Source organism: Caulobacter sp. FV1ye6ST (assembly GCF_058681225.1).
On record NZ_CM178733.1, the window covers coordinates 3,532,379 to 3,589,441 of the forward strand.

Sequence of the window (57,063 nt, forward strand, 5' to 3'; positions counted from 1 at the left end):
GGTCGAGACCGGCGGCGTTCATCGTCCCCTGCCCGGTCGGCAGCACGCGCGACCAACTGATCGAAAAGCGGTAGGCGGCAAGGCCCGCCCCGGCGATCAGGTCGACATCGTCCTGGAAGCGGCGGTAGCTGTCGGTGGCCACGGTGGCGTCGGACTTGTCCTTCACGCGGCCCGGGACCTTCTCGAACAGGTCCCAGACGCTGGGTCCGCGGCCATCCAAGGTCTGCGAACCCTCGGTCTGGAAGGCGGCCGTCGCCACGCCCCACACGAAGTCCTTGGGAAACTGCCGGCTCTTGGGTTTCAGATCGGTCTCGCGCCCAGCCTCGCAGCCCGACAGACCCATGGCCGCGCCGCCGAAGGCTAGCGCGCCGAGCGCTCGGCGGCTGACGCCTGACCGTTCCATCGTCCCCTCCTCTTATCGTTGGGACGGAGGATGCGGCCGGGTCGTCGGTTTGGCTAGTTCTCGTGGCGGAAGCTAGCGCACCCTGGCCGCCTCGCGCACGCCAGCGATGGCGTCGGCGGGCATCGGGCGGCCCAGCAGGAACCCCTGGAACTCGCTGCAGCCCAGCTTCACCAGGGCGTCGAACTGGCCTTGAGTCTCAACGCCTTCAGCGGTGGTCTTCAGGCCCAGGGATTTGGCCAGGCTGACGATCGCCGAGGCGACGGCCATGCTCTCGGCGTTGCCCGGCAGGCTGGAAACGAACGAGCGATCAATCTTCAACTTGTCGATCGGATGGCGACGCAGATAGCTCAAGCTGGCATAGCCGGTGCCGAAGTCGTCGAGGGCCAGACGGAAGCCCAGGCGCTTGAGACGACGCAAGGCCTCGTGGACGCCATCGCTGTCCTTCAGCAGGGCCGTCTCGGTGATCTCCAGCATGAAGACGTCGGCGCGGGCCCCGGTCTCGGCCAGGGTGGCGACCATCTCGTCGACGAAGCCGGGGCTGGAGAGCTGGATGGCCGAGACATTGACCGACACCTCCAGGCCCGACCAGCGCAGACTGTCGTAGCAGGCGCGGCGGAACACCGCCGCCCCGACTAGGCCGATCAGGCCGCAGGACTCGGCCAGGGGAATGAAGATGGCCGGCGAGATCTCGCCGCGCTCGGGATGGGTCCAGCGGGCCAGGGCCTCGACGCCGATCATCGCGCCGCGCACATCGGTCAGCGGCTGATAGGCGACGTTGAGGGCGTCACTCTCCAACGCCGCGCGCAGGTCGCGTTCCAGACCCTTCCGCAGGCGCAGGGCCGCGTCCATCTCGGGCTCGAAGAAGGCGAAGCGACCGCGGCCAGCCTCCTTGGCGCGGTAGAGGGCGACGTCGGCTTGGCGCAGCAGCTCGGCCTGGCCCTGCTCGGCGTCGGAAACCACGGCCACGCCCACCGAACAGGACAGCTCGGCGCGGCCGATCGAGAGATCGATTTCGCCGGACAGGCCCTCGACCACGCGCTGGGCCATGGTGGCCGCCCCCGAGGGGGTGGTGTCAGGCAGGATGATGGCGAACTCGTCGCCGCCCAGGCGGCAGATGGTGTCGGTCTCGCGACAGATCCGCACCAGCCGGCGGGCGACCTCGCGGATCAGTTGGTCACCGGCGTCGTGGCCGTAGCTGTCATTGACCTCCTTGAACCGGTCGAGGTCGATGCACAGCACGCCCAGATGGCCCGGCTTGCGGCGCAGTAGGGCGTGGGCGTGGATGAGGCGGTCGGTGAACAGGGTGCGGTTGGCCAAGCCCGTCAGCGGATCGTGCAGCGCCAGGTGCTTGGCCTCGGCCTCGCTCAGCAGCAGCTTCTTGGCCGCGCGGCGGGTGACGCGGAACAGTAGGAACGAGCCGGCCGCCGCGGCCAGCACGGCCAGGGCCAGCATCGGCGAGGCGGACTTCAGCAACTCCTCGCCCGGCCGGCGGGGGGTCCACCGCAGGAAGACTCGGCGCCCGTCGGCGGCCTTGCCCAGCATCGCTTGGCCGGCTTCCGTGCGAACGGCGTCCGGCTTGACCACCTCGATATGGGCGTCGTGCAGCAGGAAGCGTTCGGAAAAGGTCTTGATGACGCTGTTGGCCACCGGGATGCCGGTCACCAGCAGCGGGGCGCGGGGGCCGCGGGTCTTCGCCTTCAAGTCCGGGCGGATCAGCGAGACGGTGATCAGCACGGGCTCGTCGCCGATCAGCTCGACGCGGCTCGTATGAACGGCGCGAAGCTCGGCGACCTTCTTTGGGTTGACCTCGATCTTCCGGATGGCGTCGACCAGGCGGCCGGTCGGGGCGGCGTATCGGGCATAGGCCTCTAGCGCCACGTCCTTGCCGTTGACGTGGCCGTAGATCGGCTTGCCGTCGGCATCGAGAACGAAGACGACCTTGTATCCAAGGGCTCCGCCCAACGAGGCGCCGATGTTCTGGCTGGCCCATGCCGGGTCGTACCGGTTGTCCAGCTTGATGATCGCCTCGTCCCAGATGACGTAGGGATTGAGGGCGGTCTGGACCTCCTTGCCGCGTTGGCGCAGGCCGTTGCCGACCAGGGTCTGCTCGTATTGGCGCTCACGTAGGTCGGCATGGCGGGTGGCGACGGTCAGGGCGACACCGGCGAGCAGGATCATCCCCGCCGCCATGCCGGCGATCAGGCCAAAGATCTTGAGCTCGATGTTCCTACGATCCATCCCACTCCCCGGAGATGGCTCATCCTTCATGGGAACGGTTGCGGAAATCCTTACCGCAACCGCCCCGTGGACGATTTACCGCACGTCGTTACGCGATTTGGGTTTCGCTCCCCCGCTAGTGGGAGGATCCCTCAAGCCGCCGCGTCGCGCGCCCTGGCGGCTGGGTCGTAGTTGAGGATCGGCGAGAGCCAGCGCTCGGCCGTGGCTAGGTCCCAGCCCTTGCGGCGGGCATAGTCCTCGACCTGGTCGGCGTCGACCTTGCCTACCCCGAAATAGTGCGCCTTCGGGTGGCTGAAATAGAGGCCCGAAACGGCCGCGCCCGGGGTCATGGCGTAGCTCTCGGTCAGCTTCAGACCGGTGGCGGCTTCGGCGTCCAGCAGCTTGAACAGCGTGCCCTTCTCGGTGTGGTCGGGCTGGGCCGGATAGCCGGGGGCCGGGCGGATGCCCTGGTACTTCTCGGCGATCATCACGTCGGCGTCGGCCGCCTCGTCGGGGGCGTAACCCCAGAGTTCGACGCGGGCCTTGTAGTGCAGCCACTCGGCGAAGGCTTCGGCCAGGCGGTCGGCCAGGGCCGAGGCCATGATGGCGCTGTAGTCGTCGCCGGCGTCCTTGAACGCCTTGACGATCTCGTCCTCGCCGTGGCCGGCCGTGACCGCGAAGCCGCCGACATAGTCTCCGCCCTGCCCGATCGGCGCGACGAAATCGGCGAGCGCCACGTTGGTTTTTCCGGCGCCCTTGTCCATCTGCTGGCGCAGGGTGTGCAGGCGCGACAGCTCGGCGGTGCGGGTGTCGTCCGTATAGAGAACGATGTCGTCGCCCTGGGCCTGGGCCGGCCAGAAGCCAATCACGCCCTTGGCCCCGAACCACTTCTCGGCGACCACCTTGTCGAGCATCTCGCGGGCTTCGCGATAGAGCTCGGTGGCGGCTTCGCCGACCACGTCGTCCTCCAGGATCTGCGGGAAGCGGCCGATCAGCTCCCAGCTGGCGAAGAACGGCGACCAGTCGATGAACGGGACCAGGTCTTCCAGGCTGGGCTCGAAGGTGCGCGCGCCGATGAAGGCCGGCTTGGGCGGAACATAGCCGTCCCAATCGATGGCGAACTTCTTCTGGCGGGCCTCGGCGATGCTGGTGCGCGCCTTGGCCGTCTGGCCCCGGGCGTACTGCTCCCGGATGCGGACGTATTCGGCGCGCGTCTCGGCCTGCAGGCGGTCGCGCTCGCTGGCCGACAGCAGGCCCGAGACCACGCCCACCGCCCGGCTGGCGTCCAGCACATAGGTGGTCGAACCCTTGTGATAGGCCGGCTCGATCTTGACCGCGGTGTGGGTGCGGCTGGTGGTGGCGCCGCCGATCAGCAGCGGGATGGTGAAGCCCTGGCGCTCCATCTCGGCGGCCACGAACACCATCTCGTCCAGCGACGGCGTGATCAGGCCCGACAGGCCGATCATGTCGACGTTGTGCTTCTTGGCCTCGTCGAGGATGCGGTCGGCCGGGACCATGACGCCCAGGTCGATGACCTCGTAGTTGTTACACTGCAGCACGACGCCGACGATGTTCTTGCCAATGTCGTGGACGTCGCCCTTGACCGTGGCCATCAGGATGCGGCCGGCCTGCTCGCGCGGCTTGCCAGCCTTTTCGGCCTCCATGAACGGCTCCAGCCAGGCCACGGCCTGCTTCATGACGCGGGCCGATTTCACGACCTGCGGCAGGAACATCTTGCCCGAGCCGAACAGGTCGCCGACCACGTTCATGCCATCCATCAGGTGCCCTTCGATCACGTGCAGTGGTCGCTCGACCAACAGGCGCGCCTCTTCGGTGTCCTGGTTGATGAACTCGGTGATTCCGTGGACCAGGGCGTGGGTGATGCGCTCGTTCACCGTGCCCTTGCGCCATTCCAGGTTGGCGGTCTGGACCTGACCCTTCTCGCCCTTATAGCGCGGGGCCATGTCGACCAGGCGCTCGGTGTTGGAGACGTTGGTCCGCTGCGGGCGGTTGAGGATCACGTCCTCGACGGCCTCGCGCAGTTCGGGGTCCAGGGCGTCATAGACCGGCAGGTCGCCGGCATTGACGATGCCCATGTCCATGCCGGCGTTGATGGCGTGGTACAGGAACACCGAGTGGATCGCCCGGCGCACCGGCTCGTTGCCGCGGAAGCTGAACGAGACGTTCGACACCCCACCAGAAATGCGGGCGTAGGGGCAGCGCTTCTTGATCTCGCGCGTGCCCTCGATGAAGTCGACCGCGTAGTTGTCGTGCTCCTCGATCCCGGTCGCCACCGCGAAGATGTTGGGGTCGAAGATGATGTCTTCCGGCGGGAAGCCGACCCTGTCGACCAGGATATTGTAGGCCTTCTCGCAGATCTCGATCTTGCGGGCGGCGGTGTCGGCCTGGCCGACCTCGTCGAAGGCCATGACCACCACGGCCGCGCCGTAGCGCAGGCATAGCTTCGCCTGCTCGATGAACTTCTCTTCGCCCTCCTTCATGGAGATCGAATTGACGATGGCCTTGCCCTGCACGCACTTCAGCCCAGCCTCGATCACCTCCCACTTGGAGCTGTCGATCATCACCGGCACCCGGGCGATGTCAGGCTCGGCGGCCATCAGGTTCAGGTAGGTGATCATCGCCTGCTTGGAGTCGAGCAGGCCCTCGTCCATGTTGACGTCGATGACCTGAGCGCCAGCCTCGACCTGCTGGCGCGCGACCGACAGCGCCTCGGGGTAGTTCCCCTCGACGATCAGCTTCTTGAACTTGGCCGAGCCGGTGACGTTGGTGCGCTCACCGATATTGACGAAGACGGGTCTCATTAGACGATCTCACGCCCTCCCCCTCGATGGGGGAGGGTTGGGGTGGGGGTGACGCGGCGGTCGATCCCGACCGCGGCGCTCAATTCTGAAACGCTTTCACCCCCATCCCTGCCCTTCCCCCATCAAAGGGGGAAGGAAAGAACAAGGGCCGCGAAGGTCTTAAGCCAGCTCGAACGGCTCGAGGCCCGCCAAGCGCATGGCCTTGGGGCGCTCGGGGATCTGGCGGGGCTTCACGCCGCGCACCTCGTCGGCCACGTGGCGGATGTGGTCCGGCGTGGTGCCGCAGCAGCCGCCCAGGATGTTGACCAGGCCGTCCTTGGCCCATTCGTGCAGGGCGTGACCGGTCTGGTGCGGCTCCTCGTCGTACTGGCCCATGGCGTTGGGTAGGCCGGCGTTGGGATAGGCCGCGACCAGGGTGTCGGCGATGCGGGCCATCTCGGCGATGTGCGGGCGCATCAAATCAGCGCCCAGGGCGCAGTTGAAGCCCACCGCGAACGGCTTGGCGTGCTTGATCGAGTTCCAGAACGCCTCGGCCGTCTGGCCCGACAGGGTGCGGCCCGAGCGGTCGGTGATGGTGCCGCTGATCCAGATCGGTAGCTCCTCATGGCCCTCGTCGCGCAGGTCGAGGATGGCCTTGATGGCGGCCTTGCAGTTCAGGGTGTCGGTGATCGTCTCGATCAGGAAGAGGTCGACGCCGCCCTTGTAGAGCGCGTCCACCTGCTGGCGGTACGCCGCATAGACCTGGTCGAAGGTCACCTTGCGCGCGCCGGGATCGTTCACGTCCGACGACATCGACAGCATGACGTTCAGCGGCCCGATCGAGCCGGCGATGAACTTCGGGCTGGCCGGGTTTTCGGCGTTCCAACGGTCGGCCACCTTGCGGCCAATGCTGGCGCCTTCGAAATTGATGTCCCAGACGTCCTGCTCGCCCAGGTGATAGTCGGCCTGGGCGATGGTGGTGCCCGAGAAGGTGTTGGTCTCGGAGATGTCGGCGCCGGCGCCGAAATAGGCGTCGTGAAGTTCCGCCACGAGATCCGGCCGGGTCAGGCACAGGATGTCGTTGTTACCCTTCATCTGGCCGTTGTAGTCGGCGAAGCGATCGGCGCGATAGTCGGCCTCGGTCAGCCCCTTCTTCTGGAACATCACGCCCCACGAGCCGTCCAGGATCAGGATCTTCCGCTTGGCGGCGGCCTTGAGGGCGGCCACGCGGCCAGCTCTCGTGGATATGTCGCGGATGGAGAGGTCGGTCATCGCTTGGCTCCGGAAGCGGCCGCCTGCTGGCGCGCGAGTTCTTGATTGAAGGCGGCCTCGGAGTCGGCGACGTAGCGGGTGAGCTCGGTCGGGTCGACGAAGGCGTTGGGGTCGCCACGCAGCAGCTTCTGGCGCTTGGCCAGCAAGTCGCCCTGCTCCTCGTGGGCCGGCAGCATGACGTCGGTCGGAATGGCGCGCAGCTTGGCGAAGCTCTCGCGATAGTCGGCCACGATCGCCCGGTGGGTCTTGTTGCCGACTAGCACATTGTCGGCCACGGACAGCGAACACGGGAAGGTCACGGTCAGCGGTCGCCCCTTCTCGACCACCGCCGTGGTCCAGCTGGTGCAGCCGATCGTGTGGCCTGGCGTCAGGTGAGCAACCAGCGCCGTCTCGCCCAGCTTCAGCTTCTGTCCGTCGCCGAAGGCCTTGTCGACCTTCGCCGCCGGCATCGGCGTGGGGCCGTTCGCGTTGTCGCCGATGTGATGACCCTGCTCGATCGCCGGCGCGTCGCCGCGCGAAATCCACAGCTTGGCGCCCGTGTCGGCCTTCAACTGAGCTAGGCCGCCAGCGTGGTCGTAGTGGGCGTGGGTATTGATCAGGATCTTCACGTCGGCCAGCTGAAAGCCCAGCGAGGCGATGTTTTGCTCGATCTGCTTGCCGACCTCGGCGTTCGGTCCACCGTCCAGCAGGACGTGCCCCGCCGACGAAGTGATCAGCCAGGACGAGATACCCTCGGTCCCCACGTAGTAGATGTTGCCGACCACGCGATAGGGCCGGATCGGCTTACTCCAGTTGGCGGGCATGTCGGCGTGAGCCGCCGGCGCCGCGACGGCGACCAGAGCGAAGGCCAGGGCGATCAGGGCGCGTTTCATGCGGCGACCTCCGCCGGGGCCGGCGCGGTCTCGCGAACCCCCAGCACGCGGCAAATCGCATAGACCAGATCGGCCCGATTCAGGGTGTAGAAGTGGAAGTCCTCGAAACCCTGTTCCTGCAGCTTGGCGCACATCTCGGCGGCGACCGAGCAGGCGATCAGGCGTCGGGTTTCGGCGTCGTGCTCCAGACCATCGAACAGGTTGCCCAGCCACGACGGGATCGCCGCGCCGCAGGCGGCGGCCATCTTCTTCAGGCCCGCGAAATTGGTCACCGGCATCATCCCCGGCACGATCGGGATGGTGATCCCGGCGGCGCGGACCTTGTCGACGTAACGCAGGAAGGCGTCCAGATCGAAGAAGAACTGGCTGATGCCCAGCGTCGCTCCAGCGTCGACCTTCTGCTTCAGGACGTCGATATCGTGCTCAAGCGACGGGCTTTCCGGGTGCTTCTCGGGATAGACGCCGACCAGCACCTCGAACGGCGCGATGCCGCGCACGGCCTTGGTCAGCTCGGTGGCGTTGGCATAGCCGTCGGCGCGCGGGACATAGACGCCGCCGATGCCACCCTCGCCCGGAGGCGGGTCGCCGCGCAGCGAGACGATGTGGCGCACGCCCGTCTCCCAGTACTCGCGGATCACCTCGTCGACTTCCTCGCGGCTGGCGCCGACGCAGGTCAGGTGAGCGGCGGGCTTGAGATTGGTCTCATCCAGGATGCGCTTGACCGTGCGGTGCGTGCGCTCGCGCGTCGAGCCGCCGGCGCCATAGGTCACCGAGACGAAGGCCGGGTCCAGCGGCGCCAGGCGGGTGATCGCCTGCCACAGGCTCTCTTCCATCGCCGGGGTCTTGGGCGGGAAGAACTCGAACGAGACGCGCGGACGATAGGTGCGCTCGCCGGCGCGGGCGACGGGACCGATCACGCGGCGGGTGGGTGGAAGGGTCATGCGGCGTTCCTTTCAACCACGGCGGCGACGGGTCGGCGGGCTGTCCAGATCTTGACGGTCAGCCCCTCGTCGGTGGCCGGCGGCAGGGCGATATTGCTTTCCAGTTGCAGGCCCGCGGCCTGCAGCCAGGTGACGATCTCGACATCGTCGAAGCCCAGGCGGCGATGCTGGTGCACCTCGCGTAGGAACTCATGATCGTGCGGGGCGAAGTCGGCGATCAGCAACAGACCGCCGGGCGTGACCAGCCGCGCGGCCTCGGCCACGGCGTTGGCGGGGTCGGTCAGGTAGTGCAGGACCTGGTGGACGGTGACCAGATCGGCGCAGCCGCCCGGCAGGCCGGTGCGGAAAATGTCGCCGTGACGCAGCTCGCAGCTGGCCAGGCCCGCCTTGGTCACCTCGTCGCGGGCGATGTTCAGCATCTGCTGCGACAGATCCAGGCCCAGGGCGTTGCTGACGCGCTTGCCCAGCAGGGTCAGCATGCGGCCGGCGCCGGCGCCCAGGTCGACCATCTCGTCGAACGGCCCTTCCCCCGCGGCGCGCAGGATCGCCGCCTCGACCTCGGCCTCGTCGACATAGAGCGAGCGGATCTCGTTCCAGCGCGCGGCGTTGCGCGCGAAATAGGCCTGCGCGTCGGTCGAGCGCTCGGCGCGCACGGCCGACAGCTTGTCGGCGTCCAGCCGCACGATCGGATCGGTGTCGTCGATCAGGTCCAGCGCCTGCTCCACGAGAAAGCGGCCCGGCGACTTGGCCGCCAGACGGTAGAACACCCAGGCCCCATCCGGAAAGCGCTCGACCAGGCCGGCCTCGGCCAGCAGCTTCAGGTGGCGCGAAACGCGCGGCTGGCTTTGATCGAGGATTCGGCACAGCTCAAGCACCGACAGCTCTTCGGCAGCCAGCAGCGCCAGCAGGCGCAGCCGCGTCGACTCGCCAGCGGCGCGCAGCACTTCGACAACCTGTTCGGCGCTGAGCTTCATGAGGACATAAAGATATCTTTATGTCCGATTTGGCAAGCTTATTTTATGCCTCTGGATCGCCCTTCGGCGGCTCCCAGAGCTCGATTTTAACCCCGGCCGGGTCGATCAGCCAGGCGAAACGTCCCATGCCGTCCTCGTCCTGGCGGCCCGTCGGCTCGACGCCCTCGGCGGCGGCCTTGGCCAACACGCCATCGATATCATCGACCACGAAATTGATCATGAACGGCGCGTTCGATGGCGCGAAATACTGGGTGTCAGCCCCGAACAGCGCCCAGTTGGTCGTCGCGGCGCGCGGCGACTTGAATACCGCCCCGCCCCAGGAATGGATCTCGAAGCCAAGCACCCGCCCGTACCACTCACGAGCGGCCTGCGGATCCTCGGCCTTGTAGAACACCCCGCCCAGACCCAGCACCTTGGCCATCGTTCAACTCCCCATCGCTTCGGCCCAATCCTCGGACCACCTTAGCAGAGGCCACAGCGCCGTGATCAAGTCCGCTCCACGCGCGCTCAGCCGATAGCCACCGTCGGCCACCACGATGTCGGCGGCGCGCAGCTCGGCCAAGCGCGTGTTCAGCGTTCCCGGCGGCAGTTCGGCCGCCGCTTGCAGGGCGCGGAAGGTCAGGACGCGCCCCTCGCGCAGCTCCCAGACGATCCGCAACGCCCCGCGCCGGCCCAGCAGATCCAGCGCCGCCATGATCGGCTTGCCGCTATCCGAGCCGCGGACGGCGCGCCCGGGAAGGGGCGCTTCATTTTTTGTAGCGTTGTCGGAATTTTCCATGTTACAAATTTTGTAGCATAGAGGAGCTCCCCATGTCGCCGAGGATCGAACCCGCAGAGGCGCCCTACCCGGCCGGCATCGCGCGCACGCTGGAGCAGCTGAGGACGCCCGGCGACCAGCCGCTGTCGCTATTTCGCACCCTGGCCCGCGACGAGCGCCTGTTCTTTCGTTTCACCGGCGGCGGCCTCCTGGATCCTGGCCACCTGACGCTTCGCGAGCGCGAGATCGTCATCCACCGCGTCTGCGCCCTGAACGGCGCGGCCTATGAGTGGGGCGTCCATGCGGCGATCTTCGCGGGAGCGGCCGGTCTCGACACCAAGCAACTGGCCGCCACCATCGCCCCGGGAGTCGCCGCCTGCTGGGGACCGCGCGAGGCGCTACTGATCGGCTTCTGCGACGCGGTCAACGCCGTCGCCGACATCGACGACGCCCTGTGGACGCGGCTAACCGAAGCCTTCTCGGAAGAGGCCCGGATCGAGCTGATCATGCTGGCGGGCTTCTACCGGACGGTCAGTCTGCTGGTGAACGGTCTGCGGCTGGAGCCCGAACCCTTCGCCGCGCCGTTCCCCCCTTAAGCCGCGACCGGCGTGGCCAGCGGCTCACCGTGAAAATAGCGACGCAGATTTTCAAGCGTCAGACTGACCATGGCCGGGATGCTGTCCAGGGTCGCGCCGGCCGAGTGCGGGGTCAGCACGGTATGCGGCACGCCCGCCCAGCGGGCGGCCGGGGTCGGCTCCTGCGCGTAGACGTCGAGGGCGGCCATGCCCAGCGCCCCGCTCTTCAACGCCTCGATCAGAGCGTCCTCGTCGATGAGGGCGCCGCGCGCGACATTGACGATCAAGCCCTGCGGCCCGACCGCCTCGATGACCGCCCTGTTGATCAGGTGATGATTGGAGGCGTCCGAGCGCGAGCAGACCACCAGGATGTCGCTGTCCCGGGCCAGGGCTAGCAGGCTGTCGGCGCGAGGATAGTCTGTCTCATTGGGACGCGGGCCCCACCAGGCGACCTTAAGCTCGAAGGCTTGCAGGCGGCGGGCCACGGCCTCGCCGATATGGCCCAGGCCGACGATACCGACCTTGCGGCCGCGCAGCCCGTGGCGCGGAGCCATGCGTTCGGCATGTGTCCAATGGCCCGAGCGCAGGCGTTGATCACCCTCGACGATGCCCCGCCAGGCCGCCAGCACGAGACCCACCGCATGATCCGCGACGTCGGCGGCGTTCAGTCCGGTGGAATGGGTGACGGCGATGCCGTGGGCCTTGCACCAGGGTACGTCGACGCCGTCATAACCGACGCTCACGCAGGCAATCAGACCAAGTTGCGGCATCTCCGAGAGCATGTCGCGGCTGAGCGCGAACTCACCCGCGTGGACGATGGCTCTAATCCGGCGCCCCGGCCCGTCGAAGAACACCATCCTGTCGGGATAGTCCCACAACCGATGCACCTCGTAGGCGCTCTCGAGCAACGGCTGCAAGGGCAGCAGCATCTCGTGCGAGAGCAGGATGTGGGGCTTGTCGACAGGCGGCTTCGCGAGGGTGGAATCCGGCATTCATGTCCTCCATCCGCGCGGGTCGTTGGCCCCGCGGCGGATCTTTGTCTCGCCCCCGGCGCTTCGGTCGAAACGCCTCTCCGAAGCTAAGCAGAGCCCCGCGAGGACGCCAGTGTCGGGAACATCACGCTCTGGTGACGAGCTTCCCCAACGCTCGGCGCCCGCGGGACGAGCCCGGCAAAAACCCAGCCTGGACGCGACGGTTCCGCCCAGCGCCGCGTTTGTACGGCGTAGCTGTGAACAACCGGCGTTCCAGCGGGTTTTGCTAGCGGCGCCACATGGCGCTTCAGGTCAGGAGACTTTCCAATGTTGACCAAGATGCTCGCCGCGTCCGCGGCCTTGTCGATGCTGGCGTTCGGCGGCTCGGCGCTGGCCCAGGCCAGGGCGTCGGCCCAGAGCGGCCCAGAGCAGCCGATCCCCTACGCGCAGCTCAAGGCCTATTCAAAGGCCTCGCCCAAGACCCAAGCCAGCAAGGACTGGTCGGCCGGCGCCTCCACGGGCATGGCGACCGACACCTCGGCCACCGCCCCAGCCACGTCCGCGGCCGGCGCCGACACCAACGCCACCCTGCCGCCAGCCACGTCGAGCGCGCCCGATACCGCCGTGAACCCGGCGCCGTCCGCCGCGCCTCCCAGCTTGCCCATGACCCCGCCGACCAACGCGCCGATGACCGAGGACAAGATGACCCAGCCCGGCGTCGCGGCCGCGCCGCCGATGACCCCGCCGACCGATCCGAAGTAAGCGCCGCGCCGAGATCGCCGGACGCCATCCCACAGGCGCGATCGCCGAGAATGGCGTCGACCTAGCCGTCGCCCACGAGAAAGGGCGGCGGGATCCCTCCCGCCGCCCTCCATTTTCCGTCGTCGATCCGCCAGTTACCGCGCGAACTTCTGGAACTTGATGCGCTTCGGAATGAGGCTGTCGGCGCCGAGGCGGCGCTTCTTGTCTTCCTCGTACATCTCGAAGTTGCCCTCGAACCATTCGACGTGGCTGTCGCCTTCGAAGGCCAGGATGTGGGTCGCGAGGCGGTCCAGGAACCAGCGATCGTGGCTGATGACCACTGCGCAGCCGGCGAACTCTTCGAGCGCCTCTTCCAGGGCCTGCAGGGTTTCGATGTCCAGGTCGTTGGTCGGTTCGTCGAGCAGCAGCAGGTTGCCGCCGGTGGCCAGGGTCTTGGCCAGGTGGACGCGATTTCGCTCACCGCCCGACAGCAGGCCGACCTTCTTCTGCTGATCGCCGCCCTTGAAGTTGAACGAGCCGACATAGGCGCGGCTGTTGATCTCGCGCTTGCCGACGATCATCACGTCGGTGCCGCCGCTGATCTCCTGCCAGATGGTCTTGTTCGGGTCGAGCGCATCGCGCGACTGGTCGACGTACGACAGCTTCACCGTCTCACCGACCTTGACCGTACCGCCGTCGGGCTGCTCGCGGCCGGTGATCAGCTTGAACAGGGTAGACTTGCCGGCGCCGTTCGGGCCGATGACGCCGACGATGCCGTTCGGCGGCAGGCGGAACGACAGGTCCTTGAACAGCACCTTGTCGCCGTATTCCTTTTCCAGACCCTCGACTTCCAGCACCAGGTTGCCCAGGCGCGGGCCGGGCGGGATCTGGATGTGGGCGTGGGTCTGGGCGGCGCGAGCGTTCTCTTGCGCGGCGACCATTTCCTCGTAGCTCGCCAGACGGGCCTTCGACTTGGACTGACGGGCCTTGGGCGAGCTGCGGACCCATTCCAGTTCGCGGGTCAGGGCGCGCTGGCGGGATTCGGATTCCGACTGTTCCTGGACGACCCGCTTCTGCTTCTGCTCCAGCCAGCCGGAGTAGTTGCCCTCGTAGGGGATGCCCTTGCCGCGATCGAGTTCCAGGGTCCACTTGGTGACCTGATCCAGGAAGTAGCGATCGTGGGTCACCAGGATGACGCAGCCCGGGAAGTTTTCCAGGTGGTGCTGCAGCCAGGCCACCGACTCGGCGTCCAGGTGGTTCGTCGGTTCGTCGAGCAGCATGATGTCGGGCTTGCTGAGCAGCAGGCGCGCCAGCGCGATGCGGCGCTTTTCACCGCCCGACAGGCTCTCGATGTTGGCGTCGTTCGGCGGGCAGCGCAGGGCGTCGATGGCCATCTCGACCTTGGAGTCGATGTCCCACAGGTCGCGGGCGTCGATGATCTCCTGGAGCTTGGTCATCTCCTCCATCAGCTCGTCGGTGTATTCCTCACCAAGCTGAGCCGCGAGGGCGTTGTACTTGTCGAAGATCTGCTTGTCTTCGCAGTCGGCGATGACGTTGCCCCAGACGTCCAGCGTCGGGTCGAGCACTGGCTCCTGCGGAAGGTAGCCACGGCGGATGCCTTCAGCGGCCTTGGCCTCGCCCGAGAACTCCTGGTCCAGGCCGGCCATCACCTTCAGCAGGGTCGACTTACCCGAGCCGTTGACGCCGACCACGCCGATCTTGGCGTCGGAATAGAACGACAGCCAGATGTTCTCGAAGACCTTCTTGCCGCCGGGATAGGCCTTGGTCAGGCCCTGCATCTGGAAAATATATTGCTGCGCCATGAGGCTCGCGTTCTCGCTGGACGAGGGTTTCGGGGATTGGGCGCTGAAATAGCGGTCCGGAGCGCTTCGCGCAATCGCGGCGGGTCGCGGACGGCCGGATCGCGAGCGCGCACCCGTCATCGTTCGGTCTTCAGACTGTCGAACAGTCGACACAGCCCCGTCGCCTCGCCGTCGTCGACCGCTGTTACCGCAAGCTCCCAACCGGCCCCTCCCCTTCTGTTTCGGGCCGGATTGGGGACAGTCATGAAAAAGCACGCCTTGTTGCTGAGCGCCGCCGCCTGCGCGCTCGGCCTGTTCGCGAACCCGGCCTTCGCCGCCGACGCCGTGAAGCCCGCCGCCGACGCCGCCCCCGCTCCGGCCGTCGCGCCCGAAAACGCCGAAGTCGACGCGATCATCGTCCTGGGCCGTGGCGAGAGCCGCCAGGTCCAGACCGTCAACGAGCAGCAGGTCGCCCTGCAGGCCGCTGGCTCCAGCCCGCTGAAGGCCATCGAGAAGCTTCCCGGCGTGTCGTTCCAGTCGGCCGACGCCTTCGGCGCGTACGAGTGGTCGACCCGCATCTCGATCCGCGGCTTCGACCAGAGCCGCCTGGGCTTCACCCTGGACGGCGTGCCGCTGGGCGACATGAGCTACGGCAACTACAACGGCCTGCACATCAGCCGCGCCATCGCCAGCGAGGACATTGGCAAGATCGAGCTGGCCCAGGGCGCCGGCGCCCTGTCGACCGCCTCGACCTCGAACCTGGGCGGCACGCTGCAGTTCTTCTCGCGTAGCCCGACCGATGACTTCGGCCTGCAGGCCAACGCCACGGTCGGCTCGGACAACATGCACCGCGTGTTCGGTCGCCTGGACACCGGCGCAATCGAAGGCCTGAACGGTCTGAAGGGCTATTTGTCCGTCGCCGAACAGCAGGCCGATAAGTGGAAGGGCGGCTCCAAGCAGAAGCAGTTGCAGATCGATGGCAAGGTCGAGCTGCCGCTGGGCGAAACCGGCTCGCTGACCGCTTGGTGGGATCACTCGGAACGCCGCGAGCAGGACTACCAGGACATGTCGTTCGACATGATCAAGCGCCTGGGCCGCGACTTCGACAACTTCCAGCCCGACTGGGCCAAGGCCGTCGGCGTCGCCGCCGTGCTGAACAACCCGGCCAACTACGCCGGCGCAACGCCGCTGCTGAACGGCGGCTACTGGACCGGCGCGGGCGTGAACCCCTACCGCGCCTACGGCGTCGACACGCCGGACGACGCCTACTACGCCGGCGCCGGCATCCGTGACGACGACCTGTTCGCCGCCACCTTGAAGCAGAAGATCGGCGACAACGTCCGCGTCGATCTGACCGGCTACGGCCACAAGAACAAGGGCCAGGGCCTGTGGTACACGCCCTACACCGTCAGCCCCGGCTACGGCACGGCGGGCTCGACGGCCGCCCCGCTGTCGATCCGCACCACCGAGTACGACATCAACCGCAAGGGCCTGATCGGCAACCTGGTCGTCGACCTGTCCAGCCACCAGATCAGCGCCGGCTTCTGGCACGAGGATAACGACTTCGCCCAGGCGCGTCGCTTCTACGCCGAGACTCTGGCGGCCCCGTCGCGTGACCCGCTGGACTTCCAGTCCAACCCGTTCACGACCTCGTGGGAATACAAGTTCAACACCAAGACCACGACCGGCTACCTGCAGGACGTCTGGTCGATGACCGACGCGTTCAAGGTCAACTTCGGCTTCAAGGCCATGAAGGTCGAGAACGAGGTCAAGTCGATCGTCGGCAAGATGAACGGCAAGATCGAGAGCAAGGACAGCTTCCTGCCCCAGGTCGGCGCCGTCTACAGCCTGGACAACGGCGTCGAAGTGTTCGGCGGCTATACCGAGAACATGGCCGCCTTCGTCTCGGCCGCGACCTCGGGTCCCTTCGCCTCGCAGAACCAGACGGTCGTCGACTACGTCGCCAAGAACCTGAAGCCGGAAACCTCGAAGACCTTCGAGGGCGGCCTGCGCCTCAAGACCAGCCGCTTCCAGGGCGTGGCGGCTCTCTACCACGTCAAGTTCGATAACCGCCTGGACAGCGCCTCGACGGCTCCGCCGATCCTGGGCCTGCCGGCCGTGCTGTCGAACGTCGGCTCGGTCACGACCAAGGGTGTCGAAGTCGCCGGCGAATTCCGCATGACGGACGAGTGGTCGCTGTACGGCTCGTACAGCTATAACGACTCCAAGTACGACGACGACGTCCCGGGCGCCGGCGGCCTGGTGGCCATGAAGACCAAGGGCAAGGACGTGATCTACACGCCCAAGAACCTGCTGAAGGCCGAACTGAAGTACGACAACGGCGGACTCTATGCCCGCGCCGGTCTCTCGTATGTCGGCTCGCGCTGGTACACGTTCGAGAACGACGGCGGCAAGGTCGACGGCTATACGGTCGCGGACCTGACGGTTGGCTATCGCTTCAGCGACAGCGCCGCCCCGATGCTGCGCGGCCTGGAGATCCAGGGCAACGTCACCAACCTGAACGACGAGGACTACATCTCGACGGTCGGTTCCGGCGGGGCCTCCAAGGCCGACCGCGCCGGCACGGCCATGACCCTGCTGCCGGGCGCCCCGCGTCAGGCCTACCTGACGATCAAGAAGCGCTTCTAGGCCCTTCGATCGGTTTGAAGGCGCGAGGGCCGGGAGCCTGTCTCCCGGCCCTTTCTTCATGTCCGGACACGAATTCCCGGACGTCCGGACAGGCCTTCGCTGGCGCTGGCGGCTGACGCGAGGCCTGGTCGAGACATGACCGACAACCCCTCCCCCGACACCGCCCCGACCTCGGCCAGCGCCTGGCGCGAGTTCGTCGAAATCCTCCGCACCGTGGGCTTCGCTCTGGCCATCGCGCTGACCTTGCGGGTCGTGATCTTCCAGCCCTTCACCATCCCCTCATCCTCGATGGAGCCGGGACTGGTGACCGGCGACTATATCGTGGTCTCCAAGTCGTCGTATGGTTGGAGCCGGGCCTCGCTCCCGCTCAATCCGCCGCTGTTCAAGGGCCGGTTCCTGGAGCGCATGGCCCAGCGCGGCGACGTGGTGGTGTTCCGCCTGCCGCGCGATCCTTCCCAGACCTGGATCAAGCGCGTGATCGGTCTGCCGGGGGACCGCATCCGTGTGCGAAGCGGACAGGTGTTGGTCAACGGCGTGGCTATTCCCCAGACGCCCATGGGCATGACCCAGGACCACGACGCGCCAGACCGCACCGTCCTGCGAGTGGGCGAGCGGACGCCGAACGGCCGCGCCTATGTCACCTATGACGGCGGCCCCGGCCAGCCGGGCGACGACACCGGCGTGTATCTGGTGCCGGCGGGCCAGTATTTCGTGATGGGCGATAACCGCGACAACTCGCTCGACAGCCGCTTCGCCCCGTCAGACGGCGGGGTCGGCCTGCTGCCGGCGGAGAACCTGGTCGGCCGCGCGAAGTTCGTGCTGGTGTCTTGGCGACAGGGCGCGTCGCTGTTCAAGCCGTGGACGTGGCTGGACCTGCAATGGGACCGGCTGCTGAAGCCGATCCGTTAGCGCCCGCTAAATTCCTCGAAGCTCAGATTGCCGTCGTGGTTGGCGTCCAGCCGCTCGAAGGCCGCGTGCGAGGGCGTGGTCGGACGGGCGAGCGAGGGCGCGGCCACCGCGCCGACGGCCAGGCCCGCGAGCGCGGCCGCCAGAAGACGTCCCAAGGGGGCGCGCCAGACCGGGCTGTGCGTACGCGGCCTGACAGCGCGTCCGTTGAGTTCCTGGTCGATGAAGATTCGCACCACCTCGCTGGCCGTGCGGTCTGTCTCGCGGCAGCGGGCCATGAAGGCGGTCTTGGTCTGGTAGGGCAGACGGACCTCGAGCACTTCGCTCTTCTTGGGCTTGCCAGCGGTCATAGGGGGACACCTCGCGACGTTCGTCCCTGGCTATCATCTTTCGTGACGCGCAAAAAGAAAGCCCGGCCAAACGACCGGGCTTGAAGTCAATAGGGAGGAAACGCCCAGGAAGGGCAGAGGCGCTCGGCGCCTCACGGATCTCTGATAGCGCTAACACTCCGGAGAGCGCAACCCTTTTCCGACAGACGCGACGGCCTGCCGCATCTACGCCTTGCGATCGTTCGGCCACAGCGGCGCTTTACGACGGTGGCGAGAGGTCATACCAATGTTACCGCTACCGACGCAGCAAGTTCGGAGTGGGGAGAAACGTCGATGAAGATGCTCGCGCGGCTGGCCGTGTTCGGGGCCGCACTGGCCCTCGCTTTTCCGGCTCATGCCGAGTCGCCCAAGAGCGCCCGCTGGGTCGGCGCCTGGGCCAGCGCTCAGATGGCCCCGGACGAGAAGAATCGCCTCGCCGCCGAGGACTATCCCGACGCCACCTTGCGTCAGGTCGTGCGCCTGACCCTGGGCGGTGAGACGCTGCGGGTGCGGCTGTCGAACGCCTTCGGGACCCAGCCCCTGACGATCAAGGCGGCCCACGTCGCGGTGTCGGCCGACCTGGCCAGCGCTCGCATAGACCCGGCCACCGACCGCGCCCTCACCTTCTCCGGCCGCGCGGAGGTGACCATTCCCGCCGGCGCCGACTACTGGTCCGATCCGGTGAGCCTGAAGGTCGCGCCGCTGACCTCGCTGGCGATCAGCCTCCACTACGCCGCCGCGCCCAGCGTCCAGACCGGCCATCCGGGTTCGCGAGCGACCTCCTACGTCCTGGCCGGCGACCACGTGGCAGCCGCCGACCTGCCCGGCGCCAAGACCGCCGACCGCTGGCTGCAGATCTCCAGCGTCGACGTGGTCTCGGCCAAGGCTCGCGCGATCGTGGCGCTGGGCGACAGCATCACAGACGGCTACGGCGTCCAGCCCAACACCAACCTGCGCTGGACCGACGCCCTGACCGCGCGGCTCAAGGGCAAGAACATCGGCCTGCTGAACCTCGGCATCGGCGGTAACCGCGTGCTGCTGGACGGCCTGGGTCCCAACGCTCTGGCGCGGTTCGAGCGCGACGTCCTCTCCCAGGCCGGCGTCACCCATGTGGTGCTGCTGGAAGGGGTCAACGACCTGGGAACCCTGACCCGAGAGGCGCCCGCCACGCCCGAAGCGCACAAGGCCCTGGTCGAGCAGGTCATCGCCGGCTACCGCCAGATGATTGACCGCGCCCACGGCCGGGGGATCAAGGTGATCGGCGCGACCATCCTGCCCTATGGCCGCTCGGCCTATTACCACCCCGGCCCCGAGAGCGAGACCGACCGCCAGGCGATCAACGCCTGGATCCGCGCCCCCGGGAACTTCGACGGCGTCATCGACTGGGACAAGGCCCTGCGCGACCCCGCCAACCCGACCCACCTGCTGGCCGCCTACGACAATGACGGACTGCATCCGAACATGGCGGGCTACAAGGCCATGGCGGACGCGGTTCCGCTGAGCCTGTTCGGAAACTGAGCCATGATCGCCGCTAGCCCGCCGCCGGTCATCGCTTTCACCTGGGACGACCTGCCAGCCCACAGCGCCCTGCCGCCCGGCGTCACCCGCGTCCAGATCGCCGCCGACCTGCTGAAGGCCGCCGCCGACGCCAAGGCCCCCGCGTTCGGCTTCATCAACGGCGCCCAAGCCGCGCCGACCGCGAGCGAACCCGACTCGACCCCGGTGCTGAAGATGTGGCGCGCGGCCGGCCAGCCGCTGGGCAACCACACGTGGTCGCATCGCCACATCGCCACCGCCACGGCCGAGCAGTACACGGCCGAGATCGCCCGGAACGAGCCGCTGCTTCGTGACCTGATGGGCCAGGAAGACTGGCGCTGGCTGCGCTATCCCTACCTCGCCGAGGGCGAGACGCTGGAGAAGCGCCTGACCGTCCGCGCCTGGCTGGCCGACAACCACTACAAGATCGCCAGCGTGACGATGAGCTTTGCCGACTATGCCTATAACGAGCCCTACGCCCGGTGCGTGGCCAAGGGCGACCAAGCCGCGATCGCCGAGCTGGAGACGCGCTACCTGGCCGGCGCGGCCGCCGTCGCCGACCGCGCCCGAGCGATGAGCAAGACGCTCTACGGCAAGGACATCCCCTACGTCCTGCTGATGCACGCCGGCGCCTTCGACGCCCGCATGGCCCCGCGCCTCTACAAGCTCTACCAGGATCGAGGCTTCGGCTTCACGACGCTGGCGAAGGCCGAGAAGCACCCGTTCTACCGCACCGACCTCGCCCCCGGCCTGCCGCCCGAGCCGACCACGCTGGAGAACGCCCTGAAGGCCAAAGGCCTGCAGGTCCCGCCAGATCCGGTGGATGTGAAGGCGCTGGGCGAAATATGCCGCTAGGGTTTTAGGCAGCTTTGGGTTCGAGGCAGCACCCGGCGCGCCAGAATCGTCTGCTGGTCCCAGACGTCGATGCTGTCGCCCACCTCGCAGTCGTCACGCGCCGGCTGAGCCAATTGGGCGATCCGCCCGTCGGCTAGACGCACCAATATCCCCCGGCGGCTTCCGGTTTGGCTCTCTCGACCCCAATAGCCTGTCACCACACCAGTCGCCTTCATGGCCGGCGCACGGCCAATTGAAAGCCCGAGGTAGACCGCCGCGAGCATCGCCGACGCGACGCCCAGCAGGATAACGCCGCCGAGAATATCGTTGAACCGCCACCACATCACGGCCCTGTCCCAGATACTCCGCACGGGGCACTCCACAACCGGAAAAGAGGTCCGCAACCTACACCGTGCACGCCAACTTCGATACGCCGGCCCGCGTTTCAACCCCGAAACAACTTCGCTGCTGACAACGGCCACGCTCCCGCATAGCGTCCCGCGCCATGATCAAGCCCTCGCTCACGGCGCTCGCGGCCGTCCTCGCCCTCACCACCCCTGCCATGGCGGAAAAACTCACCCCGCAGCGCGTCTTCGCCGATCCCAGCCTCAGCGGTCCGACGGCCAAGGGCGTGGCGCTATCGCCGGACGGCAAGCGCGTCACCTATCTGAAGGGCAAGGCCGAGGCGGCCAATGTCCAGGATCTATGGGCGGCCGACGTGAAGGGCGGCGAGCCCTATCGCCTGATCGACTCGGCGACCCTGTCATCGGGCGCCAAGGAGCTGTCGGAAGCCGAGAAGGCCCGCCGCGAACGCGCCCGCGTCTCGGCCCGCGGCATCGTCGAATACAGCTGGGACAAGCAGGGCCGCTTCATCCTCGTCCCGCTGGACGGCGACCTCTATCTGGACAGCATCGCCGACGGCAAGGTCACCCGCCTGACCGAAACCCCGGGCGACGAGGTCGACGCCAAGGTCTCGCCCAAGGGCGCGTATGTCAGCTATGTCCGCGACCAGAACCTCTACATCAAGCCGGTTGCCGGCGGGCCGGAGAAGGCCCTGACCACCGAGGGCAAGGACGCCCTGTCGTTCGGCGTCGCCGAGTTCATCGCCCAGGAAGAACTCTCGCGCGCCACTGGCTACTGGTGGAGTCCGGACGAAGCCCACATCGTCTATGCCCGCGTCGACGAGAACGGCGTCGACATCGTGCCGCGCGCCGACATCGGCCCGACCGGCGCCACGGTGGTCAACCAGCGCTATCCGCGCGCCGGCCGCCCCAACGCCGTGGTCGACCTGTTCGTCCGCGACCTGGCTTCGGGCAAGGTGGTCCAGCTGGACCTGGGTACGAACAAGGACATCTATGTCGCCCGCGTCGCCTGGGCCCAGGACGGCAAGACCGTCTACGTCCAGCGCCTGTCGCGCGACCAGAAGACCCTGGACCTGATCGCCTTCGACCCAGCCACGGGGGCCGGCAAGACCATTCTGACCGAGACGGATGCGCGTTTCATCGAGCTGCTCGACAACTTCCGGGCGTTGCAGGACGGGACCTTCCTGTGGGGCTCGGAGCGGGACGGCAACAGCCACCTCTACCGCTACGCCGCCGACGGCAAGCTGATCGCCCAGATCACCAAGGGCGACTGGCCGGTCGACAAGCTGGAAGGCGTCGACGAGGCCCGCGAGGTCGCCATCTTCGGCGCCTCGATGGACAGCCCGCTGGAGCGCCGCATCTATGAGGTCTCCTACGCCAAGCCCGGGCAACCCAAGGCCCTGACCTCGAGCGGCGGCTGGTGGTCGGCCAAGGTCGCCGACGCGGGCGGCGCCTTCGCCGGCGCCTACAGCGATCCCAAGACGCCGCCGCGGACCGCGCTCTATTCGGCCAACGGCAAGCGAGTCCGCTGGATCGAAGAGAACAAGCTGGCCGAGGGTCACGCCTACTGGCCTTACGCCTCGACCTTGCCCGTTCCGGAGTACGGTTCGCTGATGGCCCCCGACGGCGCGGCCTTGTATTACGAGATTCTCAAGCCGATCGGCTTCGATCCGGCCAAGAAGTATCCGGCCATCGTCTCGGTCTATGGCGGCCCGCATGCCCAGAAGGTCACCAGGGCCTGGCACAGCGCTTCAGAGCGGACCTATCTCGAAGCCGGCTATGTCGTCTTCAAGCTGGACAACCGCGGCAGCGGCAACCGCTCGGCGGCCTTCAAGCGCGCCCTGGACCGCAACCTCGGCACGGTGGAGGTCCAGGACCAGCTGCAGGGCGCCAAGTTCCTGCAGAGCCTGCCCTATGTCGATCCCGACAAGCTGGGGGTGATGGGCTGGTCGTACGGCGGCTTCATGACCCTGATGCTGCTGACCGCCGACAACACCCCGTTCAAGGCCGGCGCGGCCGGGGCCCCGCCGACCGAATGGGGGCTCTACGACACGGCCTATACCGAGCGCTACATGGGCACACCCGCCGACAACAAGGCCGGCTACGCCTATTCGGACATCAACACCCGTCTCGACAAGCTGAAGCCCGGCAGCCTGCTGCTGCTGCACGGCATGGCCGACGACAACGTGATCTTCGAGAACAGCACCCGCGTCATCGCGGCTCTGCAGAAGAAGGCCATCCCGTTCGAGATGGCGCTGTACCCCGGCGAGCGTCACAGCGCGCCGGGCAGCAAGACCAAGGGCCTCAGCGTGCTGAACACGCACCTGGAGTTCTTCGACCGCAAGCTGAAGGGCCAGTAGGCTCCAAGCCCCTCGCGCGCCCCCCTCACAAAAGGGTCGCGCGAGGCGCCTGCGACTCAATGCGCCACCCGCATGCCGCTTTGTCGCAGGCCTGAACCGCGAACCACCCTCTACGTTCCGCCACAGTGAACTCCCGAGGAGCGCGTTGTGGCGAAGACGACCGACGAAGCCATCGAGCAGTTGATCGCGACCGTGAAGGAAGCGCTCGAGGACGGCCGCGCCTCGGCCTCGGAACTCGAGGAATGGCTTCTGGCGGCGATCATGCTGGAAGAGATGGGACTGGAAGAACAGCGCGACGAACGGGACAACCGCACGTTCTCCAACTGGATGCTGGCCAGTACGACGCTGCACTAGGCGCTTTCGACATTACACCGAATTCACGCATCGCGGGCTAGGCGCGCTACAAACGTAGCGCTACACATGTAGCGGACACCGGATAGCGGAAGCCGCCATGATCGAATCCCTGCCCCGACGCGAACGCGAGGTCTTCGAGACCCTCTGTCGCCTGGAGACCGGCGCCGTCGCCGACGTACGCGGCGCTCTGTCCGACCCGATCAGCGACTCGGCTATCCGCACCATGCTCTCGCGGCTGGAGGCCAAGGGCCTGGTCGAGCGCGAGGCTAGTCCCGACGGCTTCGTCTACCGCCCCGCCCCTCGCCCCGAGGCCGTCGCGGCCAGCGCGCTGAAGCGCGTCATCGACACCTTCTTCGCCGGCTCGGCCGCCAGCGCCGCCACCGCCCTTCTGGGCCTGGGCCAGCGGCTGACCACCGAGGAAGCCGCCGCCCTGGAGCGGGTCATCGACAAGGCCGTGGAGCGGCCAGCGGAGGATCGCTCGTGACCTGGACGCTTCTCCTTTCGCTGCTGGTCAAGTCCAGCGTCGTCGCCGGCGCGGGCCTGGCCTGCGCCCGCTTCCTGGCCCAGCGCCCCGTCGACCGCGTGGACATCCTGCGCGCCACGGTTGGCCTGCTGCTGGCCATCCCCGTGATCATGAACGTGCTGCCGGCGCTGGACCTGGCCCTGCTGCCGCCGATCGCGCCTTACTTCCCGGTGGAAGGCGCGGCAATGGCCAACGCCGCCGCGCCGCCCCCAGCCGCCCTGTCCTGGCCGCCCTCGGCCAATCTGGTCGGCGGCCTGTGGCTGCTGGGCGTGGCCGCCGTGATCGGCCAACTGCTTCTGGGCCTTCAGACTCTCGACCGCTGGACCCGCCAGGGCCGTCCGGTCGAGCACGAGGCCTGGCTGGAACCGCTGGAAGACCTGTCGCCCGAGGAAGAGCGTCCGCGCCTGATCGCCAGCGAGCGTATCAGCAGTCCGCTGAGCTGGGGCGTCGCGCCCGGCTTCATCGTCGTCGACCCCGCCAGCCTGGACGAGCGGCACGCCGCCCGCGCCATCCTGGCCCACGAACTGGCCCACCTGCGCCGCCAGGACTGGATCTTTCTGGTCCTGTCCCGCCTGGCCTTGGCGGTGTTCTGGTTCAACCCGCTGGTCTGGCGCCTGCACGCCGTGCTGGCCGAACGCTCGGAAGAGACCGCCGACGCCATCGCGCTCGAGACCGTCGACCGCGCCCTCTATGCCCGGACGCTGGTGCGTCTGGCCGCCCATCATCCCGCCCGCCTGGCCGGACCTCAGCCCGCAACCGCGATGGCCGCCAGCGCCCGCACGCTGAAGACAAGGATCGCCCACATCATGACCGACACCGCTTCACGCCGCCGCCCGTTGACGGTCGCCCTCAGCGTCCTCGCCCTGGCCGCCGTCGCCACGCCGCTAGCCGCCCTGGGCCTGACGCATCAGGAATGGGTCGCCCCGCCGCCGCCTCCGGCGCCCCCGGCGCCGCCCGCGCGGATGGCCGCCCCTCCGGCTCCGCCCGCGCCGCCCGCGCCGCCAGCCGAGGTTCCCGCCCCTCCCGCGCCGCCGCCCCCCGCAGCCAAGCATGGCTACGTCTACAGCTATTACCGCGTCGCCACGCCCGCCGAGCAGGCCGCCGCCGACCAGGCGCGCGCCGAGGCCGACCAGGCGCGCCAGGAGGCCGAACAGGCGCGTATCGAAGCCGATATCGAGCGTCGCCGCGGTGACGAAAGCCGTGCCCGCGCCGACGAAGCCCGTCGCCTCTCGGACGTGGCGCGCGCCCAGGCCGACATCGCCCGCCAGGCCGCCGAGGGCGCGCGGATCGGCGCCGAGCAGGCCCGCCTCGCCGGCGAGCAGGCTCGCATCATCGGCGAACGGGCGCGCGAGCAGGCGATGCGCCAGGTCGCCAACGCCCGCATTCACATGTCCAATGGCGCCGTGCAGATGCGGCGCGGCGCCCAGCAGATGCGCGAGGAAGCCGTCCGCCTGCGCGACCCGGCCTATCGCGCCAAGCAGATCGCCGAGAACCGCGAACGTGGCGGCATCGTCACTGACGCTGAACTGCGCGATCTGGCCGACAAACTGCCGGAAAAGGCCGCGGACATGGAGCGCCGCGCCGATGAGCTGGAAGCCCGTTCGCGCAAGCCAAGCTAAACCCGCGATCCGTGGCCAGAACGGCGCTTGACTTCCGTAGCGAAAGAAAACGAACCTCTTTCGCATGACGCTCTACACCGACCTGATCGCCGCCGTCGCCGCCACCGAGTCCGGCTTTTCCGCCTTCGTCACAGATGACTGGAAACAGGGCCGCACCACCTATGGCGGCCTGTCGGCGGCGCTCTGCGTCGAGGCCGCCTTGCGGACCTTTCCGGAGGCGCCGCCCCTGCGCTCGGCCCAGTTCGCCTTCGTCGGCCCGGCCTCCGGAGAGTTGGCGATCAAGGTCAAGCCGCTGCGCCAGGGCAAGTCGACCCTGTTCGTCTCCGTCGACCTGGTCGGTGAGCAGGGCGTGGCCACCCACGGTGTCCTGACCTTCGGCGCGGCGCGAGCCTCGACGCTGTCGTACAGCGAGGTTCCTGCCCCGGACGTCGCCGCGCCCGAGGCCTGCGAATCCTTCTTCCCGGAAAGCCGCCAGGGCGCGCCGCACTTCTCGGCCCAGTTCGAGGTGCGCAAGGCGGGCGGCACGCGGCCGCTGGCCGGCGGAGAGCCCGAATACCTGCTGTGGATCCGTCACCGCGATCCCTCGGCCCGTTCGCTTTCGGCCCTGATCGCCCTGGCCGACATGCCACCGCCCCCAGCCATGGCCCTGTTCACCCAGTTCGGGCCAATCTCGACCATGACCTGGGCCTTGGACGTGGTCGATCTGCCGGGTGAAGACGACGACGGCTGGCGCCTGCTGCGCACCAAGGCCGAGACCATCGGCGAAGGCTACTCCACTCAGGAAATGCACCTCTGGGACAGGACCGGCCGCCCGCTGGTCCTGGCGCGCCAGAACGTGGCGGTCTTCGTCTGAGGGGCCGCCCTCGCCCTTCGACAAGCTCAGGGTGAGAGCTACTTCCGAGCCGCTCGATAGAAACCTCACCCTGAGCTTGTCGAAGGGCGAGGTTTCGGGCCACGGTCGCGGTTCGAATTCGGGGAAACGTCCATGACCAAGTTCGCCTGCCTCCCTTCCGCGTATTTGGCCGGCGCCGCCGCCGTCGCCCTGCTCTCCGGAACCGCGCAAGCCCAGACCGCCGAACAGGCGACCAAGGCCTATCTCGCGGTCATCAACGACAAGAACCCAACCCTGCACGCGGTGATCGCCACCAACCCGGACGCCCTGGCCGACGCCCGTGCCCTGGACGCCGAACGCAAGGCCGGCAAGATCCGATCGAACCTGCACGGCGCGCCGATCCTGCTGAAGGACAATATCGAGAGCGCCGCCCCGCTGCCGACGACCGCCGGCTCCCTAGCGCTGAAGGACAATGTCACCGGCCGTGACGCGCCCATCGCCAAGCGCCTTCGCGACGCCGGCCTGGTCATGCTGGGCAAGGCCAACCTATCGGAATGGGCCAATATCCGCTCGGGCAAGTCGATCAGCGGTTGGAGCGCCGTCGGCGGCACGGTGCGCAATCCCTACGTCCTGGACCGTAGCGCCTGCGGCTCGTCCAGCGGCTCGGGCGCGGCGGTGGCGGCGGGCCTGGCCCCGCTGGCCATCGGCACCGAAACGGACGGCTCGATCACCTGCCCGGCGGCGATCAACGGTCTGGTGGGCCTGAAGCCGACCGTGGGCCTGGTCTCGCGCACCCATATCGTGCCGATCAGCCATAGCCAGGACACCGCCGGCCCGATGACCACAACGGTCGAGGACGCCGCCAAGGTCCTGACCATCATCGCCGGCAGCGACCCCGCCGATCCCGCGACCGAGGAGGCAGACGCCCGCAAGACCGACTATGCGGCTGGCCTGTCCAAGGACGCGCTGAAGGGCGTCAAGCTGGCCGTGGCCCGGTTCTACACCGGCTATTCGGCCAAGACCGACGCGGTCTTCGAGGCAGCGTTGAGGGACCTGCGGGCCCAGGGCGCGATCCTGGTCGATGTGAAGGACTTCGATGAAGGCCCGATCGGCAAGGCCGAGGGCGTGGTGCTCTACACCGAACTGAAGGCCGACATGGCCGCCTACCTGTCCTCGACCGATCCGAAGAAGGTCCCCAGCCGCACCCTGGCCGACCTGATCGCCTTCAACAAGGCGACGCCCAAGGAGTTCGAATGGTTCGGCCAGGAGAGCTTCGAGCGGGCAGAGAAGACCAAGGGCCTCTCCGATCCCGACTACCTGAAGGCCCTGGCGGATTCGAAGCGGTTGGCCGGTCCGGAAGGCATCGACAAGATCCTGAAGGACACCGGCGCGGTGGCGATCATCGCCCCGACCACCGGCCCGGCCTGGACCATCGATCCGCTGAACGGCGACAACTATGGCGGCTCGTCGACCACCCTGCCCGCCGTGGCCGGCTATCCGCACCTGACCGTGCCGATGGGCGCCGTCACCGGCTTGCCTGTCGGCCTGTCCTTCATCGGCCCGGCCTGGAGCGAGAAGCTGCTGCTGAACCTGGGCTACGCCTACGAGCAGGCGACGCATCACCGCAAACCACCGACTTTCTTGAAGACGATCGCGCCGTAACGGATCAACCCCACGGAGAGATTGTCGTCGCCCCGCTTTCGACATATTACGTTTGTAATTGAAGGAAGCATATAAACGGGAGGCGACCATGGCTCATCGCACGCTTCGGTTCACGGGGGTTGGCGCGCTGTCGCTGGCCCTGGTCGGGTCCAGCGCCTCGCCAGGCCTCGCCCTGCCTCGCCCGCCGATCCAGGATGGCGCCGTGACGCCCGAGGCCTGCGCGGCTTTGGGCTTCGCCGCCGCGCCATCGCGCGAGGACGTCCGCATGACGGCCACCCGCAAGGTCGGTATCGCCCGGTCCGGTCAGGCGATGTACGAAACGCGGGCGCAGGTCGCTCCCGCACCCCCGCCCCCGCCTTTGCCGATCCCTCCGGTCCAGCGCTCCACCTCGCCCGCTCTCGCCTATGCCGCCCCCCCGATCATCAGCGCCGTTCCGCCCGTGCCGCGCGGCGTACCGCCCCAGCGGCAGGACACCGAGCGCTATCCTGGCGCGGCGTCCAATCCGGTCAAGCGCGTGGCCGAGGAGCCGGTCTCGACCTTCTCGATCGATGTCGACACGGCAGCCTACGCCAACACCCGCCGCTTCCTGAACGACGGCGGCGCCCCTCCGCGCGACGCCGTCCGGGTCGAGGAGCTGGTGAACTATTTCGACTACGGCTACGCCCGACCGACCAGCGCCCAGATACCGTTCCGCGCCACGGTCGCGGTGACCCCCTCGCCGTGGGCGCAACAACGCCAAATCGTCCATATCGGCCTGCAGGGCTACGCCACCCCGCGCGCCGACGCGCCGCCGCTGAACCTGGTGTTCCTGGTCGACACCTCTGGCTCGATGATGGGCGAGGACCGCCTGCCCCTGGCCCGCAAGGCGCTGAACGTGCTGATCGACCAACTGCGGCCGCAAGACCGCGTGGCCATGGTCGCCTATGCTGGCTCGGCCGGCGCGGTGCTGGCCCCAACCGACGGCCGCTCGAAGCTGAAGATGCGCTGCGCCCTCGGAGCCTTGCAGGCCGGCGGCTCCACGGCGGGCGGCCAGGGCCTGGAGCTGGCCTACGGCCTGGCCAAGCAGAACTTCACCAAGGGCTCGGTCAACCGCGTGATTCTGGTCACCGACGGCGACTTCAATGTCGGCATTTCGGACCCCGCCCGGCTGAAGGACTTTGTCGCCGACCAGCGCAAGAGCGGCGTCTACCTGTCGGTCTATGGCTTCGGCCGGGGCAACTACAACGACACGATGATGCAGGCCCTGGCCCAGAACGGAAATGGCGTGGCGGCCTATGTCGACACCTTGAATGAGGCCCGCAAGCTGCTGCGCGACGACTTCCAGGCCAGCCTCTTCCCCATCGCCGACGACGTGAAGATCCAGGTCGAGTTCAATCCCGCGCGGGTCAGCGAATACCGCCTGATCGGCTACGAGACCCGGCTGCTGAACCGCGAGGACTTCAACAACGACCAGGTTGACGCCGGCGAGGTCGGGGCCGGGGCGTCGGTGACGGCGCTTTACGAGATCACGCCTGCCGGCGCGCGGCCGTCGTCGGATCCGCTGCGCTATGGCGACAAGGCCGCCCCCGTGTCGACGTCGGGCGAACTGGCCTTTCTCAAGGTGCGCTACAAGCCGCCCGGCGGGAAGGATTCGAAGCTGATCGAACGGCCGATCGGGACCGCGGACACCTACGCCACGCTGGCGGCAGCGCCGGAGGCGACCCGCTTCGCGGTGGCGGTCGCGGCCTATGGCCAGAAGCTGCGCGGCGATCCGTGGCTGGACGGAAGCTTCGGCTGGCCGGCCATCACCGCCTTGGCTCAGGGCGCACGGGGCGAGGATCGGGACGGCCTGCGCGCCGAGTTCGTGCAGTTGACCAAGGCGGCCCAGGAGGTGAAGGCGCGCTGAGCGTGGCAGCCGAAAGTGTGAGCGGTTTCGGCGCCCGCCACGCTCTAAATGTTTGAGATAGAGCCTGTTTATCCGTTTCTGATGTTTCCATCAGAAACGGACAGGCTCTGAGCGCCGCCTACTGGACCTTCGGCCGAATGACGTCGATCGGCGGCGGGGGCGGCGTGACCTTGTGCCGGTTCGGGGCCGAAGGCGGCGGCGGGCCGGACGGCGGGTAGTACGGAATGTACGGACGTTGCGGGGCGCAGGCCGTCAGCGCCGCGGTCGCCAGGACCAGAAGACAGACAGGTCTCAGCATCGACGGCCGCCTGCGGCGGCAGGGCCGAACAGGCCCGTGCCCGAGCGGAAGCAGTAGTTCTCGTAGCGCGGATCCCAGACGTCGGTCCGGCCGTCGGCGCGGGTGAACTGGTAGCGCTCGCCCCGGTCGTCCCGGCCGCTGAGGGTCACCTGGCCCGGCCGGTCCGAAGTCACGCCGTAGGATTCGCGGGTCAGGCCGTCGACGGCGCAGGAAGCCACCAGGCCCGGACGGCTGAGATCACCCGACAGGCCCGCCGCCGAGCCCGTCTGGGCGTTATACGCGGCCACGTCCGTGCCGCCGCCGCGTTGGCCGCCGACGAACACCTGGGTGCCGGTGGCGCTGTCATATGTCATGATGTCCGGCGCCTGGCCGGTGATCGGCGCGCCGCAGATGTCGCGGCGCTTGGGTGAGTAGCCTTGCGGCGCGGCCTGGGGCGCGGCGAAGGTCGGCTGATAGCCGCCCCCGCCCTGCTGGGCGAAGGCCTGAGTCGAGATCAGGGTCGAGGCCGCGACGGCGGCGGCGACCAGACCATGGGTCAGCTTGCTCATTTGGGGGCTCCCCCTTGTTGCGGCGCCCAGGACCGAAGTGGCGGGGACGGAGGCGGCGCGCCCGCCAGTCCCGTCGCGGCGGCGTCGTGGGCCAGATCGGCGGGACCCGAGCCCATGGCCAGCGGCGCGGGACCGATCGACGGGGCCGGCCAATAGGTTTCGTAGTCTAGACGGGCGCGGTCGCGCTGGGTGCGATACAGCTCCGGCGCCTCGAACCACGGGCGGCAGGTCAGCTCGCCGTCGAAGAAGCCGCTGACCAGGGCCTTGCAGCCTTCGGGGCGGGCATAGATGCGGTTGTCGACCGCGCGGATCTGGCCGCCGGCGTCGGCATAGATGCCCGAGCGCATGACGCCGACGATCTTGTTGTTCGCGGCGTAGACGATGCCCGAAGCGACGTAGAGGCCGACATCGGTCGCCTCCAGCTCGCCCTGGTTCAGGCGCAGGTTGCCGTTCTCGACCGTCACCGCCCAGTCGCTGTCGCGGACCACGGGACGCAGCAGCGTCGTCTCGTCGCCCCCGCCGATATAGACGCCGCGCGAGAAGCCATCGACGTACAGGCCATCGATCGTCACCAACTGCTGGCGGTTCATGCCGCTGAGCACGAAGCCGGCCGAGTTGCGGGTGCGCGAAGAACCGGTCCAGTCGCCCAGGCGGACGATGCGGATGTCGCGAAGGCGGCTGTCGCCCGAGGTCTCGAAGGCTCCACCGATGGCGGCGGCGGCGATCTCGACGTCCTGGGCCATGATCGTGCCGGTGGCCTTGACCACCGCCGAGCGCGTACGGCCGATGAAGGTCACGCCGGCCATTTCGATGCGGCTGTCGCCGACGTCGAAGGCCGAGGCGTCGCCATCGTAGCGGACCGTGACGTTCTTCAGAGCGATCTCGGTGGCGCGGCCGGTGATGCACGAGGACGAACCAGCGCGCGAGGCCTCGATGCCAAGGCCCTCCAGCACCACATACTGCACGCCTGGCTGGATCCGGATGCAGGGCTGTCCGGCCGGCGCCACCAGGATCGGACGGTCCAGGCTGGGCGCGTAGTTGCGGACGACGATGCTGACCGACTGGGTGATGTTCAGCGAGTCGACGCAGGCTCCGCCATTGGTCGAGGTCAGGGTCAGGGTGTCGCCATCATAAAGCCGCGCCAGGGTCTGCGAGACCTGGCCCGGATAGGCGTAGTCGCAGTTGATCTCGCGCGGCGCATAGCCGCCGCCGTCGCCGGAACCATAGCCGCCGCCCGCCACGCAGCGGCCGCGCGAGCGGTAGTAGCCGCGAGCGCAGGGGCGCGGCTTGGCGTAGCGCACCTTGCAGCCCTGCGAGAGGTTCGGCTGGATCAGCAGGCCAAAGCACGGGCGGATCTGCTGGTCGATCCTGGCGTCCGGCGAGGCGGTCGCGATCTCGGGCGCGGCGGACGCGACGCCGAGGATCAGGGCGGCCCAAAGCGCCAGCAGGCGGCTGAGGCTGCGCATCTAGAAGTCCCTTTCGCTGTAAGGACGGCCTCGATCGGCGGCGGGCCGGGGCGGGCGCGAGACCTGGGCCAACAGCTGCTGCAGCCGATAGGCCGACGGCTTGAAGCCCGAGAGCGCCCCGTCGATCTGGTAGACCACCGCCTTGGCGCGATCCTGGTCGGCTACCCCCTGCAGGCCCAGAGAGAAGAAGGTCGACATGGCGTACTTGGCCTCGGCCGAGCCTTGGCGTTCGGCCTCTTCGTACCAGTGATAGGCCCGGGCATAGTCGCGCGGGACGCCGACGCCTTCGGAGTACATCACCGCCAGCACCAGCTGAGCCTTGGACGAGCCGTTGACCGCCGCGAACTGGATGGCCCGCACCTTCTCGATCGAGGACAGGCGACCGTTGGCCGGCCGGCCCAGCATCGCTTCCAGGCTCTGGGCGTCGTTGACGCTGAGCAGCTTCTCGTCGAGCATCGCTGACGGGATCACCCGCAAGTAAGCCAGCGCCTCGGCCACGTGGACGAAGGGCAGTTCATTGATCCGGCTCAGCGCCGCCTCGCGCGCCTCGCCCGACAGGTCGGACTCGTCGGAGTGCGGCACGCCCGAGTCGGGCGATTCCGGCGGATAGAACTCGTAGGGCGGGATCCAGCGCTTGGCCTTGGTCTCGACGAACGATCCGTAGGAAGCCCGCTGCGGCGAGCTGCGCTCGAAGTCCTTGAGCATGACATAGGCCGACACGTCGCCGGTCTGCACCGCCAGGTAGTTGTAGAGATAAGCGTCGACGTCGTTGCGGCGGAACAGGTCCAGGGCGGCCGGCGCGCCCGGCTGGCTGGGCTTGCCGTACGCCGCGATGGCCTGGAGGTTGTCCGACGGCTCGCCGAACGGGCCGAAATAGGCGTCGTGTATCCGCGCCAAGGTGCGAAAACCGTCGGCGCCCTGGGACGACAGCACGTAGATCACCCGGTTGCGCACCTTCTCGCGCTCTTCGGTCGACATGCGCGACAGCAGGCGATCAAGGGCGAAATAGGCGCTGCGGCGCTCGAAGGCGCGGCAGTCGTCGAAGCGCGAGACCGCCTTCGATTCGGAACCCCTGCGCTCATAGGACGAGATGGGCGCGTATCCGCCAGCATTGGACAGGGCCATGGCGTACCAGACGGCCGCCTCGACCGGATCCTCGAGGTTCTTGTCGACCGCGCGCTGGCCTTCATAGCGGCGGGCCAGCTCAAGCTGCGCGAAGAAGTCGCCGCGGAAGCCGCCCTGACGGAGGGCGCGAATCTCTTGCTGTTGTTGGTTGAATTGGCCGGATACGCCCTGCGCCGCCTGCGGCCGCGGGCACGCGCTGGCGCGCTTATGGAACCAGAAGCTGGGCCCTGTGTCGCAGCCCACCAGAGGGATCACCACCGCCGCCACCAGCGCGCCCACGGGCGCACGGCGCAGCAGGACGGCGCGGCTGGCGAACACGCGCTCGGCCGCTGCACGGAGCATCCGAAGGCGCGCAAATGCGTCGCCGGCCTCGCGCATGAATCCCCCTTCAGCCCAGCCCGTTAACCATAAAACAACGATCTCTCATGTGCCCGGGATTGGCTACTGTCAAGGTCAGCCAAACCCACCGGCCAATGAAGACTTTCTCACGACAGTGCGGGTTCGCCCGGCAGGCGAATTTCCCGAACTTCACGCGACTTCACCGCGCACGGAATATCTTCCCAAACATCGAGAAGCCGGCGGCTAACCTCGTTAACCACCGGCTTCAGTGTATCCGCGGAAGACGAAGATTCGACGAAATCAGCGGCCGGTCGGCATGTCCTTGAACGCCACGTCCTTGTCGACGCGCACGTCGCCGGGCAGGCCCAGCACCCGTTCGGCGATGATGTTCTTGAGGATCTCGTCGGTGCCGCCGGCGATGCGCAGACCCGGGGCCCACATGAGGCTCTGCTGGAACGCGGCCTCGGCCGGGGCCTGGTCGGGATCGACCAGGATCCCGTACTGGTCCTCCATCTCGACGGCCGTATTGGCCATCTCCTGCAGCTGATTGGCCGAGATGATCTTTCCGATCGAACTTTCCGGCCCAGGCGTCTGGCCGCGCGACAGGGCGGTCATGGTCCGGAAACGAGTGAACTTCAGGCCCTCGGACTGGACATACCAGTCGGCGATCTTCTCGCGGAACGCCTGGTCCTTGATCGCGGGACCGGTCGGACCGGTGAGATCCCGCGCCAGCTTCATGACCTCTCGATAGTTCGGGCCGGCCGAGCCGCCGACCGCCAGGCGCTCGTTCATCAGCGTGACCAGGGCCACCTTCCAGCCGTCGCCGACCTCGCCAAGGCGCTGGCTGTCCTTGACCCGCAGGTCGGTGAAATACACCTCGTTGAACTCGCGGCCGCCCGACATCTGGTGGATCGGCCGGCATTCGACGGCGGCGTCCTTCATGTCGATCCAGAACATGGTCAGGCCCTTGTGCTTGGGCACGTCCGGGTCCGTCCGCGTCAGCAGGATGCCGTAGTCGCAGTAGTGCGCGCCCGTGGTCCAGACCTTCTGGCCGTTGATCACCCACTCATCGCCATCCTTCACGGCGCGCGTGCGCAAGGCCGCCACGTCGGAGCCGCCCGCCGGCTCGGAGAACAGCTGGCACCAGATCTCCTCCCCTTTCACGGCCGGCGAGACGAAGCGTTTCTTGGTCTCGCTGTCGGAGAAGGCCATGACCGTGGGCACGCACATGCCCAGGCCGATCGTGAAGTAGCCGTAGCCGAGGCCCGCCTTGCCCTCTTCCTGGCCAAAGATCACCGACTGGATCGGCGTGCCGCCGCCCCCGCCGATGGCCGCGGGCCAAGTGATGCAGGCATAGCCCGCGGCCGCCTTGGTCGCCTGCCAGTCCTTGGCGGCGGCCATGTGTTCGGGCGTGTTGGGCTTGAGCTCACCAAACTTGGCGCGGTGCGCGGCGGCGTTCTCGGCCAGCCAGGCGCGAGCCTTCTCGCGGTAGGCGGCTTCTTCGGGGGAGTCGTTGAAATCCATTTTCGTTTCCTCGCCTTACGCCGCGTTCTTCTTTTCGAGTTCGCTCACCAGCCGCTCCTTCCAGAGCTTCGGCGCGCCGGCCACCAGGCTCAGCTGCCGCGAGCGGCGGTAGTAGAGGTGGCAGTCGACGTCCCAGGTGAAGCCCATGCCGCCATGCACCTGGATGTTCTCCTTGCTGGCGAACCAGAAGGCGTCCGAGGCGGCGATACGGGCGGCCGAGGCCGCGATCGGCAGCTCGGGCGCGTCGTCGTTCAGGGCCCAGGCGCCATAGTAGGCGTTGGAGCGGGCGACCTCGTTCTTGACGTACATGTCGGCCAGCTTGTGCTTGATGGCCTGGTAGCCGGCGATCACGCGGCCGAAGGCGTAGCGGCCCAGGGCGTATTCCTTGGCCATTTCCAGACAGCGGTCGGCGCCGCCCAGCTGTTCGAAGGCCAGCAGCACCGCGGCGCGATCGAGGATGGCCTGGACGATGTCGAAGCCTGCCCCGGCCACCCCCACCCGCTCGGCCACCGCGCCGTCGAAGACGATCTTGGCCACCCCTCGCGTGGGATCGAGGCTCTTCAGGGTCTCACGCGTCACGCCCGGGCCGGTCAGATCGACCAGAAACAGGCCCGGCCGGCCGCCCTCGCTGGCCAAGACCAGCGCCGTGTCGGCGACGTCGCCGTCGGTGACCGGGATCTTGGTCCCCGAGAGCTTGCCGCCCTCGACCCGGCACTGCAGCGTGTTGGGGCCCACGACGCCCGGCCCTTCGGAGGTCGCCAGGCAGCCGATCACCTCGCCGGCGGCGATGCGCGGCAGGATCGCGGCCTTCTGGCCGTCCGTGCCGTGGGCCATGATCCCTTCGGCGAGGATGTAGACGGTGGAGGCGAACGGGATCGGCGCGACGGCGCGGCCCAGCTCCTCGGCGATGGCGCAAAGCTCGATGCGGCCCAGCCCCAGACCCCCGTGCTCCTCGGGGATCGAGGCGCCCAGCCAGCCCTGCTCGGCCACGCCTTTCCAGAGTTTCTCGTCAAAGGAGCGGTCGGCATTGTCCAGCACGCCGCGCACGACGCCGACGTCGCAATTGCCGGCGAGGAACTTGCGCGCCTCGTCCTTCAGGAACTTCTGGTCGTCGGAATAGTCGAAATCCACGAGCGTTCTCCCTGGACCGGGCTCTGTTGGCCGATCTCGGGAAGCACACTGGACGACGTTCACGCGAAGGGAAAGATTGACCCGGCGTCAAGAATTTCAGGTTCTTATGCGCGTCTGTCAGCGCATTCGGACGTTACTCAGCGGCATGGCCAAGACCGTCTTCCAGAAGAACCAGAGGGTGTGGGTCGAGAGCGTCGGCTGCTGGGCCACGGTCGACCGGATCGTACCCATCTGGGCCAAGGGCTTCGACGAGCCCGTGCGCGTCACCTACGACGTGGGGCTGAACCGCGAGTTCCTGGCTCACGAGCTGAAGGCCGAGGACAAGGTCGCTCCCCAGGACGGCGGTGTCGACTCGAACTGGCGGGTGCTGCGGGCCCGCAACAAATGGCAGCAGGAGGGCGACTGCGCCCACCATCCTTATCCGGGCACTTATCCGGTCGTGGTCACGGACGCCCAGGACTGGGGCGGCTGGCGCACCCCGGGCGCGGAATACGACCGCGACCCGCACAAGATGGAATACCAGGCCCGGCTGATCGCCAGCGCCCCGCGCCTGCACGCGATCGCCCGGGAGCTGCTGACCCTGGTGGCCGACAATCCCGAGGACGCGCCGCCGGCCCTGACGGGCCTGGCCCAGAAGATCGCGGCGATCGAGCGCTACCTGCAGGAAGCGCCCGCCGCCGGACCGAGCTCGGACTAGTTAGAAGCGCCGGCCGAAGCCGACCGAAACCACCAGCGGGTCAAGCTTGACCTTGGACTTCAGCGCGCCGGCGTTGATCTTGGCGTCGGTGTCGAACCAAATCTTCTTGACGTCCAGGTTCAGGCTGTAGGCGGCGTTGATGGGGATGTCCGCGCCAGCCTGCAGGGCGTAGCCGAAGCCGTTGTCCAGATCGACCGTGAAGCCGTTCTTGTCCTTGCTGCTGTAGAACAGCATGTAGTTCAGGCCCGCGCCCACATAGGGGCTGAAGCGCGCGCCGGGCAGCGGATGGTACTGCAGCGACACGACCGGCGGCAGGACCCAGGTCTTATGCACCTCGACATCGGTCCCCGGGCCGACGGCCTTGACCGTATGCTGGGTGGTGCCGGCGATCACCTCGACGGCCAGCTTGTCGGTGATGAAGTAGCTGAGGCCGATCGTCGGCTTGATGTCGTCCTTGACGTCGGCCTTCAGGCCGGTGGCCGCGCCGGCGGCCGTCAGGATCGGGTTGCCCGCGTCCGGCGCGACGTCCGTCAGACGGACGTTCAGGACGATGTCGCCCTTGGCCTTGGGCGTGACGGGCTCGGCCGCGAAGGCGGGCGCGGCGCTCAGGCCAGCCGCCACGGTCAGGGCCAGGAAGAGTTTCGTGGTCATCGGTATCCCCTTTTCGACCTCGTTGTGTCGAAAAGGGGTTTGCGCCCACGTCCGTCCGGTTTCGTTGACCCGGCTCAAGAAAAGACCACAAAAAAATTGCGGTTATTACGTAGTCGCGTCTGGTCGAGCTTTGAAATTGCCCTTCTTCCAGGCCATCCACAGCACCAAGATCGCCGCCAGCGTGCCAACGACCATGGCCGGCAGCGAGGCCTCGGGACCGAACGCCCCGCCGCTCAGGAACTCCGGTGCGCCCGGCTTGGGCTTGCTGACCAGCCAGCTCTCGGTGACCGGGATGCCCGACACCGAAGCCCCCCACACCCAGCCTTGCGTGAAATTCCAGGCCGCGTGGACGCCGACCGACATCCAAAGACGGCCAGTCAGCAGATAGAAGCCGGCGAGCATCAGCCCCGCCTCGACGGCGATGGCCGCGGCGGCGACCGGCGTGGCGTTGGGATTGGCCAGGTGCAACGCTCCGAACAGGGCCGCCTGCACGATCAGCGCCGGCCAGATCCCGAAGGCGCGCATCAGCAGGCGCAGCAGGATGGCGCGCATGATCAGCTCCTCCATGAAGCCGGACTCGATGGCCATGGCGATCGTGCCCCAGGCCGAGGCCGGGCGCGGACCGCTGATGTCATAGACGCCCAGCAAATAGAGCCCGCCCACGGCCGCGCTCAGCATCAGCGCTCCAATAACAAGGCCAATGCCGAGCTCAGCCGGCATCTGGCGCGGGTTCAGTTCCTCCGGCCAGCGCCCTTCGGCCAGCTTCACGACGACGGCGTAGAGGCCGAAGCCCGCGCAGCAGATCGCCAGCACCTCGAGGACTTCGAGAAGATGGCCGCCCTTCTTGAACATCGGGTTGGCCACCACCTGGGCGCCCGCATAAACGATGCTGAACAGCACGAAGAGCAGCAGCATCCAGCCGAACGCCCGCAGCCATCGCAGCGGTCCCGGATGCAGGAACCGCTGTCGCCCGACTTCCAGGCCCGCCTGATCACTCGTGATTTCGTGCGCCATAGCCAAGCCCCTCCCGCCTTAACCCAGACGGGCACTGACCATTAATTCGGGCGCGGCCGTCAAGGTCCTCTCGCGGAGGCCGCCCCGGGCGACTAGGTTAGGGGAATGCGCACCGACACGCCCCAAGCCGTCCGTCTGGCGGACTATCGTCCGTTCCCGTTCGCCATCGAGACCACGCGACTGGTCTTCGAGCTGCATCCATCTCAGACCCGCGTGAAGGCCGAGCTCGTGGTGCGGCGGACCGGTGCTAAGGATGAACCGCTGGTGCTGAACGGCGAGCGGCTGAAGCTGGCGTCCGTGGCGGTGAACGGCCAGTCCCTGGGCGCCAACCAGTATGTGCTCGACGCCGAGCACCTGACGATCCCGGATCTGCCTGACCAATTCGTCCTGACCACCGAGGTCGAGATCGATCCGTCGGCCAACAAGGCGCTGATGGGCCTCTACATGTCGGGCGGCCGCTTCTGCACCCAGTGCGAGGCCGAGGGTTTCCGCACGATCACCTACTTCCCCGACCGACCAGACGTGCTGAGCCGCTACAGCGTGCGTATCGAGGCCGATCGCAAGTTCACGCACCTGCTCAGCAACGGCAACCTGATCGACTCGGGCGCCCTCGCGGACAATCGGTTCTTCGCCGAGTGGGAGGACCCCTTCCCGAAGCCCAGCTACCTGTTCGCCCTGGTCGCCGGCCACCTGGACGTTCTGGCCGACAGGTTCGTCACCATGAGCGGCCGCGAAGTGGCGCTGCGGGTCTTCGTCGACCCCGGCCAGGCCTCGCGCGCGGCCTATGCGCTGGACAGCCTCAAGCGGGCGATGAAGTGGGACGAGGACACCTTCGGCCGCGAATACGACCTCGACCTGTTCATGATCGTCGCCGTCCGCGACTTCAACTTCGGCGCCATGGAGAACAAGGGGCTGAACATCTTCAACAGCTCGCTGCTGCTGGCTGATCCGCACACGGCCACCGATATGGACTACGAGCGCATCGAGGCGGTCGTCGCGCACGAATATTTCCACAACTGGACCGGCAACCGCATCACCTGCCGCGACTGGTTCCAGCTCTGCCTGAAGGAGGGGTTCACCGTCTTCCGCGACCAGAGCTTCAGCGCCGACCAGCGCGGCGCGACAGTGGAGCGGATCAAGGGCGTCCGGGCTCTGCGCGCGCGCCAGTTCGCAGAGGACGCCGGCCCCCTCGCCCACCCGGTGCGGCCGTCCAGCTACATGAAGATCGACAACTTCTACACCGCGACGATCTACGAGAAGGGCTCGGAGATCATTCGTATGCTGAAGATCATCCTGGGCGCCGAGGCGTTCCGGAGGGGCAGCGATCTCTACTTCCAGCGCCATGACGGCCAGGCGACCACGGTCGAGGCCTTCATCGCCTGCTTCGCCGAGGCGTCGGGCCACGACCTGTCGGACTTCTTCGGCTGGTATGAGCAGGCGGGCACGCCGGCCGTGACGATCGAGACGACCTATGACGAGGCCGCAAAGGCCCTGACCCTGAACTTCACCCAGTCGACCGCACCGACGCCGGGCCAGCCCGACAAGAAGGCCCTGCCGATCCCGATCGCCATCGGCCTGCTGTCGGAGACCGGTGAACCGCTGCGCGACACCGAGGTGGTGCTGCTGGACAAGGACGCTCTGACCGTCCGCTGGGAGAACGTGCCCAGCAGGCCGGTCCTGTCCGCGCTGCGCGGCTTCTCGGCTCCGGTGAACCTGTCGACCGATGCGCGACCAGCCGACCGCTACGTGCTGTTCGCCGCCGACCCGGATCTCTTCAACCGCTGGGAGGCCGGCCAGACCCTCGCCCGCGACCTGATCCTGGCTCGCACCGCCGGGACGCCCGACGAAGTGGGCGAGGAACGCTACGCCGACGCGCTGGGCCGCGCCTTGGTCGACGACACCGCCGAGCCGGCCTTCAAGGCTTTGCTGCTGGCCCTACCGTCAGAGCAGGATCTGGCGCTGATGTCCGAGCCGGCCGAGCCCGCGGCCCTGCACGAATCCCGCAAGGCCCTGCGCACGCGCATCGCCGTTCACCTGGGGGACCTGCTGCGCCGCCTGCACGGCGAGATGCGGAGCGACGCTGAGTTCTCGGCCAGCGCCGAAGCCGCCGGTCGCCGCGCCCTGCGCAACGCCTGCGCCAACATGCTTTCGGCCGATCCCAGCACCGACAACCTGTCGCGCCTGGTCGGCCACTACGCCGTCAGCAGCAACATGACCGATCAGATCGGCGCCCTGCAAGCCATGGTCGCCAGCGGCGACGATCAGCGGGAAATCGCCCTGACCAATTTTCATGGCGTCTGGCGCAAGGAACCGCTGGTGCTCGACAAGTGGTTCTCCGTGCAGGCCCAGGACCCATCGGAAACCGCTCTTGAGCGGGTGATCGCCCTGACCAAGCACCAGGACTTCGAGCCGACCAATCCCAACCGTCTGCGGGCCCTGGTCTCGACCTTCGCCAACTTCAACCCGGCGCGCTTCCATGATCCCAGCGGCGCGGGCTACCGCTTCCTGGCCGATCAGGTCCTGGCCGTGGACAGCTTCAACCCGATGACAGCGGCACGTCTGGTCGAGCCGCTCGGCAACTGGCGGCGCTACAAACCCGAGTTGGGCAGGCTGATGCGCGAACAACTGGAACGGGTCGCGGCCCAACCAGATCTGTCCAAGAACGTGCTCGAATTGGCGACCAAGGCGCTCGGCTGAGGGGGCCTTTTCGAGCCTCGTTCGGCCCTGAGTTGCGACCAATGGGCTCATACATGCCGAATCCGCCTTTCCAGCGGTGACGGAGCGGTCAGCGGTACGCTAGATTCACCATCTCGGCGAAGTGACTCGCCCGAGGGCCCGTCCGTGACAGGCCTTCGACCAAGTTTGGAGCGCGCCCCCGCGCGCTCGGTGAATCCAGGAGCCGCGCGGTTTGGACAGGGGGTTAGCGAGACACGGGGGGACGGCGTCCGCCGGACCGACCGCGCCCGCGGCCCTGCGCGCCAAGTCCGTCCAGGCCCCGTCGCAGGCGTTCGTGCGCATCGCCATCTTGGCCGCGCTGCTGCTACTGGCCGTTTATACCGCCTTCGGCGTCAAGCGCCTGCAGCAGGAAGCCTCGGCCCAGCCGGGCGGCGCGCCTCTGTCGGCCAAGGCCGGACTGATCGCGGGCCGCGTCGAAGCCAATCTCGCCGCCCAACGCGCCGGCCTGTCGGCCGCCGCCGACATGCTCAAGCGCGATCCGGGCGCGACCATGGACGCCGCCGAGACCGCCCTGCGCGCCGCGGGAGGCGAGTCCGCCGCCGTCGCCGTGGTCAGCCCCGCTGGCGTCGTCTCGGTCGCGGGTCGCGATGACGGCGCTGACTGGAAGGCCGCCGCCCAGGCCGCCGCCGCCTCGGGCCGCACCACCTGGACGGGTTCGGTCGGCGACACCGGGCGGCTCTACGTCGCCACCACCGCTTCGCTGGACAAGGTCCGCGCCTTCGTGATCGCCAGCGGCGACGCCACGCGCCTGATCGACGAGCCCGAGAAAAGCGACACCGGCGCCCTGGCCTTGCCGAGCGGCGCTTTGATCGCCGCCCGAGGGCGCGCGGCCCAGGGCGCATCCACCTTCCGCGAAGCCTTCGCCCTCGCGCCCGAGGACGTCACCGGCGGTCCCGTCGCCCTGCGAGGACAGGCCGTCGACGGCGCGACTCTCGACGTCGCCGTCCGCCCGGTGGCCGAGGGCGCGCTGCTGGTGATGGCCGCCACCCCGATCCACAGCGTCGCCAATATCGACCGCCAGGTCATGGAAGGCGCGATCAATCTGCTGGCCCCTCTGGCCGTCGGCATCGCCCTGGCGCTGCTGCTGATGATCCAGAGCCGCAAGGCCGAGCTCGCCCACCGCGAGTTCGTCGACAGCGAGCAACGCTTCCGCCTGGCCGTCGAGGCCGCTCGTTGCGGCATCTGGGAATGGGATCTCAACGCCGACGAGGTCTATCTCTCCGACGTCACCGGCGCGATGTTCGGCTGGGGCGGCGGCGGCGTCGTCTCGGGCCAGGACCTGCTGGAGCGGATCTCGATCGACCACCGCGAGCGCGTGCGCCAGGCCCTGGCCAACGCCGCCATGTACGGCGCCTTCGACGTCTCGTTCCGCGTGCCGGCCAACGAGCACGGCGCGCGCTCGCTATGGATCGACGCCCGCGGCCAGGGCTTCGGCAAGCCCGGCGCGGACGGCTATGTCCGGATCATCGGCGTGGCCCTGGACGTCACCGAGGAACGCCTGGCTCAGGCCCGCGCCCAGGCCGCCGAGAACCGCCTGCGCGACGCCATCGAGAGCGTGTCGGAAGCCTTCGTCCTCTGGGATCGCCAGGGCCGGCTGCTGATGTGCAACCGCAATTACCGCAGCGTCTTCTCGCTGGAGCCAAAGCTGCTCAAGCCCGGCGCCGCCCGCGCCGAGGTCAATCGCTTCGCCGCTCTCGCCATCAAGCAAGACCACCCCGCGCCCGACGGCGCCAAGGGCGTGCGCGAGGCCGAGATGATGGACGGCCGCTGGATCCAGATCAGCGAACGCCGCACGGCCGAAGGCGGGCTGGTCATGACAGCCGCCGACATCACGGCCATCAAGACCCAGGAGGAGGCCCGCCGCCTCAATGAGGAGCAACTCCAGAACGCCATCACCGGCCTGGAGCGCAGCCAGGAGCAGCTGGCCGAACTGGCCCGCAAGTACGAGACCGAGAAGGTCAAGGCCGAGAGCGCCAACAAGGCCAAGAGCGAGTTCCTGGCCAACATGTCCCACGAGCTGCGGACGCCACTGAACGCCATCAACGGCTTCTCCGAGATCATGATGAACGAGATGTTCGGGGCCTTGGGCGATGCGCGCTACAAGGGCTATAGCCAGGACATCCACTCGTCGGGCCAGCACCTGCTGGCGCTGATCAACGACATCCTCGACATGTCGAAGATCGAGGCCGGCAAGATGAACCTCAAGTTCGAGCGCATGCACCTGGAGGATGTCGCCGAGGACGCCGTGCGCCTGGTCCGCAACCGCGCCGAGGCCGCGGGCCTGAAGCTTAACGTCGACTTCCCGCACCTGCCCGAGATCGAGGCCGACTACCGTGCGGTCAAGCAGGTGCTGCTGAACCTGCTGTCCAACGCCATCAAGTTCACGCCGCGCGCCGGCAGCGTCACGGTCAGCGCCGAGATCCGTCGCGATCCGTTCGGCGACAAGGTCAAGGTGTCGGTCACCGACACCGGCATCGGCATCGCCAAGGAAGACCTGGCCCGCCTGGCCAAACCTTTCGAGCAGGTCGAGAGCCAGTTCTCCAAGACCACGCAGGGCACGGGCCTGGGCCTTGCCCTGACCAAGTCGCTGATCACCATGCACGACGGCCTGCTGGAGATGCACTCCCAGCCCGGCGAGGGCACTACGGTCAGCTTCACCCTGCCGATCCGCCAGAGCGAGCACAAAGCGTCCCGCGACTTCGTGGCGGCCTAACCCTCTGGCCTTGGGCCGGCGGCCCAGGGGCCTAGACGATCGCGCCGGCTTGAGCGAAGACCGCACAGGATGCTCTGAATATTACTTTCGTTTCATAGACTTAAATCGAGGTCATGAAGCACTCGTAACGGGTATTCGGCGAGGCCGGCGACTACACCCTCATTCAACGGATCGCCGCGGGCGATCACACGAATTGAGGGACAAGATCATGAGCAAGCTCGTCAACCGCATCGCCGCCATCGCCGCCCTGGCCCTGGCCGCCACCCCGATCATTGGCCTGACCGCCGCTCACGCCGCGGAGCCGGCCACGCCCATCGCCCGCATCCGCGTCGGCGACCTGACCCTGTCGAACCCTGCCGACGCGCGCGAGTTCGCCCGCCGCGCCCATGCCGCCGGAACCCGCGCCTGCGACGCCAAGGGCTTCAGTGGTCTGTCAGCCAGGGCCTGCATGATGGACTTCCGCGAAGACCTGCAGCACACCCTGACCAAGCAACAGGCGGCCCAGCTGCGGATCGCCAAGCGCGCCGGCGCCTGACGCGCCTTAAATCCTAGCCTCGCCGCAGCCACGCCGCGACCGCCCACGAATGGGCGTCGTGGCGGAGGGCGACCACCGCGTCCCGCGGATCCAGCCAGACCAGCTTGTGGTCGTCCTCGACCTTCAGGCCCGGCTTTTCGCCGGTCACCTTGACCACGTAGACGCCACCGAAGTTTCGCACCGGCTGGCCATCGGACTTCAAGAACAGCTGTGAGACCGTCACGACCAACGCCCCGGCCTCGACCATCAGGCCGGTTTCCTCGCCGAACTCGCGGACCACCGCTTCCTGCTCGGTCTCGTCGCCATCCACCGCCCCTCCAGGCAGGTCGAAGTACGGCGCCTTGCCGGGCTTGGTGACCTCGGCCAGCGCGATCTGGCCCAGGCTGTTCTCGGCGATGCCGAAGGCGGCGGCGCGGTCCTTGTGGGTCTTGCCCGCGACGGGCGCGCCGAAAGCCAGCATCCCTTAGTCCTTGCCGTAGAGGTCGTTCCACGGATCGGCCTTGCCGGACGCGACGTCCGCCACGCTGATCTCGGGACGGTAACCGATCGTACCGTTGGCGCTGGCGGTCCAGGCGTCGACCACCAGGTCGCGTAGAGCCGCCGCGCCGGCCGCGATGCGGGCCTGGACGAAGGTCTTGGCGCGCGGATCGGTCTCGACCATGCCGCCTGCCTTTTCCAGCTGGTAGAGCGGCTCGGTCTGTTTCCAGGTGTCGGTCAGATAGCCGACCACGCGGGTTTCGATCGAGCAGTCGCAGGCCTTGTAGGCCGGGACCAGCGCCTTGACCGACGCCTCGTCGCCCAGCGCCTTGGCCAGTGGGCCTTCGAACTGGAAGTGGGTCGAGCGCGCGTTGGTGTAGCCGTTCGGGTTGGGATAATCGCCCCAGCCATTATAGTGGACCGACAGGTGCAGCGGCTGGCTGCCGTCGCCGACATAGTGCGCCCAGACGCCCAGGTCGCGCAGCAGCAGCGCCTCGCGACGAACCAGGTCCGCCTTATAGTAGGCCAGGCGGGTCTGGTCCTTCTCGATCTTCAGCGCGGCGGTCAGCACGCGCCAGTAGGTGAAGTCCTTCACCAGCTGCTGGTAGCCGTCGATGATCGCGTAAGGCAGGTAGCCGGCCTTCCAGCTGTCGACGCCGGCGGCCTGCAGGGCCTTTTCGTAGTCGGCGCGGGTCGGCGGCAGGGTCGCCACCGTGAACATCGGGCCGCCGTACATGCGGCCCTGGTCGTCGATATCCAGGAAGTGCGCCGCGTCGCGATCCGTGTCGTGGATCTTGCCCGAGCCCTTCCAGCGGTCCGGCTCTCGGGCGTATTCGCCGATCGTGGCGATGGCCGTCGGGGTGCGCAGGAAGGCCGGCACATCGGCTGGCAAGCTCTCGGCGCCGACGACGCCCACCACGCGGTGGCCCGACGAGCCCCAGGCGAAGGCCGAAGCGGCCGGCGCCGTCAGGGCGGCGGCGAGGACGAGGACGTTCAGGCTGGACGACAGGCGCAAGGCAGGAGCTCCGAAGATCAGATAGGCCGGACTAGCCGGGTGTAAGGCGCCGAGACGCCGTCGGCCAGCGTCGCGCGCGCCGCGACCTGAGACGCCCAGTGTTGCGGCCGTATTTCCAACGGAAGCGGCGCCCCGGAACCAATTGGCGAGTCGCGAAGGACAGACCGTTCACGACAGGGTTCCGCTTGTGCAGCTCGCGAAAGGTAAAAATCGACTCCTCCAAAGCCCCGTTTCAAGCGACTGAATCCACGCTGTTTTCTCGCCTTGGGGGCGAAAACGGTCTGGTGTGCGTCGACTCCTGGGGTTGTCACGGGTCCGTGATCGGAATATCCAAACCGCCAACCGACAGACACGCCGATAAGAGGACCCCCTCGATGCGACGCAAGCTCGCCGGAATTTTGGCCACCGCGGTCATCTCCGCATTCGCCATTCCCGCCTTCGCCCATGCCGCCCCCGCGGAGTCCGCGCCTGCCTCGTCGCAGCGCGTCGATCCGTTGGGCGACCTGATCACCTCGGCCCTGAGCGGCGGCGCCCTGCCCGGCTCGGTCGAGTTCACGATGAAGGCGACGATGTATCACGCTGGCGCCAAGGGCATCCGCGCATTCGACTCGCTGGGCTGCAAGGTCGCGGCCATGCGCACCGTCGCGGTCGATCCCAAAGTGATCCCGCGTCGCACCGTGATCTTCATCAAGGAAACCGTCGGCCTGCCCATGCCCGACGGCGGCCGTCACGACGGCTACTGGTACGCCTCCGACATCGGCGGCGCGATCAAGGGCCTGAAGCTCGACCTGTTCAGCGGCTTCGGCGCCGCTTCGATGAAGGCTCTTGGCGGTCTCGACCTCTCCAGCCTGTCGGTCAGCAAGGTCGGCGAATTCAAGGGCTGCCCGCCGCAATAGCGGCCTCCGCGCGCCGCGCGGACTAGAATTGTTCTCCGGACTCGGCTTGGATCCCCGCCTTCATGGGGATGAGCGGTTCGGGGTCTATCATGCGCAATCTGTCCATCAGCGTCCTGGCCCTCGCGGCCGTGCTCGCGACTGTTCCCGCCCACGCGGATGATCTCTCCCGCCTGAAGATACGGGCCGCCAAGGTCCAGATCATCCGTGACGACTGGGGCATCGCGCACATCCACGGCAAGACCGACGCCGACGCGGTGTTCGGCATGGCCTACGCCCAGGCCGAGGACGACTTCAACCGCGTCGAGACCAACTTCATCACCGCGCTGGGCCGCACCGCCGAAGCCGAGGGCGACAAAGCGATCTGGGCCGACCTGCGCCAGAAGCTGTTCATCGATCCCGTCGTGTTGAAGGCCGACTACGCCAAGAGCCCGGCCTGGCTGAAGGCGCTGATGAACGCCTGGGCCGACGGCCTGAACTTCTACCTGGCGACCCATCCGGACGTGAAGCCGAAGGTCATCACCCATTTCGAACCGTGGATGGCGCTCAGCTTCTCGGAAGGCAGCATCGGCGGCGACATCGAGCGCGTCGCCCTGACCCAGCTGGAGGCGTTCTACGGACAGCGCCAGCTGGCCATGACCGCCGACGAGAAGGGCCTGCTGTTCAAGGAGCCCAAGGGCTCGAACGGTATCGCCATCGCCCCGTCCAACACCCTGGGCGGCCACGCCCTGCTGCTGATCAACCCACACACCAGCTTCTTCTTCCGCTCTGAGATGCAGGTGGCCAGCGACGAGGGCCTCAACGCCTATGGCGCGACGACCTGGGGCCAGTTCTTCATCTACCAGGGCTTCAACGCCAAGGCCGGCTGGATGCACACCTCCAGCGGCGTCGACGTGGTCGACGAGTTCGCCGAGACCATCGTCGAGAAGGACGGCCAGCGCTTCTACAAGTACGGCTCTGAACTGCGTCCGCTGAAGAGCGAGGTGATCACCGTCCCCTACCGCGCCGCCGACGGCACGATGGCCGAGAAGAAGTTCACCGTGTTCAAGACCCACCATGGCCCGATCGTCCGCGAAGAGGCCGGCAAGTGGATCAGCATCGCCCTGATGAACAAGCCGATGGCGGCGCTGGAGCAGTCGTTCCTGCGCACCAAGGCGACCGACTACGCCAGCTTCATGAAGGTGGCCGAGCTGAAGGCCAATTCCTCGAACAACACCCTGTTCGCCGACAGCAAGGGCCAGATCGCCTATCTGCACCCGCAGTTCATCCCCATCCGCGACGACCGCTTCGACTACACCAAGCCGGTCGACGGCTCGGACCCGGCCACCGACTGGAAGGGCCTGACGCCGCTGGACAAGGCCCCGCACGTGCTGAACCCGAAGAACGGCTGGGTCTTCAACAGCAACAACTGGCCCTACGGCGCCGCTGGCGAGTACAGTCCGAAGAAGGCCGATTTCCCGAAGTACATGGACCAGGCCGGCGAGAACCCGCGCGGGCTCCATGCGCCGCTGGTGCTGAAGGACCGTAAGGACTTCACACTCGGCGGGCTGATCACCGCCGCCTACGACCCGTATCTGACAGCCTTCGCGCGGCTGGTCCCGACTCTGGTCGCGGCCTACGACGCCGCGCCCGATCCCAAGGTCGCCGAGCAGGTCGCCGCCCTGAAGGCCTGGGATGACAAATGGTCGGCCAAGTCGACCGAGACCTCGCTGGCCGTCTTCTGGGGCGAGGCGATGTGGGCCAAGGCCGCGCCGGCCGCCAAGGCGGCGGGCATGAACGTCTATGACTACATGGCCGACAAGCTCTCGCCCGCCGACAAGCTGGCCGCCCTGGCCGAGGCCTCGGACCGCCTGACGGCCGACTTCGGATCGTGGAAGACGCCATGGGGCCAGATCAACCGCTTCCAGCGCAACGACGGCGCCATCGTCCAGACCTTCGACGACGCCAAGCCCAGCATTCCGGTGCCCTTCACCTCGGCCCAGTGGGGCTCGCTGGCCTCGTTCGGCGCCAAGCGCTGGCCGGGGACCAAGAAGTACTACGGCACGCTGGGCAACAGCTTCGTCGCGGTCGTCGAGTTCGGCGACAAGGTCCGCGCCCGCGCCGTCTCGGCCGGTGGCGAAAGCGGCGATCCCGCCTCCCCGCACTTCAACGACCAAGCCCTGCGCTACAGCCTGGGCAACCTGCGCGACGTCTATTTCTATCCGGAGGACGTGAAGGCTCACGCCGTGAAGACGTACCGGCCTGGGGAGTAGCTCAGGCTTTCAGCGTCTCCTCGATCCAGTCGAGCCGCAGACGCTGAAGCCGCAAGGCCAACATCATGCGCGGTCGCTCGACCGGATCGGCGGCCGCGACGTCGCGCTCGTGCGCGGCGATGCTCTCCCGGATCGCCCCCGAGACGTCGTCCAGCGCCTTTCGCCGGGCCTCGGGCGCGAGCCGCAGCCAGATCCCCGACCTGAGGCGGAAGGGGTCAAGTCCCACGCCCGCCGCACGCCGCGGATCAACGGCCCAGGCGTCCAGCGCTGCCTCGCCCGCCTCTGTCACCTTCAGCGCCATGGCCTGACGTCCGCCGGGCAACGGCTCGGATGCGATAAGCCCCGCGGTCTCCAGCCGCTTGATGGCCGGGTAGACCGAGCCCGCGCTGCCGCTCCACTCGACCGAGGGCGAGCTCTTGAACGCGCTGCGCACCTGGAACGCGGTCCGGCGGCCGCGATCGCGGATTTCGGAGAGAACCGCGCCCTCAAGTTCGGTCAGCATTGCATTTCACACTCAATAGTCCTATTCGAACCATACGAAGCGGATTATGAGCGGAGTCCTAGATGCGGTCCATGCTGCGCTTGGCGCTGATAGCCTTTCTGGCCGCCTTGGGGACGGGGCACGCCCTGGCGGCCCCGCAAGACGCCGCCCACAAGCTTGACGCCTACTACAGCGGCCTGGCCGCGGAAGGCCGGCTGAACGGCGCCGTGCTGGTCGCCGAGGACGGCAAGGTCGTCTACGCCAAGGCCTTCGGCTATGCCGACCTCGAAACGCGCCGCCCGAACGATCTCGACACCGAGTTCGAGATCGCCTCGGTTTCCAAGACCTTCACCGCCACGGCCGTGCTGCAACTGGTGGAGCGCGGGCGCGTCGACTTGAACGCGCCGCTGGTCCGCTACCTGCCAGACTTCCCCTACCCCGCCATCACCGTCCACCAATTGCTCAGCCACTCCTCCGGCCTCGCGGACAAGGACCTGGAGCCGGCGATGGCGACCTATGAGAAGGCCATCGCCCCGCGTCCGATGGGTCAGGCCGACCTGGTCCCCGCCCTCGTGGCCGCCAATGTGACGTTCAAGCTCCAGCCTGGAAAAGGCTGGTGGTACGCCAATATCGGCTACCATTTGCTGGCTCGGCTGGTCGAAACCGTGTCGGGCCAGCCGTTCGACGCCTATGTGCGCGACCACATCGCGCGTACCGCCGGCCTGACCCACACCTATGTGGTCAGCGCCGCCAGCCCGTCGAAGACCGGATACATGGCTGGCAACTTCGCCTACGCGCCCCGCTACGCCGCCGTTCGGACACGGGTGAAGGGCGACGGGTCAAATGTCATGGGCTCGTCTGGCGTGGTGACGACCGTGGGCGACCTGCTGAAGTTCGACCAGGCGCTGCGGAAAGGTCGGTTGCTGAAGGCCAAGACCCAGGAGCAGGCCTACACGCCCGACCGCTTGGCCGACGGCCAGCCGGTTTCGGTCTGGCTGGACATCGGCGGCATGGGCCCGGCCGAGGACGGCCTGGGCTGGTTCATCTTCAAGGATCGCAGCCACGGCAAGGTCGTCTGGCACGCCGGTGGCATGCCCGGCTGCGTCACCATCTTCCTCCGCGCGTTGGACGCGCACCGCACCGTCATCATGCTGGACAACACCGAGAGCGAGGGCCTCTACAAAGCGGCGCTGTCAGGCCTGCGGATCCTGGCCGGCGAAGCGCCAATGGATGCACCCATAAACCTGGCGCGGATCTACGCGCGCACCCTGACGAGTCAAGGTCCCGATGCGGCCTTCGCAAAGCTGGCCAGCCTGCGCGACGACACCGCGCACTACGTGCTGCGCGAAGACGACATGAACAACCTGGCTTACGAGATGCTGGAGGACGGCAATCTGCCCCAGGCGCTGGAGACCTTCCGCATCAACGCCGCCCTCTTCCCGGCCAGCGACAATGTCTACAACAGCTACGCCGAGGCCTTGGAGAAGGCCGGCCGGCGCGACGACGCCATCGCCCTGCACCGCAAGGCCGTTGCGATCAATCCCGACAACCAGGATTCCAAGGCGGCGCTGATCCGCCTCGGCGCGGGGTCCTAGATATCCCCGCCCACATTCGGCGCCGCGCCGGGCGCGCGGGCGACGTGAATGCCGCACTCGGTCTTTTCCTGGCCGGCCCAACGCCCCGAGCGGCCGTCTTCCGACGGTTGGGTGCAGGGCCAGCAGCCGATCGAGGCGTAGCCCTGGGCGACCAGCGGGTGGGACGGCAGGTCGTGCTCGGCGACATAGGCATCGAGCTCGGCCTTGCCCCAGTTGGCCAGGGGGTTGAACTTCAGCTTGCCGTCGGCCGCCTCGACCACCGGCAGACTCAGGCGGTCGCCGCCGTGGAAGCGCTTACGGCCGGTGATCCAGCCGTCGAAACCGCCCAGGGCGCGGTCCAGCGGCAGCACCTTGCGGATGCGGCAGCAGCCGTCGACGCTGGTGCGCCACAGGTCCGACTTCGGGTCCTGGGTAGCGATGTCCGCGAAGGCCGGGCGCAGGTCGCGCACGTCGCTCAGGGCGAAACGCGAGGCCAGGGCCTTGCGATAGTCCAGGGTCTGGCCGAACAGCATGCCGGTGTCGAGGAACAGCACCGGAATGGCCGGCGACACCTGCGAGACCAGATGCAGCAGCACGGCCGACTCCGCGCCGAACGACGAGACGAGGGCCAGGCGTTTTCCGAAGTGCTGGTAGGCGGTGCGCAGGATCGTCAGCGGATGGGCGTCGCGCAGCTCGGCGTCCAGCCGGGCGGCAAGGCCCGCGGCGCTCCCCCCGATCTGGTCGTAAGCCATCAGGAGGCCCTTTCCTCGAACGCGACCGGCTTGTCGTCGACGGCCCGCTGATAGACGTGGCGGAAGCGGCCGGCCGCCTTGGTCCAGGCCTCCGGCGTCGCGCCATCGGCTGGCTCGAAGGCGTCGAAGCCGCAGCGGACCATGAAGCCGGCCTGCTCTTGCAGCACATCGCCCACGGCGCGGATCTGGCCTTCGTACTTGAAGCGCTCGCGCAGCAGTCGGGCAGAGGTGTAGGCGCGGCCGTCGCGGAACTTCGGGAACGCCAGGGCGACCACCGCGATGCGCGGCAGGTCGTAGGCCAGCCCCTCGATTTCCTCATTCGACTCAACCCGCACGCCGACGCGGCGGCTGTTCGACGACAACAGCGCGTCGCCCTCGGCCTCGAAGCGGGTCAGGGACAGGATCACGTCGCCCGTTTCCGGAATGGCGTCCTCGTCGGTGAGGTTGACGAAGGCGTCGTCGGCCCAGCGGGCCTGGCCGTCAGCCAGCTCAATCAGCCTGGGCATAGACCGCCTCCTTGAAGGGTTCGAGGCCAACGCGGCGATAGGTGTCGAGGAAGCGCTCGCCGTCGGCGCGGGTGTTGAGATAGGCTCCAACCAACTGGTCGACGGCGGTGGCGACCCGGTCGGCCGGGAGCGCCGGGCCGAGGATCTTGCCGATCGAGGCGTCTTCCGCGCCCGAGCCGCCCAGCGACAGCTGGTAGAATTCCTCGCCCTTCTTATCGACGCCCAGGATGCCGATGTGGGCCACATGGTGGTGGCCGCAGGCGTTAATGCAGCCGCTGATCTTGATCTTCAGCTCGCCGACGTTCTCGGCGCGATCGGGATCGGCGAACTGGCGGGCGATGTCCTGGGCGATCGGGATCGCGCGGGCGTTGGCCAGGGCGCAGTAGTCCAGGCCCGGGCAGGCGATGATGTCGCTGATCAGGTCGATGTTAGGCGTGGCCAGACCGGCCGCCTGCAGCGTGGCGAACACGGTCGGAAGGTCGTCCAGCTTGATGTGCGGCAGGACGAGGTTCTGCACGTGGGTCACGCGCAGGTCGTTGAAGCCGTAGCGCTCGGCCAGATCCGCGACGACCTCCAGCTGGTGCGCCGAGGCGTCGCCCGGCGTCTGGTCGGCGGCCTTCAGAGAGACCTCGACGATTGCATAGCCCGGCTGCTTGTGCGCCTTGACGTTGTTGCGCACGAAGCGGGCGAAGGCGCTGTCGTTGGCCTTGGCGACCTCGAAGGCCTCCGAGCGGGCCGGGAGCGTCTCGAAAGGGGTCGAGGCGAAGGCGGCGCGGATGCGCGCGTACTCGGCGGCCGGCAGGTCGGCGCGCGCGGCGTCGATCTTGGCCCACTCTTCTTCCACCTGGCGGCCGAACTCTTCGGCGCCGAGGGCGGCGACCAGGATCTTGATGCGAGCCTTGTAGATATTGTCACGGCGGCCGTGGCGGTTGTAGACGCGCAGCACGGCTTCCAGATAGCTCAGCAGCCGGTCGGTCGGCAGGAACTGCTTGATGGTCGGGCCGACATAGGGCGTGCGCCCCTGGCCGCCGCCGACGATCACCTCGAAGCCCAGCTGGCCGTCACGGCCCTGGCGCATCAGCAGGCCGATGTCATGCACCTTGGCCGCCGTGCGGTCCTTGGCCGAGGCGGTGATGGCGATCTTGAACTTGCGCGGCAAGTACGAGAATTCCGGGTGCAGAGTCGACCACTGGCGGATCACCTCGGCCCAGACGCGGGGATCGTCGACCTCTTCCGCCGTCGCGCCGGCATAGGGGTCGGAGGTGGTGTTGCGGATGCAGTTGCCGCTGGTCTGGATGGCGTGCAGGTCGACCTCGGCCAGCTTGTCCAGGATCTCCGGCGCGTCCTTCAGCTTGATCCAGTTAAACTGGATGTTCTGGCGCGTGGTGAAGTGGCCATACCCCTTGTCGTAGTCACGGGCGATCTCGGCCAGGCGCCGGGCCTGGGCGGCGTTCAGCGAACCGTAGGGGATGGCGACCCGCAGCATATAGGCGTGGAGCTGCAAATAGAGGCCGTTCATCAGCCGCAGTGGCTTGAACTGGTCCTCGGTTAGCTCGCCGGCCAGGCGGCGGGCGACCTGCCCCCGGAACTCGGCCGAGCGGTCGGCCAGGAATTCCTTATCGATGAGGTCGTACTGATACATGCCCTACTTCCTGCGGATCAGGTCGACGCGACCGGTCGAGCGCGCCGCGCCCGAGGCGTGGCGCAGCGCCTCGATGACGTCGCCGCCCTCGGCCTGCTTGCCGTGCGTGGGTTCGTTGGTGGGACCCAGGGCCCGGATGCGTTCGCGATAGCTGACGGGCGCCCAGTGGCCTTCCGACGGCGTCAGGTCGATCGGGTACACGTCCACGACCACGGTCGGCTGGCCCTTGCCAGTGGCGACGGCCGCCTCCAGGTCGGCCTCGGCGGTCTCGTCGAACAGCTGGGCGTCTCCGAAGCGCTCGACCCACTGGCCGGCATTCCAGAACACGACATCCCCGTCCAGCAGGCGGTTGGCGGTGATAGCTTTCATCAGCGCGAGCTCCGCTCGAACGACAGGGTTTCGAAAAATTCCGGCGCGGCGGTGACCGTGTCGGCCAAGGCCATCGACTCGCCGACCATCAGCAGCGCCGGCCCCTTCACGCCCTCGGCCGCCTCGGCCAGGCCCGCCAGGGTGGTGAGCACGCGGCGCTCATCGGCGCGGCTGGCGTTCTCGACGATCAGGGCCGGGGTTGAGCCCGCACGGCCCGCGGCGATCAGACGCTCGGCGATCAGGCCGGCGGTCGAGACGCCCATATAGACGACGACCGTCTGGTTCGGCCTGGCCAGCGAAATCCAGTCCAGGTCCGGATCGCCGTGGGCCGCGTGGCCGGTGACGAAGGTGACGGCCTGGGCCATGCCGCGATGGGTCAGGGGCGCGCCGGCGCCGGCGCTGGCGGCCAGGGCGGCGGTGACGCCCGGCACCACATGGCACTCGACGCCGGCCTCGCGGCAGGCCAGCAGCTCCTCGCCGCCCCGACCAAACAGGAACGGGTCGCCGCCCTTCAGACGCACGACGTTCAAGCCGTCCAGCGCCAGGGCCACGATCAGCTGGTTGATGTCGTCCTGCGGCAGGGTGTGGCGCGACTTGCGCTTGGCGACATTGATCCGGCGGGCGCGGCGCGGCGCCAGGTCCAGGATCTCGTCGGACACCAGGCCGTCGTGCACCACCACGTCGGCGGCGCGCAAGGCGTTGAAGGCGCGGAAGGTCAGGAGGTCCGGATCGCCCGGACCTGCGCCGACCAGCCACACCGCGCCGAGCGCCCGGTTGGCCCGCCTTCCGCCGACGACCACCAGGCCTGGCTTGCTGTTTCGGGCTGGCTGGCGGGCCATGCGGTTTAGAACCTCTATCAACGCGCTTGGAATAAAACGTTAGAAAGCAAGGCGGGGTCGCCCCTAGAGACGACCCCGCTGATGCACGCTGACGAAAAGGGCCAATCCGCCAGCGAACGCTTGCAAACTCGTCGCGAAGGGCTCAATTCGCAAACAAGGACTTCTGCCGGGGCGTTCAGTAAAACTATGGAAAGACCCAACGAGCGCCGTCGCCTGCCGCCGCTGAATGCGTTGCGCGCCTTCGAGGCCGCCGCCCGCCACCTGAACTTCAGCCGCGCAGCGGACGAGCTGTCGGTGACCCCCGGCGCCGTCAGCCAGCAGATCCAGAATCTGGAGGACTATGTCGGCGCGGCGCTGTTCAAGCGAACGCCCAAGGGCCTGCTGTTGACCGACGCGGCCCAGACCGCCCTGCCCGCCCTGCGCGAGGCCTTCGACCGCCTGGCCGAGGCCGCGTCCCTGCTGACCGCCGCCGTCGACGGCCGCCGCCTGACCCTGACCGCCGCCCCCTCGTTCGCCGCCAAGTGGCTCGTGCCGCGCCTGGGCAAGTTCGAGAAGGCCAATCCGCAGGTCGACGTCTGGCTGTCGGCCGGCATGGAGGTCGTGGACTTCGCCACCGGCGAGGTCGACATGGCCATCCGCTATGGCTCGGGTCGCTATCCGGGCCTGGAAGTCATCCGCCTGATGCACGAGACCGTGGTGCCCGTCGCCAGTCCCGAACTGCTGGAAACCAACGCCCTGGAGCGCCCGGAGGACCTGGCCCACCATATCCTGCTGCACGACGGCTCGCCCGACGCCGACGACAGCTGCCCCGACTGGGCCATGTGGCTGGCGGCGCGAGGGATCAAGGGCGTCGATGGCGCGCGGGGTCCGCGCTTCAATCAGTCCAGCATGGTGATCGAGGCGGCCGCCAATGGTCGCGGCGTGGCTCTGGCCAAACGCACCCTGGCCCAGGCCGACCTCGACTCGGGCCGCCTGGTCATCCCGTTCGAGGCCTCCACGGCGGTCGACTTCGCCTACTATGTCGTCCACCCCAAGGCCAAGGGCCGCCTGCCGCAGGTGAAGGCCTTCGTGACCTGGCTCAAGACCGAGGCCGAAGCGCACGAAGCCGCGCTCCAGACCATGGACAACGGTTCAGGCATCTAGGGGCTCGGGCATTTAAGCCCTTACGGCTCTGGTTTTGCGGCGCGGAAACCGCTTAAAGGAGCCCATGAAAATCACGACTCTAACCGTCGACGAGCATCTCGCTCCCGCCGACTGCCAGACCATGGCC

At 67.8% G+C, this 57,063-nt stretch carries 49 protein-coding genes and 3 pseudogenes (2 of these 52 only partly in view); 23 read left to right on the forward strand and 29 right to left on the reverse strand.

What is annotated here, in order from left to right; genetic code table 11:
- The 9 genes from ACW175_RS17090 to ACW175_RS17130 form a co-directional block, all read right to left on the reverse strand.
- On the reverse strand, positions 1-403 hold the start of the coding sequence (locus tag ACW175_RS17090; protein ID WP_492101206.1) for a GH1 family beta-glucosidase. The gene continues 1,034 nt to the left of window position 1, outside the view; 403 of the gene's 1,437 nt are visible here — the first part of the coding sequence; it begins with the start codon at positions 401-403; the stop codon falls past the left edge of the window.
- Between the two features lie 72 nt (positions 404-475).
- Complete coding sequence (locus ACW175_RS17095) at positions 476-2,641, reverse strand: putative bifunctional diguanylate cyclase/phosphodiesterase (RefSeq protein WP_492101207.1); 2,166 nt, start codon at positions 2,639-2,641, stop codon at positions 476-478.
- Between the two features lie 131 nt (positions 2,642-2,772).
- Positions 2,773-5,442: a methionine synthase gene (gene metH, locus ACW175_RS17100; protein ID WP_492101208.1), complete on the reverse strand. Its 2,670-nt coding sequence runs from the start codon at positions 5,440-5,442 to the stop codon at positions 2,773-2,775.
- Positions 5,443-5,601: 159 nt separating this feature from the next.
- Positions 5,602-6,678: a homocysteine S-methyltransferase family protein gene (locus ACW175_RS17105; RefSeq protein ID WP_492104985.1), complete on the reverse strand. Its 1,077-nt coding sequence runs from the start codon at positions 6,676-6,678 to the stop codon at positions 5,602-5,604.
- Positions 6,679-6,689: 11 nt separating this feature from the next.
- A complete protein-coding gene (gene blaCAU / locus ACW175_RS17110; protein ID WP_492101209.1) occupies positions 6,690-7,565 on the reverse strand; it encodes a CAU/MBL1b family subclass B3 metallo-beta-lactamase in 876 nt (291 codons plus the stop codon).
- On the reverse strand, positions 7,562-8,506 hold the full coding sequence (gene metF / locus ACW175_RS17115) for a methylenetetrahydrofolate reductase [NAD(P)H] (RefSeq protein WP_492101210.1): 945 nt from the start codon (positions 8,504-8,506) through the stop codon (positions 7,562-7,564). Before metF ends, blaCAU begins: the two co-directional genes overlap by 4 nt.
- Positions 8,503-9,480 (reverse strand): ArsR/SmtB family transcription factor, encoded by a 978-nt coding sequence (locus ACW175_RS17120; protein WP_492101211.1) that lies wholly within the window; start codon positions 9,478-9,480, stop codon positions 8,503-8,505. The genes metF and ACW175_RS17120 overlap by 4 nt, the downstream gene beginning before the upstream one ends.
- A 43-nt stretch (positions 9,481-9,523) precedes the next feature.
- Positions 9,524-9,901 (reverse strand): VOC family protein, encoded by a 378-nt coding sequence (locus ACW175_RS17125; protein ID WP_492101212.1) that lies wholly within the window; start codon positions 9,899-9,901, stop codon positions 9,524-9,526.
- Positions 9,902-9,904: 3 nt separating this feature from the next.
- Positions 9,905-10,174: a winged helix-turn-helix transcriptional regulator gene (locus tag ACW175_RS17130; RefSeq protein WP_492101213.1), complete on the reverse strand. Its 270-nt coding sequence runs from the start codon at positions 10,172-10,174 to the stop codon at positions 9,905-9,907.
- A 116-nt stretch (positions 10,175-10,290) separates the two neighbouring features.
- On the opposite strand from ACW175_RS17130, the pseudogene ACW175_RS17135 reads away from it, so the two are divergent.
- Both ACW175_RS17135 and ACW175_RS17140 read left to right on the forward strand, forming a co-directional pair.
- Positions 10,291-10,575, forward strand: a pseudogene (locus tag ACW175_RS17135) (carboxymuconolactone decarboxylase family protein); the annotation flags it as partial.
- Positions 10,538-10,833, forward strand: a pseudogene (locus ACW175_RS17140) (carboxymuconolactone decarboxylase family protein). The pseudogenes ACW175_RS17135 and ACW175_RS17140, both read left to right, overlap by 38 nt.
- Here the strand turns inward: ACW175_RS17140 and ACW175_RS17145 are convergent.
- Entirely contained in the window at positions 10,830-11,804 is a 975-nt protein-coding gene (locus ACW175_RS17145; RefSeq protein WP_492101214.1) for a 2-hydroxyacid dehydrogenase, read from the reverse strand. The pseudogene ACW175_RS17140 and the gene ACW175_RS17145 sit on opposite strands and share 4 nt — an antisense overlap.
- A gap of 306 nt (positions 11,805-12,110) precedes the next feature.
- Here ACW175_RS17145 and ACW175_RS17150 point away from each other — a divergent pair, with 306 nt between their 5' ends.
- Positions 12,111-12,545 (forward strand): hypothetical protein, encoded by a 435-nt coding sequence (locus ACW175_RS17150; RefSeq protein WP_492101215.1) that lies wholly within the window; start codon positions 12,111-12,113, stop codon positions 12,543-12,545.
- A 134-nt stretch (positions 12,546-12,679) separates the two neighbouring features.
- On the opposite strand, the gene ettA is transcribed toward ACW175_RS17150, so the two are convergent.
- Positions 12,680-14,347, reverse strand: coding sequence for an energy-dependent translational throttle protein EttA (ettA, locus tag ACW175_RS17155; protein ID WP_492101216.1), 1,668 nt, complete (start codon positions 14,345-14,347; stop codon positions 12,680-12,682).
- A gap of 243 nt (positions 14,348-14,590) precedes the next feature.
- Between ettA and ACW175_RS17160 the strand changes: the two genes are divergently transcribed.
- On the forward strand, positions 14,591-16,975 hold the full coding sequence (locus ACW175_RS17160) for a TonB-dependent receptor (protein WP_492101217.1): 2,385 nt from the start codon (positions 14,591-14,593) through the stop codon (positions 16,973-16,975).
- 135 nt (positions 16,976-17,110) lie between these two features.
- Entirely contained in the window at positions 17,111-17,884 is a 774-nt protein-coding gene (gene lepB / locus ACW175_RS17165; protein WP_492101218.1) for a signal peptidase I, read from the forward strand.
- On the opposite strand, the gene ACW175_RS17170 is transcribed toward lepB, so the two are convergent.
- Positions 17,881-18,231, reverse strand: a complete 351-nt coding sequence (locus ACW175_RS17170; protein WP_492101219.1) for a hypothetical protein — start codon at positions 18,229-18,231, stop codon at positions 17,881-17,883. The genes lepB and ACW175_RS17170 overlap by 4 nt on opposite strands.
- A 312-nt stretch (positions 18,232-18,543) precedes the next feature.
- On the opposite strand from ACW175_RS17170, the gene ACW175_RS17175 reads away from it, so the two are divergent.
- Together ACW175_RS17175 and ACW175_RS17180 are read left to right on the forward strand one after the other, a co-directional pair.
- Positions 18,544-19,767: an SGNH/GDSL hydrolase family protein gene (locus ACW175_RS17175; protein ID WP_492101220.1), complete on the forward strand. Its 1,224-nt coding sequence runs from the start codon at positions 18,544-18,546 to the stop codon at positions 19,765-19,767.
- 3 nt (positions 19,768-19,770) lie between these two features.
- Positions 19,771-20,640 carry a polysaccharide deacetylase family protein gene (locus tag ACW175_RS17180; RefSeq protein WP_492101221.1) on the forward strand — a complete coding sequence of 290 codons (870 nt, stop codon included), beginning with the start codon at positions 19,771-19,773 and terminating at the stop codon, positions 20,638-20,640.
- Here ACW175_RS17180 and ACW175_RS17185 read toward each other — a convergent pair.
- Positions 20,637-20,990: a hypothetical protein gene (locus ACW175_RS17185; protein WP_492101222.1), complete on the reverse strand. Its 354-nt coding sequence runs from the start codon at positions 20,988-20,990 to the stop codon at positions 20,637-20,639. The two genes, ACW175_RS17180 and ACW175_RS17185, sit on opposite strands and share 4 nt — an antisense overlap.
- Positions 20,991-21,124: 134 nt before the next feature.
- On the opposite strand from ACW175_RS17185, the gene ACW175_RS17190 reads away from it, so the two are divergent.
- The 7 genes from ACW175_RS17190 to ACW175_RS17220 all read left to right on the forward strand — a co-directional run bounded on the left by ACW175_RS17190 (position 21,125) and on the right by ACW175_RS17220 (position 30,216).
- Complete coding sequence (locus ACW175_RS17190) at positions 21,125-23,341, forward strand: S9 family peptidase (RefSeq protein ID WP_492101223.1); 2,217 nt, start codon at positions 21,125-21,127, stop codon at positions 23,339-23,341.
- A gap of 147 nt (positions 23,342-23,488) precedes the next feature.
- Positions 23,489-23,695 carry a hypothetical protein gene (locus ACW175_RS17195; RefSeq protein ID WP_492101224.1) on the forward strand — a complete coding sequence of 69 codons (207 nt, stop codon included), beginning with the start codon at positions 23,489-23,491 and terminating at the stop codon, positions 23,693-23,695.
- Positions 23,696-23,792: 97 nt separating this feature from the next.
- A complete protein-coding gene (locus ACW175_RS17200) occupies positions 23,793-24,179 on the forward strand; it encodes a BlaI/MecI/CopY family transcriptional regulator (RefSeq protein WP_492101225.1) in 387 nt (128 codons plus the stop codon).
- The gene (locus ACW175_RS17205; RefSeq protein ID WP_492101226.1) at positions 24,176-25,837 is read left to right on the forward strand and encodes a M56 family metallopeptidase; all 1,662 of its coding nucleotides are present in this window, start codon (positions 24,176-24,178) and stop codon (positions 25,835-25,837) included. Before ACW175_RS17200 ends, ACW175_RS17205 begins: the two co-directional genes overlap by 4 nt.
- A 64-nt stretch (positions 25,838-25,901) precedes the next feature.
- Complete coding sequence (locus tag ACW175_RS17210; protein ID WP_492101227.1) at positions 25,902-26,690, forward strand: thioesterase family protein; 789 nt, start codon at positions 25,902-25,904, stop codon at positions 26,688-26,690.
- A 132-nt stretch (positions 26,691-26,822) separates the two neighbouring features.
- A complete protein-coding gene (locus tag ACW175_RS17215; RefSeq protein ID WP_492101228.1) occupies positions 26,823-28,331 on the forward strand; it encodes an amidase in 1,509 nt (502 codons plus the stop codon).
- 88 nt (positions 28,332-28,419) lie between these two features.
- Positions 28,420-30,216, forward strand: coding sequence for a vWA domain-containing protein (locus ACW175_RS17220; RefSeq protein ID WP_492101229.1), 1,797 nt, complete (start codon positions 28,420-28,422; stop codon positions 30,214-30,216).
- 118 nt (positions 30,217-30,334) lie between these two features.
- On the opposite strand, the gene ACW175_RS17225 is transcribed toward ACW175_RS17220, so the two are convergent.
- The 6 genes and pseudogenes from ACW175_RS17225 to ACW175_RS17250 form a co-directional block, all read right to left on the reverse strand.
- A complete protein-coding gene (locus ACW175_RS17225) occupies positions 30,335-30,514 on the reverse strand; it encodes a hypothetical protein (protein ID WP_492101230.1) in 180 nt (59 codons plus the stop codon).
- The gene (locus ACW175_RS17230) at positions 30,508-31,062 is read right to left on the reverse strand and encodes a hypothetical protein (protein ID WP_492101231.1); all 555 of its coding nucleotides are present in this window, start codon (positions 31,060-31,062) and stop codon (positions 30,508-30,510) included. Before ACW175_RS17230 ends, ACW175_RS17225 begins: the two co-directional genes overlap by 7 nt.
- The gene (locus tag ACW175_RS17235; protein ID WP_492101232.1) at positions 31,059-32,528 is read right to left on the reverse strand and encodes a hypothetical protein; all 1,470 of its coding nucleotides are present in this window, start codon (positions 32,526-32,528) and stop codon (positions 31,059-31,061) included. Before ACW175_RS17235 ends, ACW175_RS17230 begins: the two co-directional genes overlap by 4 nt.
- Positions 32,422-34,031, reverse strand: a pseudogene (locus ACW175_RS17240) (tetratricopeptide repeat protein); the annotation flags it as partial. The pseudogene ACW175_RS17240 and the gene ACW175_RS17235, both read right to left, overlap by 107 nt.
- Positions 34,032-34,292: 261 nt before the next feature.
- Positions 34,293-35,516 (reverse strand): acyl-CoA dehydrogenase family protein, encoded by a 1,224-nt coding sequence (locus tag ACW175_RS17245; protein ID WP_492101233.1) that lies wholly within the window; start codon positions 35,514-35,516, stop codon positions 34,293-34,295.
- Positions 35,517-35,531: 15 nt separating this feature from the next.
- Positions 35,532-36,647, reverse strand: a complete 1,116-nt coding sequence (locus ACW175_RS17250) for an acyl-CoA dehydrogenase family protein (protein ID WP_492101234.1) — start codon at positions 36,645-36,647, stop codon at positions 35,532-35,534.
- 145 nt (positions 36,648-36,792) lie between these two features.
- Between ACW175_RS17250 and ACW175_RS17255 the strand changes: the two genes are divergently transcribed.
- Positions 36,793-37,344, forward strand: a complete 552-nt coding sequence (locus ACW175_RS17255; protein WP_492101235.1) for a hypothetical protein — start codon at positions 36,793-36,795, stop codon at positions 37,342-37,344.
- Here ACW175_RS17255 and ACW175_RS17260 read toward each other — a convergent pair whose 3' ends face one another.
- Both ACW175_RS17260 and ACW175_RS17265 read right to left on the reverse strand, forming a co-directional pair.
- Positions 37,345-37,995, reverse strand: coding sequence for an OmpW/AlkL family protein (locus ACW175_RS17260; RefSeq protein WP_492101236.1), 651 nt, complete (start codon positions 37,993-37,995; stop codon positions 37,345-37,347).
- Positions 37,996-38,100: 105 nt separating this feature from the next.
- Positions 38,101-39,009: a CPBP family intramembrane glutamic endopeptidase gene (locus ACW175_RS17265; RefSeq protein WP_492101237.1), complete on the reverse strand. Its 909-nt coding sequence runs from the start codon at positions 39,007-39,009 to the stop codon at positions 38,101-38,103.
- 105 nt (positions 39,010-39,114) lie between these two features.
- On the opposite strand from ACW175_RS17265, the gene pepN reads away from it, so the two are divergent.
- From pepN to ACW175_RS17280, 3 genes are all read left to right on the forward strand, one after another.
- On the forward strand, positions 39,115-41,706 hold the full coding sequence (gene pepN / locus ACW175_RS17270) for an aminopeptidase N (RefSeq protein ID WP_492101238.1): 2,592 nt from the start codon (positions 39,115-39,117) through the stop codon (positions 41,704-41,706).
- A gap of 211 nt (positions 41,707-41,917) precedes the next feature.
- Positions 41,918-44,458: a cell cycle histidine kinase PleC gene (pleC, locus tag ACW175_RS17275; protein WP_492101239.1), complete on the forward strand. Its 2,541-nt coding sequence runs from the start codon at positions 41,918-41,920 to the stop codon at positions 44,456-44,458.
- 208 nt (positions 44,459-44,666) lie between these two features.
- Positions 44,667-44,993, forward strand: a complete 327-nt coding sequence (locus ACW175_RS17280; RefSeq protein ID WP_492101240.1) for a UrcA family protein — start codon at positions 44,667-44,669, stop codon at positions 44,991-44,993.
- A gap of 13 nt (positions 44,994-45,006) precedes the next feature.
- On the opposite strand, the gene ACW175_RS17285 is transcribed toward ACW175_RS17280, so the two are convergent.
- Both ACW175_RS17285 and ACW175_RS17290 read right to left on the reverse strand, forming a co-directional pair.
- Positions 45,007-45,453 (reverse strand): NUDIX domain-containing protein, encoded by a 447-nt coding sequence (locus tag ACW175_RS17285; protein WP_492101241.1) that lies wholly within the window; start codon positions 45,451-45,453, stop codon positions 45,007-45,009.
- 3 nt (positions 45,454-45,456) lie between these two features.
- Positions 45,457-46,485, reverse strand: a complete 1,029-nt coding sequence (locus ACW175_RS17290; RefSeq protein ID WP_492101242.1) for a phospholipase C/P1 nuclease family protein — start codon at positions 46,483-46,485, stop codon at positions 45,457-45,459.
- Positions 46,486-46,859: 374 nt separating this feature from the next.
- Between ACW175_RS17290 and ACW175_RS17295 the strand changes: the two genes are divergently transcribed.
- On the forward strand, positions 46,860-47,381 hold the full coding sequence (locus ACW175_RS17295; protein ID WP_492101243.1) for a 3D domain-containing protein: 522 nt from the start codon (positions 46,860-46,862) through the stop codon (positions 47,379-47,381).
- A gap of 89 nt (positions 47,382-47,470) precedes the next feature.
- Entirely contained in the window at positions 47,471-49,630 is a 2,160-nt protein-coding gene (locus ACW175_RS17300) for an acylase (RefSeq protein WP_492101244.1), read from the forward strand.
- Between the two features lies 1 nt (position 49,631).
- On the opposite strand, the gene ACW175_RS17305 is transcribed toward ACW175_RS17300, so the two are convergent.
- Positions 49,632-50,132 carry a PadR family transcriptional regulator gene (locus tag ACW175_RS17305; protein WP_492101245.1) on the reverse strand — a complete coding sequence of 167 codons (501 nt, stop codon included), beginning with the start codon at positions 50,130-50,132 and terminating at the stop codon, positions 49,632-49,634.
- A 62-nt stretch (positions 50,133-50,194) separates the two neighbouring features.
- Here ACW175_RS17305 and ACW175_RS17310 point away from each other — a divergent pair, with 62 nt between their 5' ends.
- A complete protein-coding gene (locus ACW175_RS17310) occupies positions 50,195-51,706 on the forward strand; it encodes a serine hydrolase domain-containing protein (RefSeq protein WP_492101246.1) in 1,512 nt (503 codons plus the stop codon).
- Here the strand turns inward: ACW175_RS17310 and ACW175_RS17315 are convergent.
- From ACW175_RS17315 to cobA, 5 genes are read right to left on the reverse strand one after another with little or no spacing between them, the layout of a single operon-like run.
- The gene (locus ACW175_RS17315; protein ID WP_492101247.1) at positions 51,703-52,437 is read right to left on the reverse strand and encodes a phosphoadenylyl-sulfate reductase; all 735 of its coding nucleotides are present in this window, start codon (positions 52,435-52,437) and stop codon (positions 51,703-51,705) included. The two genes, ACW175_RS17310 and ACW175_RS17315, sit on opposite strands and share 4 nt — an antisense overlap.
- On the reverse strand, positions 52,437-52,943 hold the full coding sequence (locus ACW175_RS17320) for a DUF934 domain-containing protein (protein WP_492101248.1): 507 nt from the start codon (positions 52,941-52,943) through the stop codon (positions 52,437-52,439). The genes ACW175_RS17315 and ACW175_RS17320 overlap by 1 nt, the downstream gene beginning before the upstream one ends.
- Positions 52,927-54,585, reverse strand: coding sequence for a nitrite/sulfite reductase (locus tag ACW175_RS17325; RefSeq protein ID WP_492101249.1), 1,659 nt, complete (start codon positions 54,583-54,585; stop codon positions 52,927-52,929). Before ACW175_RS17325 ends, ACW175_RS17320 begins: the two co-directional genes overlap by 17 nt.
- Positions 54,586-54,588: 3 nt before the next feature.
- Positions 54,589-54,954 carry a DUF2849 domain-containing protein gene (locus tag ACW175_RS17330; protein ID WP_492101250.1) on the reverse strand — a complete coding sequence of 122 codons (366 nt, stop codon included), beginning with the start codon at positions 54,952-54,954 and terminating at the stop codon, positions 54,589-54,591.
- A complete protein-coding gene (gene cobA / locus ACW175_RS17335) occupies positions 54,954-55,793 on the reverse strand; it encodes a uroporphyrinogen-III C-methyltransferase (RefSeq protein ID WP_492101251.1) in 840 nt (279 codons plus the stop codon). Before cobA ends, ACW175_RS17330 begins: the two co-directional genes overlap by 1 nt.
- Positions 55,794-55,979: 186 nt before the next feature.
- Here cobA and gcvA point away from each other — a divergent pair, with 186 nt between their 5' ends.
- Both gcvA and ACW175_RS17345 read left to right on the forward strand, forming a co-directional pair.
- Positions 55,980-56,936: a transcriptional regulator GcvA gene (gcvA, locus tag ACW175_RS17340; protein ID WP_492101252.1), complete on the forward strand. Its 957-nt coding sequence runs from the start codon at positions 55,980-55,982 to the stop codon at positions 56,934-56,936.
- 64 nt (positions 56,937-57,000) lie between these two features.
- A protein-coding gene (locus ACW175_RS17345; protein ID WP_492101253.1) for a chorismate mutase crosses the window boundary here: on the forward strand, positions 57,001-57,063 show its 5' end (the start). The gene runs 267 nt beyond the window's last position; 63 of the gene's 330 nt are visible here — the first part of the coding sequence; it begins with the start codon at positions 57,001-57,003; its stop codon lies beyond the right edge, outside the window.

Bases quoted from the DNA above. Each gene is read 5' to 3' on its own strand.
- ACW175_RS17095 (WP_492101207.1), bottom strand. From the start codon at position 2,641: ATGGATCGTAGGAACATCGAGCTCAAGATCTTTGGCCTGATCGCCGGC.
- metH (WP_492101208.1), bottom strand. From the start codon at position 5,442: ATGAGACCCGTCTTCGTCAATATCGGTGAGCGCACCAACGTCACCGGC.
- blaCAU (WP_492101209.1), bottom strand. From the start codon at position 7,565: ATGAAACGCGCCCTGATCGCCCTGGCCTTCGCTCTGGTCGCCGTCGCG.
- metF (WP_492101210.1), bottom strand. From the start codon at position 8,506: ATGACCCTTCCACCCACCCGCCGCGTGATCGGTCCCGTCGCCCGCGCC.
- ACW175_RS17120 (WP_492101211.1), bottom strand. From the start codon at position 9,480: ATGAAGCTCAGCGCCGAACAGGTTGTCGAAGTGCTGCGCGCCGCTGGC.
- ACW175_RS17125 (WP_492101212.1), bottom strand. From the start codon at position 9,901: ATGGCCAAGGTGCTGGGTCTGGGCGGGGTGTTCTACAAGGCCGAGGAT.
- ACW175_RS17130 (WP_492101213.1), bottom strand. From the start codon at position 10,174: ATGGCGGCGCTGGATCTGCTGGGCCGGCGCGGGGCGTTGCGGATCGTC.
- ACW175_RS17145 (WP_492101214.1), bottom strand. From the start codon at position 11,804: ATGCCGGATTCCACCCTCGCGAAGCCGCCTGTCGACAAGCCCCACATC.
- ACW175_RS17150 (WP_492101215.1), top strand. From the start codon at position 12,111: ATGTTGACCAAGATGCTCGCCGCGTCCGCGGCCTTGTCGATGCTGGCG.
- ettA (WP_492101216.1), bottom strand. From the start codon at position 14,347: ATGGCGCAGCAATATATTTTCCAGATGCAGGGCCTGACCAAGGCCTAT.
- ACW175_RS17160 (WP_492101217.1), top strand. From the start codon at position 14,591: ATGAAAAAGCACGCCTTGTTGCTGAGCGCCGCCGCCTGCGCGCTCGGC.
- lepB (WP_492101218.1), top strand. From the start codon at position 17,111: ATGACCGACAACCCCTCCCCCGACACCGCCCCGACCTCGGCCAGCGCC.
- ACW175_RS17170 (WP_492101219.1), bottom strand. From the start codon at position 18,231: ATGACCGCTGGCAAGCCCAAGAAGAGCGAAGTGCTCGAGGTCCGTCTG.
- ACW175_RS17175 (WP_492101220.1), top strand. From the start codon at position 18,544: ATGAAGATGCTCGCGCGGCTGGCCGTGTTCGGGGCCGCACTGGCCCTC.
- ACW175_RS17180 (WP_492101221.1), top strand. From the start codon at position 19,771: ATGATCGCCGCTAGCCCGCCGCCGGTCATCGCTTTCACCTGGGACGAC.
- ACW175_RS17190 (WP_492101223.1), top strand. From the start codon at position 21,125: ATGATCAAGCCCTCGCTCACGGCGCTCGCGGCCGTCCTCGCCCTCACC.
- ACW175_RS17200 (WP_492101225.1), top strand. From the start codon at position 23,793: ATGATCGAATCCCTGCCCCGACGCGAACGCGAGGTCTTCGAGACCCTC.
- ACW175_RS17210 (WP_492101227.1), top strand. From the start codon at position 25,902: ATGACGCTCTACACCGACCTGATCGCCGCCGTCGCCGCCACCGAGTCC.
- ACW175_RS17215 (WP_492101228.1), top strand. From the start codon at position 26,823: ATGACCAAGTTCGCCTGCCTCCCTTCCGCGTATTTGGCCGGCGCCGCC.
- ACW175_RS17220 (WP_492101229.1), top strand. From the start codon at position 28,420: ATGGCTCATCGCACGCTTCGGTTCACGGGGGTTGGCGCGCTGTCGCTG.
- ACW175_RS17225 (WP_492101230.1), bottom strand. From the start codon at position 30,514: ATGCTGAGACCTGTCTGTCTTCTGGTCCTGGCGACCGCGGCGCTGACG.
- ACW175_RS17230 (WP_492101231.1), bottom strand. From the start codon at position 31,062: ATGAGCAAGCTGACCCATGGTCTGGTCGCCGCCGCCGTCGCGGCCTCG.
- ACW175_RS17235 (WP_492101232.1), bottom strand. From the start codon at position 32,528: ATGCGCAGCCTCAGCCGCCTGCTGGCGCTTTGGGCCGCCCTGATCCTC.
- ACW175_RS17245 (WP_492101233.1), bottom strand. From the start codon at position 35,516: ATGGATTTCAACGACTCCCCCGAAGAAGCCGCCTACCGCGAGAAGGCT.
- ACW175_RS17255 (WP_492101235.1), top strand. From the start codon at position 36,793: ATGGCCAAGACCGTCTTCCAGAAGAACCAGAGGGTGTGGGTCGAGAGC.
- ACW175_RS17260 (WP_492101236.1), bottom strand. From the start codon at position 37,995: ATGACCACGAAACTCTTCCTGGCCCTGACCGTGGCGGCTGGCCTGAGC.
- ACW175_RS17265 (WP_492101237.1), bottom strand. From the start codon at position 39,009: ATGGCGCACGAAATCACGAGTGATCAGGCGGGCCTGGAAGTCGGGCGA.
- pepN (WP_492101238.1), top strand. From the start codon at position 39,115: ATGCGCACCGACACGCCCCAAGCCGTCCGTCTGGCGGACTATCGTCCG.
- ACW175_RS17280 (WP_492101240.1), top strand. From the start codon at position 44,667: ATGAGCAAGCTCGTCAACCGCATCGCCGCCATCGCCGCCCTGGCCCTG.
- ACW175_RS17285 (WP_492101241.1), bottom strand. From the start codon at position 45,453: ATGCTGGCTTTCGGCGCGCCCGTCGCGGGCAAGACCCACAAGGACCGC.
- ACW175_RS17295 (WP_492101243.1), top strand. From the start codon at position 46,860: ATGCGACGCAAGCTCGCCGGAATTTTGGCCACCGCGGTCATCTCCGCA.
- ACW175_RS17300 (WP_492101244.1), top strand. From the start codon at position 47,471: ATGCGCAATCTGTCCATCAGCGTCCTGGCCCTCGCGGCCGTGCTCGCG.
- ACW175_RS17305 (WP_492101245.1), bottom strand. From the start codon at position 50,132: ATGCTGACCGAACTTGAGGGCGCGGTTCTCTCCGAAATCCGCGATCGC.
- ACW175_RS17310 (WP_492101246.1), top strand. From the start codon at position 50,195: ATGCGGTCCATGCTGCGCTTGGCGCTGATAGCCTTTCTGGCCGCCTTG.
- ACW175_RS17315 (WP_492101247.1), bottom strand. From the start codon at position 52,437: ATGGCTTACGACCAGATCGGGGGGAGCGCCGCGGGCCTTGCCGCCCGG.
- ACW175_RS17320 (WP_492101248.1), bottom strand. From the start codon at position 52,943: ATGCCCAGGCTGATTGAGCTGGCTGACGGCCAGGCCCGCTGGGCCGAC.
- ACW175_RS17325 (WP_492101249.1), bottom strand. From the start codon at position 54,585: ATGTATCAGTACGACCTCATCGATAAGGAATTCCTGGCCGACCGCTCG.
- ACW175_RS17330 (WP_492101250.1), bottom strand. From the start codon at position 54,954: ATGAAAGCTATCACCGCCAACCGCCTGCTGGACGGGGATGTCGTGTTC.
- cobA (WP_492101251.1), bottom strand. From the start codon at position 55,793: ATGGCCCGCCAGCCAGCCCGAAACAGCAAGCCAGGCCTGGTGGTCGTC.
- gcvA (WP_492101252.1), top strand. From the start codon at position 55,980: ATGGAAAGACCCAACGAGCGCCGTCGCCTGCCGCCGCTGAATGCGTTG.